Consider the following 55,068-nt stretch of genomic DNA (forward strand, 5'->3'; position numbering starts at 1 on the left):
GGCTCGGAGATGTGTATAAGAGACAGGCGCAGGGGTGAAGCGTATGCCGGGCCGCGAGGCGGACGCGGGTACGTGCGGACGCGGGCGGGCGAGGCGGGCACGCACGGGGAACGGCGGACGGGCACGCGCGGGGGACGGGCGCGCGAGGCGGGCAGGCGCGGGGCACCGGCCGACGGGCACGCGCGGAGACGCCGGAAGGGGCTGTCCGTCCCCCGGACCGGACAGCCCCGCGCCTCTTCGGGAGAGGCGCCGCCTACGGGTGCTGGAAGCCCGCGTCCTGGAGGATCTTCTGCGCCTCGGGGGTGCTCAGCCAGGCCACGAACGCGGCCGCGGCCTCGCTGTTCTTGGACTGCTTCAGCGTGGCGGCCGGGTAGGAGGCCACGGCGTTCTGCGCGTCGGGGATGTCCACGGTGACGACCTTGTCGCCCGACTTGGCGGAGTCCGTCCTGTAGACGAGGCCGGCGTCGGCCTCACCCATTTCGACCTTGCCCAGGACGGCGCGGACGTTGGGCTCCTGGGACACCGGCTTCACCTCGACCTTCTGGGCGTCGAGGATCTGCTTGCTGTAGCGGCCGACCGGTACCTCGGGCGCGGCGAGCACGACCTTCAACTTGGTGTCGGCGAGGTCCTTGAGCTCGTCGATCTTGAACGGGTTGCCCTTGCCGGCCGCGATGACCAGGCGGTTCTTCGCGATGATCTTGGCTTCGCCGGTCTCGGCCCTCAGCCCGTCCATGGTCTTGGTGTCGGCGGTGACCAGCGCGTCGGCCGGAGCGCCCTGCTTGACCTGCGCCGCGAGCTCCTGCGAACCGGCGAAGGAGAAGGTGACCTTCGTGCCGGGGCGGGACTTCTCGTACGCCTCGCCCGCGGCCCTGAAGACGTCGGTGAGGGAGGAGGCGGCCAGGACGGTGAGGTTCGCCTGCGGTGCGGCGGGGGCCGACGGTGCGGCGGACCCGGTGTGGGAGGCGGCGGGCTCGTCCTCGCCGCTGCCGCAGGCGGTGAGCCCGGTGAGCAGGGCGGCGGACAGCACGGCGGCGGCGGTGGTGCGGCGACGGGTCGAGGCCGGGGTCGGGGACATGAGCGCAGGCTCCTCGGTCGGGTCGGCGGCCGGCCGGGTGCCGGGTCCGCGCTGTGGTGACCCGCGCCGGTGACGGGCGGAGCGGGTGGGGGCGGTTCGGTGTGGTGTGGTGTGGTGCGAGCGGTGGTGGGGCCGGGGGTGGGCCGTGCTGCCCGGGGTGGCGCGCCGAGGGGTTCAGGCGCGGTCGATGTGCACGCTCGTGGACTTCACACGGGCGGTGGCCCGCATGCCGACCTCCAGCCCGGGCTCCTCGACGGCCTCGCGGGTCAGCAGGGAGACCAGGCGGTGCGGACCCGCCTGGATGTCGACCTGGGCGGACACGTCGCCGAGCCGGACGGCGGTGACGATGCCGGGAAAGGCGTTGCGCGCCGAGGTGTACGGCTCTCCGTCCTCGGCGTGGGCGCCCTGACCCACCTCCACGGAGAAGGCGGCCAGATCGCGGCCGTGGATCAGCCGTCGCCGACCTCGTCGCGATGGGTCACGACCCGGCCGGCGTCGGCCCAGCGCCGTGCGGTGTCCGGGCTGACGCCCAGCAGCCGCGCGGCCTGTCCGATGGTGTAGGACTGCATGTGCGACAAGGTAGGCGCACGCATGGCGCATTTGCAATCCTCTTTGGGTCATCACCATGGTAGGTGCCAGGGGTATTGGTGCATCTGCCAAAAGTCGCAGAAAAGTCGTTCCGTCCCGGTGGGCCCGGATGGCTAGAGTCGGGGCATGGCTGATGAGGTTTCGGGAACGGAAACGGGCACGGTAAGGGTCGACGCGTGGATCTGGTCCGTGCGACTGACCAAGACCCGCTCGATCGCGGCGACGGCGTGCCGGGCGGGCCATGTGAAGGTGAACGGGGAGCGTGCCAAGCCGGCGCAGCCGATCCGCACGGGCGACGAGGTACGGCTCTTCCACGCCGGGCGCGAGCGGATCGTCGTCGTCAAGCGACCGGTGGCCAAGCGGGTCGGCGCGCCCGTCGCCGCCGAGTGCCTGATCGACAAGAGCCCGCCGCCGCCCACCCCGGTGGAGGCCGCGGTCGTCGGTATCCGCGACCGCGGCACGGGCCGCCCCACGAAGCGCGACCGCCGCGAGATCCGAACCCTGCGCGGCCGCTGACACCGCCCACCGCCCGGGCCGTTCACGCCGTGCCTGTGCAGGCGGGCCGCCCGCGGCGGCGGAAGCCTCTGCCGCCACCGCGGCGCCCGGCAGCCACAGCCGCCGCGGCGGGCGCCGAGCGGCGGGCCGCCGCGTACGCGTCGCGGCGTACTGCGGCTGCGCCGCGTGCGACGGGGCATGCACACCGGGCCCGTGCGAGCGGGGCACGTCGCGGCGGTGGTAGCCCCGCCACCGCAGCGCCGCTGGGCGTGCGCGGTACGCCGACCTGCCCGTGGACGCGAGCTGCCCGGCAGGGCCGGACAAGGTGGTGCGCCCGGGCGTTCACGGGCGGGTCCGTGCCGGCGGGGCACCCGCGGAGACCGCGGATGGTGCCGCCGCCGGGTCAGCCGGCTGGCTGAGCGCCCGCTCCCCGGGCGGGTCCGCCCGGGGTCGCGGGCGCCCGTACGGCTGCGCGCGCGGGTGGAGCCGTTCAGGCCTTGCGGTAGGCGTAGGCCTCGGTGGCGGCTTCGGCCACCTGGGTGATCGGGGCGCCGGCGGACGCCGCGACCAGGGCCGCCACCGCGCCCTCGACGAAGGGTGCGTCCACCAGCCGTGAGTCCGGCGGCAGTTCGTCCTCCAGCAGCAGCGTCTTCACCGTCAGGACCGAGCTGCCGAGGTCCACCAGCAGCGCCACCCCGGCGCCCCGGTCCACCTCCCGCGCGGCCGCCACGATCCGCTCCGCGCTCGTGCCGAGCCCGCCGGCCGACGTGCCGCCCGCCGAGGCCACCGGAGCCACCGCCCCGCCCGCCGCCAGGCCCCGCGCCAGCTCCGCCACCGACTCGGCGACCGCCGCGCTGTGCGAGACCAGCACGACCCCGACCAGGGCTCCGTCCGTCATCGCCCGTCCTCCGTCCGCTCGGCCACGTCCGCGAGCGCGCCCAGCAGCAGCGCCGACGAGGTCGCACCCGGATCCTGGTGGCCGATGCTCCGCTCGCCCAGGTAGCTGGCCCGCCCCTTGCGCGCCAGCATCGGCACGGTGGCGAGGGCTCCGTTCTCCGCCGCCTCCGCCGCCGCCCGGTACGACGTGCCCAGCGCGGCCACGCCCGGCAGCAGCGCGTCCAGCATCGTCTTGTCGCCCGGTGCCGCGCCGCCCAGCTGCGCCACTGCGCCGACCCCCTCGTCCAGGGCCTCGCGCAGCTCCGCGTCCGACACCTCGGGCGCCTCCCCGAGCTCCTTGCCGGTCCGCCGCAGCAGCATCCCGTACAGCGGCCCCGACGCTCCGCCGACCGTCGAGATCAGCGTCCGCCCGGCGAGCTGGAGCACCGCGCCCGGCGCCGCCGGGGGCTCCGCCTCCAGGGCCGTGCGCACCGCCGTGAAGCCCCGCAGCAGATTGCTCCCGTGGTCGGCGTCCCCGATGGGGGAGTCGAGCTCGGTGAGCCGGTCCGCCTCACGCTCCACGGCGGCCGCCGCGGCCGTCATCCAGCTCCGGAAGAACTCTGCGTCACGCACCGGATCTCCTCGCCTCGCATCCGCCCGGCCAGTCCTTCCGCCACCATAGATCAGCGACCCCGCCGCGGCGCCGCCGTCCGGGCGGGCGCGTCAATCCGTGCTGACCCCGACCTCGCCGCCGGTGCGCAGAATCGGTCAATTGGCGCCGCATGCGGTCAACCGGAAGCGCGAGATTCGGCCACGTGGTCGTATGTCAGCTTCTGCGGGATTCGACGAGTGCGAGGCGCAGCGTGGCAGCGACGACTGAAGAGCCGTTCAGGGCTCTGTTGGAAGCGGCACCGGACGCGATGGTGATCGTGGACGACGCCGGTGTGATCCGGCTGGTGAACGCACAGACCGAGGCCCTTTTCGGCCATCCCCGCCGGGAACTCCTGGGCCGTCACATCGAGGTCCTGGTGCCCGAGCGGTTCCGCGGGCAGCACCCGGGCCACCGGCTCGGCTACGCGGCCAGCCGCCAGGTCCGCCCGATGGGCGCGGGCCTGGTGCTCTACGGACTGCGCCGCGACGGCGGCGAATTCCCGGTCGAGATCAGCCTGAGCCCGCTCGAGACCCCCGAGGGGCTCCTGATCTCGGCGGCCGTACGCGACGTGAGCGAGCGCAGGGCCGCCGAAGAACGCTTCCGGGCCCTGCTGGAGGCGGCACCGGACGCCATGGTGATCGTCGACGAGCGGGGCGCGATCCAGCTCGTCAACGCGCAGACCGAGGCCCTCTTCGGCTATGCCCGGGAGGACCTGCTGGGAAGACCGGTCGAGGTGCTCGTCCCGGAACGATTCCGCGGGCACCACTCCGACTTCCGGCACGGCTACTTCGTCAACCGCAAGACCCGCCCAATGGGCGCGGGCCTGGAGCTGTACGGACTGCGCCGCGACGGCGGCGAGTTCCCGGTGGAGATCAGCCTGAGCCCGCTGGAGACCCCTGACGGCACCCTGGTCTCCGCCGCCATCCGCGACGTCACCGAACGCAAGTCGGCCGAGGAGATGCTCGCGAGGCTCTACGAGCAGCAGCGCCACGTCGCGCTCACCCTCCAGCGCAGCCTCATGGGATCCCCGCCCGACGTACCGGGGATGCCCACGGCGAGCCGCTACTTCCCGGCCCGGCAGGGGGCCGGGGTGGGCGGCGACTGGTTCGACCTGATCCCGCTGGGCGGCGGCCGGGTCGGAGTGATGGTCGGCGACGTGATGGGGCGCGGCCTGGACGCCGCCGCCGTCATGGGCCAGCTCAGGTCCGCCTCCCACGCGCTCGCCAAGACCGGGATGCCGCCCTGGCAGCTCATGCGCGCCCTGGACGCGGTCGTCAGTGAACTGCCGGACCAGTTCGTCACCTGCTGCTACCTGGTCGTCGACGCCGATTCCGCCGAGATCACCATGTGTTCGGCGGGACACCTCCCGGTCCTGCTCGTCGCCCCGGACGGCGAGGTGACCCGGCTGCCCGTGGAGGTGAGCGTGCCGCTGGGGGTGGGGGAGGTGCCCCACCACGAGACCCGGCACACCGTCGAGCCCGGTTCGGTGCTCGCGCTGTACACGGACGGCTTGGTCGAGACGCCGGACAGCGACATCGAGGGCCAGGTGGACGGGCTCGCCGCCGCGTTGGAGAAGGCCGTCGCGACGACGGACGGCCTGGAGGCGGCCGCCGACCGGCTGCTGGCCGAACTGCTGCCGGAGGCCGACGACAACCCCGACGACGTGACCCTCCTGCTCGTCCGCATTCCCGACACACCGGTGACCTCGCAGAGCATGCTGCTCGCCGCGGACCCGAGCAGCGTCGGCGCCGGGCGCCGGTTCCTGTGCTCCACCCTCGCCCTGTGGGGCAGGGGCGACGAGCACCTCCGCGACACCGCCTGCCTGCTCACCTCCGAGCTGCTCTCCAATGCCGTCAACCACAGCCGCGGCCCGGTCCGGCTCCGTCTGCGCCAGGCCGGCCGGGAACTCAGCGTCGAGGTGTGCGACGGCAGCCCCGTGCTGCCGCAGGCCCGGTTCGCCGCCCCGGACGCGGAATCCGGCCGGGGCCTGCTCCTCGTCGACTCCCTCGCCTCCTCCTGGGGCACGCTCCCGACGGCCGAGGGCAAGGCCGTCTGGTTCTCGCTGCCCCTGCCGGCCCCGCGTTCCGCTCCGACCTCCGCTCCGTCCTCCGCTCCGTCCGCCGCTCCGCCGTCCGACCCGCCAATGGATCCGTCCCCGCCGTTCGATCCCTCCGCCGGGTGCGTGCCCGGCGGGCCCCCGGCGGACCCCCGTACGGAAACGGACTGAGCCCCGGGGCGGCGGCGTGATCGAATGGGCGTGTGAACGGCCGTGACGGAAAGGGTCCCGCTGTGTCAGATACGCCCCCGCCGAACGTCTGGGCCCCGCCGCCCGCAGGCGCTCCGCAATGGCCGGCCCCGGCACAGGGGTGGCCGCCACCCGGTCACGGCCGCCCGCCCTTCGGTGCCGCACCCCTCCCCCAACCGCCGACCGCCACCGCGCCGGACGGCAGTGCCTACCACGAGCAGGCCCGCAACGGCCGCCAGCACGTCCCGCAGCGCATCGGGGAGTTCCTCCTGGTCGCCGTCGGGAACCTGGCCGCACCACTGGTGGTGGTCGCGTTCGGCGCCCTCGCCTGGTACGTGCTGGGGCTGGACTTCGCACCCGAGGACGGCGACCGGATCCTGGGGGATCCGCTCGCCGACGAGGCACTCTCCCTGCTCTCCATAGCCACCGGCATACCCGTGGTGCTGCTCGCCGTGCGGTGGTGCGGCAGGCGCCCCGCAGGCACCGTCGTCTCCGTCATGGGCCGGCTGCGCTGGGGCTGGCTGGCCCGGTGCGCGGCGGTGGCCTTCCCCCTGATCGTGCTCCAGATGGGCGGGCTGACGCTGTGGGGCTACCTCAGCGACGGCGAGGAGGCCGTCGCGGGCGACTTCCCGGGCTGGTCCGGGTTCCTGCTCGGGCTGGTGGTGCTGTGGGCGCTGATCCCCTGTCAGGCCGCGGCCGAGGAGTTCGTGTTCCGGGGCTGGCTCGCCCAGTTCTTCGGCGGGTTCCTCAAGTCCCCCTGGCCCGGCGTCGTCGTCGCGTCCGCCCTCTTCGCCGTCGCCCACGGCATCGGCGAGTGGTCGGGGTTCGCCCTGCTGTTCTACTCCGCCATGTGGTGGGGGTGGCTGACCGTCCGCACCGGCGGCCTCGAGGCCGTCATCGCGGTGCACGTGGCGAACAACATGACCGCGTACGCCATCACCGTCGCCCTGGGGCAGCTGGCCGAATCGGGGAACGCGGCGGACGCCCCGTGGCAGGCGCTCGTCCTCGAGCTCGTCGCCGCCCCGGCGTACTGCCTGCTGATCGCGCGCCTCGCGGGCAGCCATGGCGTACGCCGCCTCAGCGGGCCGGACCCGGCCACCCCCGCCGACCCGGCCAACCCCGCGGATCCGACGAGCCCCACGGGCCCCGCAGTTCCGGCGGACCCGGCCACCCCCGCGGCCCCCAGGGACTCGGCGGCGTCGGCCTGACCCGCTGCCGCACCCCCACAGGCCGGCAGGCCTGCGGGGGTGCGCACCGTCACCAGCGCGTCAGCGCACGCGGGTGGTGGCTCACCGCGTGGCGGCCGAACCGATGCTCACCACCCGGGCCCAGGACGGTGTCGGGTCCGGCACGTAGTACGGATCGTCCTCGTCCCACCGCGCGGCCTTCGGACGGGAGAACAGGCCCACCACCGTCCGGCACGCCGGCCGGACGGCGGGCCACGCGGTCTGCCCGTCCGTCAGGACCACGATGACGTCGGGCCGGGGCCCCGACCGCAGGGCCTTGGCGAAACCCGCGCGCAGGTCCGTGCCGCCACCACCCAGCAGCGGAATGCCCTCGCCCTCGCACAGCGGGTGCACGATCCGCGCCGCCGCGTCGCACGGCACCACGGTGACCAGGTCGCGGCGGCCGCCCACGGCCTGCGAGATCGCGGCGACCTCCAGGAGCGCACTGCCCAGTTCGGCGTCGCTGACCGAACCGGAGGTGTCGATCACCACGGAGACCCGTGGCGGCCTGCGCCGCAGGCTCGGCAGGACGACACCGGGCAGCCCGGCCGAGCGCCGGGAGGGCCGGCCGTAGCTGTAGTCCTCGCCCGCGCCCGCACCGGAGGCCGCAGACCGGACCGCCGCCCCCAGCAACTCGCGCCACGGCTGCGGCGGGTGGAAGGCCTCCTCCGCCCACCGCTTCCACCCCTTCGGGGCGTCGCCCGGCCGCCCGTTGATCCCCTGCGCCACACGGAACCGGACCGCGTCCTGCTCCTGCTCGCCGAGGCCGTGCGCGCCGTCCGGCCCGAGGTCCCACTCGCGGTCCATCCCGTCGGCGCCGCTGCCGCAGTCCAGCCAGACCAGGCCCTGGGTCCGCGGCCCGAGCCCGAACTGTCGCAGGTAGTCCTCCATCAGCTCGCCACCGGACAGACCCAGTTGCTGCGGGGTGACGGCCCCCGCGGGCAGCACCAGCCCGTCGCCGAACACGTCGTCGTTGATCTCGCAGTCCGCGGCGATGTTCATCCGCAGTCGCGCCCCCGGCCCTTCCAGCCCGTGGAGCCGCGCGGCCCGGTCACCGCGCCCGTGGTGGTCGCGCAGCAGGTGCGACACCTCGTGGACCCACACCCCGGCGAGCTCATCCACCGGCGTCCGGTCCACGAAGCCCGGTGAGACGTAGCACCGCCAGTGCTTGTCGACGGCCATCGTGGGCACCCGGCGGGACTCTACGGTGTGCAGGGCGAACAGCGCCGTCGCGAGGTACGGCCGGACCCGCGCGGCGTGCAGCCGTGCGGCGTAGAGCTTGTCGAGGTCCAGCGCCCCCGGTGCCCCCTGGGCCCGCGCGCTCACCTGTGGGCCCCCGCGGGGACTGCCGTACGGCCCGCGCTCCGCTGCGCGGCCTCGTCCGCGCGCCGGGAGAGGGACACCGCCCCGGCGAGCCGCTCGATCTCGGCGGGCACGTCCCACTCCTCGCGGCGCAGTGCGGCCAGCGAGGTCGCGGGGACGACCACGAGGTCCGGAGCGCCCGTCTCCAGGGCCCGCACCATGATCGTCCACGCTGCGTCCCAGCGGGCCTTCTCCGGGCGCCGGCACACCGCGGACACGATCCCCTCCAGGACGGCCTGGCGCTGGTCACCACGTTCGGGCAGGTCGGCGGCGGCCGGGTCGGCGAGCAGCACCTCGGGGTCGGGGAGCTCCATCCGGTCCAGGGCGGCGAGCAGTTCCAGCGCCGGGCCGTCCCCCACGGTCCCCCTGACGAGCATGGAGAGCACTTCCCGGGAGGAGCTCGCCGCGGTGGCGAAGGCGATCAGACGCAGCGTCATGTCCCAACTGCGGGGCGACGGCCAGGCGCCGCCGCGCCGCGTCTCACCGGAGGGCAGGCGGTGTACGAGCGGGGGCCGGGTGGTGAGGAACCCGCACACCGCGCGGCGGGCGAAGTCCACGGCGGCGGGCAGCGCCTGAGCGTCGAGGCGCGGCAGGGTGGCCCGCGGCCAGGTCCCGCCGAGACCGCGTACGACGACATCGTGGTCGTGGGTCCACTGGAGGTGGACGAACCGGTTCGCCAGCGGCGGGCTCAATTCCCAGCCGTCGGCCGCCGACGACCGCGGGTTGGCGGCAGCCACGATCCTTACCCCGGGGGGAAGCTGCAGGGCGCCGACCCGCCGTTCCAGTACGAGGCGCAGCAGGGCGGCCTGGACGGCCGGCGGCGCGGTGGACAGCTCGTCCAGGAAGAGCAGGCCGCGGCCGGCGCGCACCAGGCGCACCGCCCAGTCCGGCGGGGCCATGGGGACGCCCTGCTGCGCGGGGTCGTCGCCGACGACGGGCAGCCCGGAGAAGTCGGACGGTTCGTGCACGCTGGCGATCACGGTGGTGAGCGGCAGGTCCAGGGAGGCGGCGAGCTGGGTCAGGGCGGCGGTCTTGCCGATCCCCGGCTCGCCCCACAGGAGGACGGGCAGGTCGGCGGCGACGGCCAGGGTGAGGGCTTCGAGCTGGTTGTCGGGGCGCGGCTCGGTGGTGGTCTCGCCGAGCAGGGCCAGCAGCTCGCCGGCGACGTCGAGCTGGGAGGCGGGCATGTTCATGGGCGTGTTCACGGACATGTTCACGGGCACGTTCACGGGCATGGGTGATCACCTGTGGGGTCTCGAAGGTGTGCGGGTACGCAGGGCCGGGCCCCGGCCGGAGCCGGGGTCCCGTCGGACTCAGACGGCCCGGTGGCCGCGGCGGGGATGGCGGGAGCGGTGTGCTGGTGCGGGAAGGCGTCGGGGGCCCGGTCCGGCGAGGCCCGCGCGGAACAGCCCGTAGGTGATCCGCCGTCGGGCGGCCGCCTCCAGTTCGTCCCGCAGTGGGCCGGGGCGCAGCAGTGCGCCGGGCCCCAGGAGGCCCTCGACGACGGCCAGTGCCCCGGTGATGTCGCCGTGGTCCAGGCGTTCGCGGACACCGGCGAGGCAGTCCGGGCGGCGGTGTGCCGTGTCGATGGCCCGGAGGCAGGGCAGGGGAGTCCCGGACAGGGCCACGAGCAGTTCCTCGCGGCGGAGTTCGGCCGCATCGTGGTCCAGCGGGGTCAGCACCCCGTCGACGAGGCCGATGCGGTGCCGGGAACCACGGCACTCGACGTAGCGTGGTCCGCCCGGGTCCGCGGTCCGCGACGGCAGGGCCGGCCCAGCCCCCGGTGCCAGGGCGTCGGCGACGAGCGGGTGCAGCCGCCCGGCCTCGATGGAGCCGGTGCGGAGCAGTTCCAGGTCGGGGAGCACCCGGGCCGCCGCGTCGGGCAGGACCGGCAGCGCGTGGGCGCTGCCGTCCGCTGGTGCGGCGCCGATCCGGAGCGAGGGCGGCCGGAGGCCGTACCCGCCCGGGGCCCCGCCCGGGTCCAGGTCCAGGACCAGGCGTCGGCCGGCCCCGAGCCGTACGGTGACGCTGCCGGTGGTCCGTCCCTCGGCCCGGAGCACGATCGCGGTCTCGTCCGCCCATCGGCCGACGGCGCAGGCGTGTTCGGCCGGCAGCGTGACCGCGAGGTCCGGGTCCGGCCCGGTCGGGCCGTCGCAGGGCGGTCGGTCGGCGCCGGAGCGGGCCCGCAGTTCGTCCGTCCTGCGGGCGTCCCACAGGTGGCGGTGCAGGTCGAGGCGGAACCGCCGGTCGGGTCGTGCCCTTCGGCGCGGGTCACCGGCGGCCACCCCGGCCTCGGAGCGGGAGCCGTCCCACAGCGCGAGGCTGATCCGCTGCCCGCCGTCCGCCCAGGCGGGCGGGGTGCGGGCCACGAGGTGCACCGGGGGCGTGCTCCCGGTCGGCGCGGAGGTCCCGTACCGGGCCAGGGTGAGGGTCAGCCCCGGGCGCAGCAGCCCGTCGGGAGCGACGCGCGGCATGTGCCAGCGGAGCAGGTCGGGAGCGAGGTGGCGCAGATCGGCCCGGATCCGGTCGGCGAGGTCTCGGCCGTGGGAGCGGGCGAGGGAACGCAGGTTGAAATCGACGTCGATGCCTGCGGCGGCGCACGCCCCGGCCCAGTCGCCGGCGTGGCGGCGGGCGGTCGCAGTCTCGATCATGGAAGCCGGCACGGCGTACTCGCGTACGCGGAGCCAGAGGGCGAGGCGGGAGTCCCTGTTCGCGGTCTCGGGGAGCATCAGCACTCACCTTGCGCGGTGGGGACCTCCGATCCGTGAAGGTAAGGAGTGGTCATCGCGGTGATCGTATCGACCCCCGTCGCGACCGGCCAGGGGTTTTCCGGCGGCTGCCGTCCCGCCCCGGCCAGCGCTGGTGGTGCCGGTCGATGACGTAGTGGTGGCCGTGCAGCCAACCGCGCCCGGAAGGACGGGCGTCGGCGAGGTGCGGGTGCCCGGGCGGCAGGTCCGGATGCAGGTGTTCCAGCCGGTACGGGTCATGGACCGGCCAGCTCGCGGCCGCGGCCGCGGTGGCGGCCAGGGCGACCGCCCCCAGGGCCGCGACCGTCGGGGCCGGGCCCGCCCACGGGGCGAGCCACCCGGCCAGCGGGTAGGTGATCAGCCAGCAGCCGTGCGAGAGGGAGAACCGGGCGGCGAAGGCGGCGGGCAGGTCCGCGTCCGCGGTGGAGCGGCGGACCACGCGGCCGCCGGGGGTCAGGACGGCGGAGCAGGCGGCCCCGATCGCCGCCCACGCCCCCAGGAGCGCGGGCCAGGACCAGGCGCCGGGTGCGGCCGCGGTGAGCACGGCCACGGCGGCGAGGACCACCGGGAGCGCGGAGGCGGCCGAGAGCATCACGGTGCGGTCGGTGGCGTGCCGCAGCAGCCGCGGCAGGGCGAGCGCGGCGAGTACGGACCCGGCGCCGTACGCGCCGAGGGCGACCGGGACGGCCCCGGCCGGGCGGCCCAGGCCGCGGACGACGGCGACGGTGTCCACGAGGACGACGGCGCCGGCGGCGGCGACCGCCAGATCGAGGGCGAGCAGCGCCCGCAGCCGTGGAGTGGCGCGGAACAGGCGGGCGCCGAGGGCCGCCTTGGTGCGGATCCCGCCGGTCCGCTCGACGGGAGGGGGCGCGGGCAGCGCCGTCGCGGTCACGAGCGCGGCGGAGGCGAGGAAGCCGACGACGGTGCCGGTGAACAGGCGTTCGTAGGGGACGACGGTGAGCAGTGCCGCGGCCAGGAGCGGGCTGAGCAGGCTCTCCAGGTCGTAGGCGAGCCGGCTCAGCGACAGGGCCCGCGTGTAGTCCTGTTCGTCGGGCAGGACCTGGGGGATCGTCGCCTGGAAGGCCGGGGTGAAGGCCGCCGAGGCCGCCTGGAGCAGGACGATCAGGACGTGGATCTGCCACACCTCGGTGACGAGGGGGAGGGCCAGCGCCGCGCCGGCCCGGGTGAGGTCCGCCGTCGCCATGAGGGTCCGCCGGGGGACCCGGTCGGCGACCGCCGTGATCAGCGGGGCGACCGTCACGTAGGCGATCATCTTGATCGCGAGGGCGGTCCCGAGGACTGCCGGGGCGTCGTCGCCGGCGAGGTCGACGGCGAGCAGGCTGAGCGCGACGGTGGCGAGCCCGGTGCCGGCCAGGGCGACGACCTGGGCGGTGAACAGGCGGCGGTAGGTGCCGTTGCGCAGTACGGACGGTCGGGACGGCAGGGACGGTACGGACGCAGAGGAGGGCAAGGTCGGCCCCGTTCCGGTCGGCGGATCGACGACACGACCAGCGTAGCCAACATGTGCGCACCCGTGCACGTATGGGAGAGCGGTGCGGACCGTCGTGGCCGCACCGGGTCCGGCCGGCGCCGGCCGGACCCGGTGCGGCATGCGCGGCGGCTCAGTCGTGCGGCGGGAGGGACCCGATCTGGTGATCGGCGACGTTCATGGCTTCGTCCACCAGCCTGCGCAGGTGCCCGTGGCGCAGGGCGTAGACGACGCGCCGCCCGTCCTTGCGGGTGGTGACCAGCCCGGCGAGACGGAGCTTGGCCAGGTGCTGGCTGACGGAGGGACGGGCCGCGCCGCACGCCTCGGTGAGCGTCGTGACGTCCGCCTCGCCCCGGCCGAGCCGCTCCATCAGCGCCAGGCGCGTGCGGTCCGCGAGCAGGGCCAGCACGGACGCGGCGACCTCCAGCCGGTCGCTCCGCTCCTGCGCATCCTGTGCACGTACCGTTCGTGTGCCTGTGCTCATGCGGACATCGTAGGGCGGCCGGGGCGTGAAGTGTGCGCCACTGCGCACGCATGCTGGGCACACGGGCCCCGCACCCCTCCGCACACGAGCCCCCTACGCACACGGGCCCCGCATCCCCAGGGGGTGCGGGGCCCGTGCACGGGCATGGCGGGTCGGATCAGCCCAGGGCGGGTGCCTGCTGCCGGGCCGTCGCCGCCGCGCCGTCGGTGCGGGCGTCCAGGAGCCGCTGGGCCAGGACGCCGAAGACGACGGCGAACACCGCCCACAGCACCAGTTGGACGGCCAGCGAGGCCATCCGGAACTCCCACAGCAGGGCCGCCGGGAATCCGGGCTGGACGGCGTCGCTGTTGTCCGGCAGGAACACGAACGCCAGGGCGGTGGCGGCGATGAAACCGCCGGACGCGGCCAGCGTCGCATTCCAGTTGCCCAGGCGGGGTGCCAGCCGGCGCCCGAGGATGATCGCGCCGACGCCGAGCAGCACGCTCAGCAGGATCATCAGGAAGAACAGCGTGGTGCGCTGTCCGATGGTGTCCGGGTTGCCGACCGCGGGAGGGGTGGCCGGGTACTTGAGGAACGGCACCAGGTACACCAGGGCGAACGCACCCGCCCCGGTGAGCGCGGCCGTGGCCCGCGGGCTGAACCCGCCGACACGGCCGAGCGCGAACGAGAACGCGAGGGAGGCGATGCCGCCCAGCGCGACCCCGTAGACCAGCACGCCGGTGGCCAGGCCGACGGTCGACTGGACCGGGCGGCTGACGAGCTCTTCCTCCTCCTCGGCGGCCCCGCCCGACGCGGCGTCACCACCGTGACCCGCGTGGCCGGAAGCCGCGCCGGCGGTGTCCTGCGCGGCTGCGGCCTCCTCGACGGCGATGGAGCCCCGTACCGGCGGCTCACCCACCACGTAGGCGACGGCGAAGGCGAAGAGTCCGGCGATCAGGCCCGCGAGCATGCCGCGGACCAGAAGACCTCTGACAGTGGAGGCGTACATGTGCGCGGCCTCTCAGTGGCAGGGGAAGCCGAGCAGGTGACGGCCGTCGTGCACCCACTCGTGCACGCCCTCGCCGGCGAACACGGCGGTGGCGCCCTGCTCGGCACCGACGAAGTACAGCGCGACGAGCATCAGGAGGCCGACGAAGAGGGCCCAGGGCAGGACCGCCTTCACGGGCAGCGGAGCCGACGGCGAGACGGCGGGGGTGGGGATGGCAGCGGAAGCGACGGCCTCGGCCATGATGGAACCTCCTTGGGGAACAACGCGTCCCATACGGTGGTGCAGGACGACGGTCCTCGGGTCTGACTCGCCGCGACGGCCCCCGGGGGAGGTCACCGCAGCACACAGTGGCGCGACCATGCCGGATTCTCACCGGACTTCCGTCTCGCCGTCGTCGCTATGTCTTTATGTCGCGTTGACGCTACCGCGTGGCGGGCCCGCGGCCAAGACCGTGAGTTCCTGATCACACGCCTACCCTGCGGTAATGCCGTTCCGGGAGGCGGGCCGTAGCGGTGCGGAACCCGCGATCTGCGGCGGCCCGGCCCCGAGTGCTGCTAGAATCCCCGGCGTTGGCCTTCGGCGTGCGTGCCCGTGCATGCGTCCGGAGGCTTTTTTCATGCCTTCACACCTGACCACCAGCCAAGCCGCCGCGCCCGCCGCCGGCTACCGGGACCTGCTCCGCACCAGGGAGTTCAGCGGCCTCTACGTCAGTTTCGCCCTCACCGCGGCCGCCGGTGCGCTGTCCGGCATCGCACTCGGAACCCTCGTCGACCGGCAGACCGGTTCGCCGTTCCTGACCGCCGTCAGCATGTACGGCGCCACCTTCGCGACCGTTCTCGGCGCACTGACGCTCATGTCGGTCGCGGACGGGAAGCGGCCCCGCCGCACCCTGCTCCTGCTGCAACTCGCCTCCCTGGCGGGCGTCTGCGCCCAGGCGGTGCCCGGACTGCCGCTCGCGGCCCGGTTCGCCCTCCTGCTGTTCCTCGGCCTCTTCCAGTCCCTCGGGACCGGCGCGCGGCTCGGCCTGCTCGCCGAGGTCGTGCCGGTCTCCGCCTACGCGCCGGCCCGTTCGCTGATGAACGTCACCGCGGGCGGCACGGCGATCCTCGGCTACGCCGTCGGCGCCGTTTTGCTGCGGCACGCGGGCCCGCAGGGAGTCTTCGTCGTCGCCGCTTCCCTCACCGCCCTCGGGACGGCCGTGGTGGCGGCCACCGTCCGGGAGCACTCGGTCCGGCCCACCCGCCGTCCGGGCCTGCGGCAGACCTGGCGGACGAACGCCGAACTGTTCTCCCACCCGGGCCGGCGGGCCCTGCTGCTGGCCCTGTGGGTCCCGGGCGGTCTGATCGTCGGCTGCGAGGCCCTCTTCATCTCCTACGACCCCGGTCACGCCGGGACCTACCTGGCCGCCGGATCCGCGGGCATGCTCCTCGGCGACCTGGTCGTCGGCAGGCTGCTCACCGCCGGACAGCGCCGCCGCCACGCCTTCGCCCTGCGGCTGCTGCTCGCCGCCCCCTTCCTGCTCTTCGCGGTCCACCCGCCCGCTGCGGTCCTGGGGGTCGCGGTGTTCGTCGCCGGCACCGGGTTCGCGGCCACCCTGCCGCTCCAGGAGCAGCTCCTGGAACTGACGCCCGAGGCGATCCGCGGGCAGGTCCAGGGGGTCGAATCGGCGGGCCGGATGACCTGGCAGGGCCTGGGCGCCGCGATCGCCGGCGGCCTGGCGCAGGCCCTCGGCCCCGGCACGGCGATCGCCGTCGCCGCCGCGGCCTCGCTCGCCGTCACCCTCCTCGCCCGGAGGTCCCGCCGGGCGCGGGGGTGACCGGGGCGGCCGCCCCGCACCAGAGATTCGTGCACCTGTTCGGTTATGGGTCTAAGCTGGGGGCATGCACGCGGTCCAGGGTCTACAGGGTTCCCTCTTCGACCAGGGCGACGAGATCCGCCCCGGCCCCCTCGACGGGTTGCGCCGGACGGAGCTGGGCGCCGGGGCCTGGGTCGACCACCTGCCCGGCTGGCTGAGCGGTGCCGACGCGCTCTTCGAGCGGCTGGCCGCCGACGTGCCCTGGCGCGCCGAGCGGCGGCAGATGTACGAGCGGGAGGTCGAGGTGCCCCGGCTGCTCGCCTTCTACGCCGAGGGCGAGGCCCTGCCGCACCCCGCGCTCGTCGAGGCCCGCGATGCGCTGAGCGGCCACTACGCCGCCGAGCTGGGCGAGCCGTTCACCACTGCCGGACTGTGCCTGTACCGCGACGGGCGGGACAGCGTGGCCTGGCACGGCGACCGCACCGGCCGCTCCTCGACCGAGGACACCATGGTCGCCATCGTCAGCGTCGGAGACCCGCGCGACCTGGCCCTCCGCCCGCGCGACGGCGGGGCCACGCTGCTGCGGCTGCCGCTGGGGCACGGCGACCTGGTGGTGATGGGCGGCTCCTGCCAGCGGACGATGGAACACGCCGTACCGAAGTCCGCCCGGGCCGTGGGGCCCCGCATCAGCGTCCAGTTCCGGACGCGCGGCGTGCGCTGACCCTCCCGACGGGCGCGCCGCCCCCGCGGTTGCGGCCGCGTCACAAGGCGTACACCCTGGTGCGCATGGATCTGGGCGCGTTCTCCGTGAGTCTGTCCGTGCGGGACATCGAGGCCTCCAGGGCGTTCTACGAGAAGCTCGGCTTCACCGCCTCCGGCGGTGACCCCGCGCAGAACTGGTTGATCCTCAAGAACGGCGACCACGTGATCGGGCTGTTCCAGGGCGTGTTCGAGAAAAACATGCTGACCTTCAACCCGGGCTGGGACCAGAACGCGGAGCCCCTCGACGCGTTCACCGACGTCCGTGAACTCCAGCGGGAGCTGAGGGCGCTCGGCGTGGGGTTCCTGATGGAGGCCGACGAGTCGGCCTCGGGGCCGGGCAGCTTCCTCGTCGTCGACCCGGACGGCAATCCGGTCCTGGTCGACCAGCACGTCTGACCGGCCCCGTGGGGCCTGGTCCGAGCGGCCCCGTCTGACCCGGCCCCCGGCTGTCGGCTGTGGTCAGACGCGGGTGCGGACGTCGACGCCGGTTTCCTTCGGCGTGCGAGCCGCCGAGGCCGCCGCGTGCAGGGAGCGGAGCGCCAGCATCAGGATCCCGATGTCGTCGAGGTACACCGGGTCCGGGATGAGGTCCACGGGCGAGACGGTGTAGACCAGCGCGGCCCAGAACAGGGCCTTGTCCTGTAGCGGGATACCCGCGTCGACCAGCAGCCTCCGCGCCCTGAGCACGCGTACGAACATCACCGCCGCCACCACGGCGAGGCCCGCCATGACGACCGCGGTCACGATGAGCCAGACCGTTCCGTCCATGGCGCCCATATACCCCATTCGGGGCGTTGGTACCCGTAGAGCCGTCGGAGCGGTTCAGGCGCCCTGCCCGCGCAGGCGGCGCCCGACCTCGCCCAGGCCGTCGGCGAGCGCGTCGAGCTGCTCCGGGGTGAGCACGTCCACCAGGACCTCCCGGACCGTGGCCACGTGCCCCGGCGCGGCCTCCTCCAGCTTGGCGCTGCCGGCGTCGGTGAGCACGGCGAAGACCCCGCGCACGTCCGAGGGGCAGCTGCGGCGGCGGACCAGTCCGGCCTTCTCCATCTGGGTGACCTGGTACGTCAGCCCGCTCTTGGAGTTGATGAGGCCGTTGGCTAGCTCGGTCATCCGCAGCTCCCGGCCGGGTGCCGCGGCGAGCCGCACGAGGATCTCGTACTGCGGGTGCGACAGCCCGGAGTCGTCCTTGAGCTGCTGGTCGAGGCGCCGGTTCACCAGGGCGGAGGCTGCCAGGAAGCCGCTCCAGGCGCGCATCTCACGCTCGTCCAGCCATCTCGGTTCAGCCATGGCCCCACCCTACACGGGTTGTTCGAATTTGAATCACCGGCTAGGGTCCAAGGCTGCGGTTCGAATTTGAACAACTCTTCACCTGCCTCCCGAGCCGCACGACCGGAAGGACCCCCACGATGACCAGCCCCTCCGTCAGCACGACGAAGCCGCAGGCCACCGCGCCGACCGCACCGCCCCGGCCCGCCGCCCTCCCGGCCGCCGGCCAGGACACCGGCCTGCTGCTCCTGCGCATCGTCCTGGGCCTGACCATGGCCGGACACGGCGCACAGAAGCTCTTCGGCTGGTTCGGCGGCGGGGGCATCAGCGGCACCGGCACGTTCTTCACCGCCAGCGGCTACCCCGCCGGCGACGCCATGGCCGTCCTCGCCGGCCTCACCGAGACCCTCGGCGGCCTCGGTCTCGCCGTCGGCCTGCTCACCCCGCTCGCGGGCGCCGCCGTCGTCGGCACCATGATCAACGCGATCGCCGTCCACGGCGCCGGCGCCTTCTTCGCCCCCGCCGGCATCGAGTACGAACTGCTCCTGACGGCGGGCGCCGCGGCCCTCACCCTCACCGGCCCCGGCGCGTACGCCGCCGACCGCTTCCTCCCCGTCCTGCGCACCCATCGCCTGGCCCACGGGGCCCTGGCCCTCGCCCTCGGGATCGTCCTCGCCGCCCTCACGCTCCTCGTGCGCAACTAGGGCGTCTCCCGCCGGTCATGCCGGGCTCGCGGGGTCCGGCGCCGCGCCTCATCCCCCGGACTCCGTCCAGGGGCCCTCGGTTGTCCTCGGTCGACGACGCTCCGCGTCGTTTCCCGCGTCCGCCGTGCGGTGCGCGGCACCGGACCCGCTCCCTGATCCGGCCCGACCGGCCAGGCGCCCACGGTGCCGCGCCCGGGGGTGTCCGGGGCCGTAGCTGATTGGCCCCGGATATTCAGGGGAAGAGCGCTCAAATGACACAACCCATCGAAGACTACGCACTCATCGGCGACCTCATGACCAGCGGGCTCGTCGGCCGCGACGGGTCCATCGACTGGCTGTGCCTGCCGCGCTTCGACTCGGCCGCCTGCTTCGCCAGGCTCCTCGGCGACGAGGAGAACGGCCACTGGCGCATCGCCCCCCTCGGCGCCGCCGACGGCGAACGCTGCACCCGCCGCGCCTACGTCGACGGCTCGCTGGTCCTGGAGTCGTACTGGGAGACCGAGACCGGCACCGTCAAGGTCATCGACTTCATGCCCCAGCGCGACGTCGCCCCCGACGTCGTCCGCATCGTCGAGGGCATCAGCGGCACCGTCAGGATGCTCAGCACCCTGCGCCTGCGCTTCGACTACGGCCACGTCGTGCCCTGGGTGCGCCGCAGCGACGGCGACCGGGTCGCCGTCGCCGGGCCCGACTCCGCCTGGTTCCGCAGCGACCCCCCCGTCCGTACCTGGGGCGAGGACAACAGCACCCGCTCCCAGTTCCCCGTCACCGCCGGCCGCCGCGTCGCCTTCGTCCTCACCTGGCACCCCTCGCACGAACCGCGCCCCGAACCCACCGACCCCTTCGAGGCCCTGGAGAGCAGCCTCTCCGACTGGCGCGAGTGGGCCGCCTCCTGCCGCTACGAGGGCCCCTACCGGGAAGCTGTCACCCGCTCCCTGATCACCCTCAAGGCCCTCACCTACGCCCCGACCGGCGGCATCGTCGCCGCCGCGACCACCTCGCTGCCCGAGGAACTCGGCGGCGTCCGCAACTGGGACTACCGCTACTGCTGGCTGCGCGACTCCACCCTCACCCTCGGCTCCCTCCTCACCACCGGATTCCTCGACGAGGCCCGCGCCTGGCGGGAGTGGCTCCTGCGCGCCGTCGCCGGCGCCCCCGCCGACCTCCAGATCATGTACGGGATCGCGGGCGAGCGCCGGATCCCCGAGAGCGAACTGCCCTGGCTGCGCGGCTACGCCTCCTCCGCGCCCGTCCGCGTCGGCAACGCGGCCGTCGATCAGCTCCAACTCGACGTGTACGGAGAGGTCATGGACTCCCTGCACCTGGCCAGGTCCGCCGGACTGCCCGCCGAGGCCCATTCCTGGCGGATCCAGCTCGCGCTCCTCGACTTCCTGGAGCAGAACTGGCAGCGGCCCGACGAGGGCCTGTGGGAGGTACGCGGCCCCCGCCGGCACTTCGTGCACTCCAAGGTGATGGCCTGGGTGGCCGCGGACCGGGCCGTGCGGACCCTGGAGGGCGACCCCTCACTGCCCGGCGATCCGGACCGCTGGCGCGCCATGCGGGACGCGGTCCACCGCGACGTCTGCGACAAGGGCTTCGACCCCGGGCGGGGCACCTTCACCCAGTACTACGGCTCCCGCGAACTCGACGCGGCGACCCTGCTCATCCCCAGGGTCGGATTCCTGCCGCCCGACGACCCCCGGGTCATCGGCACCGTCGACGCGGTGCGCGCCGAACTCGGCCGCAGCGGACTCGTCCGCCGCTACAGCACCGCCGACACCGACGACGGACTGCCCGGCGACGAAGGCGCCTTCCTCGCCTGCTCGTTCTGGCTGGCCGACGCCCTGTACCTGATCGGCCGCGAGGACGAGGCCCGCGCCCTCTTCGAACGGCTGCTGAGCGTACGCAACGACGTGGGACTGCTCGCCGAGGAGTACGACCCGGTGTCCGGGCGCCAACTCGGCAACTTCCCGCAGGCGTTCAGCCACGTCGGCCTGGTCAACACGGCGCTCACCCTGGCCGGCATGGAAAAGCGGACGACCGAGGCGGGCTGACTCCGTGGACATGCCCCAGCAGCGTGCCGAGGGCGCGGGCCCCTTCACCACCCGGCTCACCTGGCAGCGCCCCGAAGGGGACACGGTGGTGTGGGAGTCGCGGCCCGCGCGCCGGCGCGGAACGCTCGCGGTCCGCAGCCCCGGCGGGACGGCCGTCAGTACCGCCGACGCCGAGGCCCTGCGCCGGCTGCGTCGCCTCAACGGCATCGCGTCCGCCGCGTTCGTCGTCGGCGGTGCGCTCTTCGCCCTCGGCGCCGCGGTCTCGCAGTTCGGCTGGGGGGACACGGCCGAGAGCGCCGTCATCTACTTCGCGGGAGGCCTGTTCTTCAACACGGGCGGCTACGTCTCCCTCCTCCAGGTGCTGAACGGGCCCCGCCACACGCCGGAAGGCGGCGGCCGGCTGGTCACGGGTGCGTGGAAGTGGTGGGGGTACGAGCCGATGCGCCTGGACTGGCTGAGCACGTTCGTGCTGTTCGTCGGGACGCTCGTGTTCGGCATCAACCTCCTGGACTCCTTCCTCCAGGGGCTCACCGTCCAGCAGGCCAACCGGCTGATCTGGACCCCCGACGTGATCGGATGCCTGCTCTTCCTGCTCTCCGGGCACCTGGCGTTCATCGAGATCTGCCACCGCCCCTGGCCCTGTCTGCGCTCGCGCAGCCTCGGCTGGTGGGTCGTCGCGGTGAACCAGTTCGGATCGGTGCTGTTCATGGGCTCGGCCCTGGCGGCCTTCACCCTGCCCGCCACCGGCAACCTGGTCGACACGGGCGTCGCCAACTGGGGGACGCTGTGCGGAGCCCTCTGCTTCTCCGTCGGCGGCGTGCTCCAGGTCTTCGAACGCCCCTAGAGCGCGGCCCGCTCGGGGACGTTCGTCAGGGACGCCAGGAGCAGGGCGATGTCGTCCGGCCGGTCGGCGGTGCCGCCGATCAGCCGGTCGGCGGTCTCGGTCAGCGGAACCGGCAACGCCGCGGCCAGGGCCAGCCGTAGCCGCTCCACCCCCTCGTCGATGTCCACGCCGGGCCGCTCCACCAGCCCGTCCGTGTACAGGGCGAGGACCGCGCCCGGCTCCAGCCGCAGATCCGTGACCGGGTACGAGGCCTCCGGGTCCACGCCGAGCACCACTCCGCCCGCCAGGTCCAGCACCTCCGTCCGGCCGTCGGGGCGGCGCAGCAGCGGCTGCGGGTGCCCCGCCCGGACGGCCTGGGCGGAGCCCGAGGCCGGGTCGAGCACCACGTAGCAGCAGCTGGCGAACTGCCCCGGATCGAGGTCGATGAGCAGCCGGTTGGTGCCGCGCACCACCTGCTCCGGTGTGCTGCCGGCCAGGGCGAAGGCACGTACCGCGCTCCGGAGCTGACCCATGGTCGCGGCGGCGGCCACCCCGTGGCCCTGGACGTCGCCGATGACCAGGGCCAGCCGGCCCGATCCGGCCTCCACGACGTCGTACCAGTCGCCGCCCACGTCCATGCCCGCGGAGCCGGGCAGGTAGCGCCCGACCGTGTCCACGTGCTCCCGTACCGGCAGCCGGTGCGGCAGCAGCGCCGCCTGGAGCCCGTGGGCCAGCGCCGCCTCGCTGTCGTAGCGCCGCGCCCGGGCCAGGGCCTGCGCGATCAGTCCGGCCAGCGCGGTCAGCACCGTACGCTCCTCCGGGCTGAACCCGCGGGGCGCGTCGAAGCCGAGGATGCACGAGCCGACCGGCCGCCCGGACGCGATCAGCGGCAGGAAGGCACGGGCGCCGACGTCGGCGTCCAGGGGGATCCCCGGATAGGCGGCGGCCAGGCGCTGCATCGACTCGAAGAACAACGGCCGGCCCGTGGTCAGCGTTTCCACGCCCGGCAGCCGGACATCGAGCGCGACCCCGTCGAACCGGTTCAGGAAGCCCTGCGGGAAACCGGTCTCCCAGGCCAGGTGCAGATGCCGCTGGTCGAGCAGGTAGATCGCGAGCTGGCGGCCGCCGAAGGCGGGCAGCAGTTCCTCGGTGACCACCGCCGACACCTGCCGGGCCGTGACCGCCTCCGTCAGCGCGATGGCGAGGGCCACCGGCCGGTACAGCGCGGACGCCTGGTCGGCCGGCGAACCCAGCCCCGTGGCGGGGTCCGCCGGCGACGCCGGCGCGTAGGCGGGCGGGTCGGCCGTGCCGATCGTGACGGTCACGCCGTCGGATGCAGGATAGAGGCCCACCGACAGCCATTCGCCCGGCGGATGCCGCCCCCGCCGGGCGGAGAAGTGCACCGGCTCCGAGGACATGAAGACGGCCCGGAAGTGGTCGTCGTGCGAGGGATGGCCCAGCCACGGCAGAGCCTCCCACAACAGCCGCCCGTGCAGGTGCCCGGAGCCGACGCCCACCAGGCGCTCCGCCGCGGAGTTGACGAAGCCGATCCGGCCCTGCCGGTCCAGGGACAGGACCGCCTGCGCGAGCCGCTCCACGGCGCCCCGGGCTCCCGCGGCCCCGGCCTCGGGCGCCTCAGCCGGCACGCTGACCGGATCCCCCTCCCACTCCACCGGCACCCCGGCCGCGGACAGGGCGGACAGCTCGCGCGCCAGCTCCTCCGCGGCCTCCCGGAGCCGTTTGCGGTCCCCGGCCCCGACCGGGGCACCCGGGGTGGGCGGGCGCAGCACCAGCAGTACGCCGAACCGCTCCGGCCCGTCGGCCACCGGTTCGTACAGCGAGGCGAAGGGGAAGGGCAGGCCGGCGACCAGCTGCGGGAAGCGGCTCATGGCCGACGCGGCGTCGGGGAGGTGCACGGCCTGCCCCGAGCGGTAGGCCTCGGCCACCGGAAAGGGCCGGTTGACCTGCATCCGCCACCAGGGCCGGAACAGCGGCAGCGGCAGTCCCGTGAACAGGGCCAGCAGCAGGAGCTCGCCGGAGCGCGAGCGCAGATAGACCCCGCCCGCGTACCCGCCCACGGCCTCCATGGCGCTCACGGCGGCCCGCGCGAGCGCCTGGACCATGGCGTCGGTGGCGGCGCCGGCGCTGTCCGCTCTCGCCCTCACACAGTCAGGATGCGCCCTCGGCGACGGCATCGGCATCCCGGCACCGAGGCCGCGCGGACCGGGTCCGAGGCCGCGCCCACCGGTAGCCGGAGCCCGGCGCGCTTCCCCCACCGCGCGCCGAGCCGGCGCACAGCCGGCCCCGCGAACGCGCCCGCGCGCTGATGACCGAGGGCGGGAAGGGGCGGGCGGAGGTGCAGCGATAGGCCGACCGCTTCCCTCGTCCGGGGGACGTACGGGTGTGCGGGCGGCCACCCGCACGCGCTGCGGGGCACGATACGCACGCGTCCCAGACCCCCGGCAGGCCCCGGAAGGCAGAACATGCGGTTCCAGTACGACACCATCGGCGAGCGCTACGCGGAGTCCACGAACACGGCGGCCTTCTCCGCGGCCGACACCTACACCCTGCACGGGGCCCTCGACGCGCTGGGCGGCCTGCGCGGCCTCGACGCCCTCGACCTGGCCTGCGGATACGGCTACAACACCCGGCTGCTGGCCCGCGGCGGGGCCCGGCGGACCGTCGGCGTGGACGTCTCGGAGGAGATGATCCGGCAGGCCCGCGAGCACGAGGCGACCAAGCACCGCACCGACGTGGAGTACCTCGTCGCCGACGCCACCGGCCTGCCCGACCTCGGCCCCTTCGACGTCGCCACCGCCGCCTACGTCTTCAGCTACGCACCCGACCGCCGCGCCCTCCACGCGATGTTCCGGTCCGTCCGCGCCAACCTGCGCGCGGGCGGCCGGCTGCTCGCCATCGTGCCCAACGCCGGGGCGTTCCCGCGGGTGGACTGGTCACCGTACGGGGTCCGGATCCTCGACCGGGTCCCCGACGGCGACGCACCACTGCTGAAGGCACACTTCCTGACCGAGCCGCCGGTGCCCTTCGAGTTCCGCGAATGGGCCCACGCGGACCTGGCCGAAGCGGCCGTCGAGGCGGGCTTCGTCACCGTCGGCTGGCAGCCGAACCGGACCCCGCCCGCCGACCCCGTACGCGACGAGGCCTACTGGAAGGCCTACCGCGCCTGGCCGATCAGCTCGCTGATGACCTGCACGGCCTGAGTCGTGCACCGCGGGCGTCCTGCGGCACCGGGCCGACCCGGCCGCGACAGCGGCCGCCGGGCCCGGCCCCGGCCGTCACAGGTCCGCAGCCGACCGGACCAGCTCGATGATCCGGTCGCGCGCCGCCCGCCCCTCGGGCACCGGCAGCAGCGGGTACCCGTGCGGCAGGCCCGCCGCTTCGTGGAACTCCACCTCGACGCCCTGCGCGCGGGCCCGGCGCACCAGCTCCCGGCTGTCCGTCGCGAGCACGTCCCGGGTGCCGCTGAACACCGTCAGCGGCGCCAGCCCCCCGAACGCCCCCCGCAGCGGGCTGACCAGCGCGTCCTCGACGTCCAGCGTCCCCGCGTACAGCCGCCCGGCCTCCTTCAGCCCCGCACGGGACAGCACCGGATCGGCCGCCTCGATCACCGCCTGGTCCGGATGGCTCATCGTCACGTCCAGCCAGGGCGAGAGCAGCACGATCCGCGAGGGCTGCTCGCCGGCGCGGTCGCGCAGCCGCTGCGCGGCCGCCAGTGCGAGCCCCGCCCCGGCCGAGTCGCCGATGAGCACCGTCCCGCCGTCACCGCCGCCCGCGATCAGCCCGCTCAGCAGGTCGGTGGCGACCGGGACGGTCCGGTCCGCGGTCCCGCGCGGAGCCAGCACGTACGCCGGTACGACGACCCGCGCCCGCCCCTGCGTCACCAGCGTCCGCACGAGCTCCCAGTGCCGGCGCTCCAGCTCGCCCACGTAGTCGCCGCCGTGCACGTACAGCACCTGCACCGACGGCTCGACCCCGAGCGGGGACACGTCATACACCGGCCAGGCGCCCACGAACGTCCGGGAGATGTCGGCGACCCGGCCCAGCCGGCGCGGCGGCAGGTGCGACGCGGGCCGGCGGGCGGCCGAGGCCACCCGGTCGCGCACCGCCTCGGCGCCCGCGGACCGTCTTCGCCGCCCCCCCACGGCCATGGCGACCGAAAGCGCCCTGCTGCGCAGACTCGGCACGCCCCTCACCTCCCCTTTTCCCTGCCCCGTCAAGGGAGGAGCATAGGCGTGAAGACACACTCGTGAAGCTGCGCTGTCGGCCTGTTTAAGAAAGTCTCGATGGACTGATCACCACGGTGATCGGCAGATTGGTGCCCGTCACCGACGCCGCCGGGCCCCGCACGCTCGCGGCGCCCCCTTCCGCATGCCTGGAGCCACCCATGAAGGCACTCGTCAAGCACAAAGCCGAACCCGGCCTGTGGCTCATGGACGTCCCGGAGCCCGAGTACGGCCCCGGCGACGTGCTGATCAAGGTGCTGCGCACCGGCATCTGCGGAACCGACCTGCACATCCGCTCCTGGGACGGCTGGGCGCAGGGCGCGGTCAAGACCCCGCTCGTCCTCGGCCACGAGTTCGTCGGCGAGGTCGCGGCGGTCGGCGCGGACGTGCGCGACATCGAGCTCGGCGCGCTGGTCAGCGGCGAGGGCCACCTGGTGTGCGGCAAGTGCCGCAACTGTCTCGCCGGCCGCCGCCACCTGTGCCGCAGCACGGTCGGGCTCGGCGTGGGCCGCGACGGCGCCTTCGCCGAGTACGTGGTCCTGCCCGCGCAGAACGTCTGGGTGCACCGCACCGCCGTGGACCTGGACGTCGCCGCGATCTTCGACCCCTTCGGCAACGCCGTGCACACGGCGCTCTCCTTCCCGCTGGTCGGTGAGGACGTACTGATCACCGGCGCCGGCCCGATCGGCATCATGGCGGCCGCCGTGGCCAAGCACGCCGGCGCGCGCAACGTCGTCATCACCGACGTCAGCCCCGAGCGGCTCGAGATCGCCCGAAAGGCGGGCGCCACCCTCGCCGTGAACGTCGCCGAGTCCTCGATCGCCGAGGCCCAGACGCAGCTCGGCCTGCGCGAGGGCTTCGACATCGGCCTGGAGATGTCCGGGCGCGCCGAGGCGATGCGCGACATGATCGACAACATGACGCACGGCGGCCGGATCGCCATGCTGGGTCTGCCGGCGACGGAGTTCGCCGTCGACTGGGCGAAGGTCGTCACCTCGATGATCACGATCAAGGGCATCTACGGCCGGGAGATGTTCGAGACCTGGTACGCGATGACGGTGCTCCTGGAGGGCGGGCTCGACCTCAGCCCCGTCATCACCGGCCGCTACTCGCACCGCGACTTCGAGGCCGCCTTCGACGAGGCGTCGACCGCCCGCAGCGGCAAGATCATCCTGGACTGGACGGCGTAGCGCCGACCGCCCCCGTCCCACCGAACCATCTCCCTCCGGCCGGGCCCCGCACACCCTCCCCCCTCCGCGGGGCCCGGCCCCCTCCGCCGCACAAGGAGCACGCAGCATGTTCGAGACCGTCCGCGACGACCTCCGCACCACCCTCGACGAGATCCGCTCCGCCGGTCTGCACAAGCCCGAGCGCGTCATCGGCACCCCGCAGAACGCGGCCGTCGCCGTCACCTCGGGCGGCACCGCGGGCGAGGTCCTCAACTTCTGCGCCAACAACTACCTGGGCCTGGCCGACCATCCCGAGGTCGTCGCCGCCGCCAAGGACGCGCTGGACCGCTGGGGCTACGGCATGGCCTCCGTCCGCTTCATCTGCGGCACCCAGGAGGTGCACAAGGAGCTGGAGGCACGCCTCTCGGCCTTCCTCGGCCAGGAGGACACGATCCTCTACTCCTCCTGCTTCGACGCCAACGGCGGCGTCTTCGAGACCCTCCTCGGCGCCGAGGACGCGGTCATCTCCGACGCCCTCAACCACGCCTCCATCATCGACGGCATCCGCCTGTCCAAGGCCCGCCGCTTCCGCTACGCCAACCGCGACATGGCCGAGCTGGAGACGCGCCTGAAGGAGGCCACCGAGGGCGGCGCCCGCCGCAAGCTGATCGTCACCGACGGCGTCTTCTCCATGGACGGCTACGTCGCCCCCCTCCAGGAGATCTGCGACCTCGCCGAGCGCTACGACGCCATGGTCATGGTCGACGACTCCCACGCCGTCGGCTTCGTCGGCCCCGGCGGTCGCGGCACGCCCGAGCTGCACGGCGTCATGGACCGCGTCGACATCATCACCGGCACCCTCGGCAAGGCCCTCGGCGGCGCCTCCGGCGGCTACGTCGCCGCACGCGCCGAGATCGTCGAGCTGCTGCGCCAGCGCTCGCGCCCGTACCTCTTCTCCAACTCCCTCGCCCCGGTCATCGCGGCGGCCTCCCTCAAGGTCCTCGACCTGCTGGAGTCGGCCGGAGACCTGCGCGAGCGCCTCGCCGCCAACACCGCGCTCTTCCGCACCAAGATGACCGAGGCCGGCTTCGAGATCCTGCCCGGCGACCACGCCATCGCCCCCGTGATGATCGGTGACGCGGCAGAGGCCGGCCGGATGGCCGAGCTGCTCCTGGAGCGCGGGGTCTACGTGATCGGCTTCTCCTACCCGGTGGTGCCCATGGGCGCGGCCCGCATCCGGGTCCAGCTCTCGGCGGCCCACTCCACGGCCGACGTCGAGCGCGCGGTGGCCGCGTTCGTCGACGCCCGTGCGGCGCTGGAGACCACCGGGGCCTGAGTGACCTCCGCATCCTGAGACAATGGTGCGGTGATCGACCCCCGCCGGCTGCGCATCCTGCGGGCCGTGGCGGACCACCGTACGGTGACCGCCGCGGCCGCAGCCCTCTACCTCACCCCCTCCGCCGTCTCCCAGCAGCTCGCGGCGCTGGAACAGGAGACCGGGCACGCCCTGCTCACCCGCAGCGGCCGCGGCGTACGGCTGACGGCGGCGGGGGAGATCCTGCTCGGCCATGCCCACGAGGTGCTGGCGCAGCTGGAGCGGGCGGAGGCCGAGCTCGCGGCGTACGCGGGCGGCTCGGCCGGCGAGGTCACCGTGGCCGCCTTCGCCACGGGGATCGCCGAGGTGCTCGCCCCGGCCATCGCCCGGCTCGCGCTGGAGCGGCCGGGCATCAGGCTGCGGGTGCGCGACGCCGAGGGCGACCAGAGCCTGCCGCTGCTGCTGGACGGTGAGGCGGACCTCGCGCTCGCGGTCGAGTACCGGGGCGCGCCGGGCGCCGACGACGGCCGGCTCTCCGTCCTCCCGCTCTACGCGGAACCCTTCGACGCGGTGCTGCCCTCGGGGCACCCGCTGGCCGACCTGCCGACGGTGTCGCTGGCGGACCTGTCCGACTCGGACTGGGTGGGCCAGTACCCCGGCAACCCGTGCCACGACGTGACGCTGCTCGCCTGCGAACTGGCCGGCTTCCAGCCGCGGTTCGCGCACTCCTCCGACGACTTCCGCGCCGTGACGGCGCTGGTCGGGGCCGGGGCCGGGGTGGCGCTCGTGCCGCGCTCCGCGCTGCGGGGCATGGACCTCAAGGAGGTCCAGGTCCGCCCGGTCGCCGGACCGGCCGCCACCCGCCGGGTCTTCGCCGCCACCCGCCGCGGAGCTGAGACCCACCCGCTGATCGCCCCCGTCCTGGCGGCACTGGTCCGGGAATCGGAGCGCCTGCCGGCCCACTGAAGGGCGTGGTGGCCGGTTCTGGACACCGCGTGCCGACCGACCGGCCGATTGACCGACCCATTGTCTGCTGACCGGCCGACGGACTGACCGGCCGACCGTGGTGCCGCTGCCGCTGCCGTTCAGACCGTGACCACGTGGACCCCCGCCGCGGTGAAGGCCCCGGCCACCGCCGGGGCGAGGCCCGTGTCGGTGACCAGGACGTCCACGGCCGAGGTGGCGCAGATGCGGGCGAAGGCGCGGACTCCCAGTTTGCTGGAGTCGGCCGCGACGACCACCCGGCGGGCGCGTTCGCACAGCAGGCGGTTGACCGAGGCCTCGTCCTCGTGCCGGGTCGCCGCACCGTCGCGCGGATCGAAGCCGTCCACGCCGAGGACCGCCGTGTCCACGGCGAGCTGACCGAGGACCTGCTCGGCGAGCGGCCCCGTCAGTTCGTACGACTGGGGGCGCGCGACGCCGCCCGTCAGCACGATCTTGAACTGCGGCCGGATCACCAGCTCGCCCGCGATGTTGAGCGCGTTGGTGACCACGGTCAGCGCGGGCGAGCCCTGGGCCAGGTCCGGTCGTCCGGCCAGCGCACGCGCCACCTCCGTGGTCGTGGTGCCGCCCGTCAGCCCGATCACCTCGCCCGGGGAGACCAGCGCCGCGACGGCCTCGCTGATGCGGCCCTTCTCCGCGGCGCGCCGTGACGTCCGGTAGCGCAGGGGGAGTTCGTAGCTGACCCCGTGGAGCACCGCGCCGCCGCGCGTGCGGACCAGCAGCTGCTGTTCGGCGAGCTGGTCGAGGTCCCGGCGGATCGTCGCGGCGGACACCCCGAGGGCCTCGGCCGCCGGTTCCACCTCCAGCTCGCCCCGTTCCACCAGCAGGTCCAGCAGTTTCTGCCAGCGCTCCTTGCGGGTCATCGGCCGCCCCCTCCCGTGCTCGTCCCGTGGCTCCCGTCGGGCCACCCGGCGACACTAACTCAGCAGATCACCCCGTGGTTGCTTGAAGTTGCGCGAAAGCGCCGGATATCTTGCAGGAAAACGCAGAACAGGACTGCGGAGCTACAGAACTCCGCTGCACGCGCACCGCCACACGCAAAACGCATTCAGACCCGTCTGTCGCACGAGGGAGCCTGTATGAGTCACGTCGCGTACGAGTTGGGCACGCAGCCCGCATGCTGGGAGCGGGCCGCCGAACTGGCCCCGGCCCGGCGGGCGGTGCTCCCGCAGCCGGGGGAACGCACCGCGATCGTCGGGTGCGGCACCTCGTACTACATGGCACAGGCGGCAGCCGTACTCCGGGAGGAGGCGGGGCAGGGGCAGACCGACGCCTTCCCCGCATCGGAGTTCCCGCGCCACCGCCGCTACGACAGGGTCGTGGCGCTCACCCGCTCCGGCACCACCACCGAGGTGCTGGACCTGCTGGCCGCGCTGCGGGACGCGGGCGTGCCCACCACCGCCGTCATCGGCGATCCGGCGACCCCGGTGATGACGCTGGCGGACGAGCTCGTCGTCCTCGACTTCGCCGACGAACGGTCCGTCGTGCAGACCCGCTTCGCGACCACCGCCCTCACCCTGCTGCGCGCCCACGTCGGGCTGCACGGCCCCGAGGCCGTCACCGACGCCCGCACCGCCCTGGAGGAACCGCTCCCCGCGGAACTGGCGGGCCGGGGCCAGTTCACCTTCCTCGGCCGCGGCTGGAGCGTAGGCCTCGCCCACGAGGCGGCCCTGAAGATGCGCGAGGCCTCCCTGTCGTGGGCCGAGTCCTACCCGGCGATGGAGTACCGGCACGGGCCGGTCAGCATCTCCGGACCCGGCACCGTCACCTGGTCGCTCGACGAGGCCCCCGACGGGCTCGCCGATCAGGTCCGCCGGACCGGCGGCCACTGGGTGGCCGGCCGGCTCGACCCGCTCGCCGAACTGGTCCGCGTGCACCGCCTCGCCCTGGCCGTGGCCGCCGAACGCGGGCTGGACCCCGACGCGCCGCGCAACCTGACCCGCTCGGTGATCCTCACCACCGGCGAGGAGGCGGTCCGATGACCCTCGTCTGCGCGGGCGCCCTGGTCAGGGAGGCGGCCGGCGCGGGCCGCGCCGTCGCCGCCTTCAACATCATCACGCTGGAGCACGCCGAAGCCGTCGTGGCCGGCGCCGAGGCGGCCGGACTGCCGGTCATCCTGCAACTGAGCGAGAACGCAGTGAAGTTCCGCGGCGGGCAGCTGCTGCCCATCTCCCGCGCCGCGGCCGCCTGCGCGGAGGCCGCCGGGGTCCCCGTCGGGCTGCACCTCGACCACGTCAAGAGCCCCGAGCTGCTGCGGCGGGCGTGCGACGCGGGCTACAGCTCGGTGATGTACGACGCGGCCCAGCTCCCGTACGCCGAGAACCTGGAGGCCACCCGCTCGGCCGCCGACTGGGCGCACGCCAACGGGCTGTGGATCGAGGCCGAACTCGGCGAGGTCGGCGGCAAGGACGGCGCCGCCCCGCCGGACCCGCACGCGCCCGGCGCCCGCACGGACCCCGACGAGGCGCGGCGGTTCGTCGCCGACTCCGGGGTCGACGCCCTGGCCGTCGCCATCGGCAGCATCCACGCTATGACCAGCCGGACCGCCGCCCTCGACCACGCCCTGCTGGCCAGGCTGGCCAAGACGGTGGAGGTGCCGCTCGTCCTGCACGGCTCGTCCGGGCTGCCGGACTCCGAACTCGCGGCGGCCGTCGCGGGCGGCATCCGCAAGGTCAACATCGGTACCGCGCTGAACCTCGCCATGACGGAGGCCATCCGAACCCACCTCACCCCGGCGGACCCCCGGCCGTACCTGACGGCGGCCCGCTCGGCGATGACGGCGACGGCCACGGCTATGATCGGCGCCCTGAACTGAGTCTGCATCGGGGGCGGTCGTGGACGTACGGCGGGGACAGCCGGGGCAGCGGGAAGAGCGGGTGCGGCGGGAACCGCGGGGTCGTGTCGACCGCAGGCGCTTCCTGCTGATCGCCGGGATCCCGCTGCTGACCGTGGGCGCGGGTACGGCTTACGCCGTCTGGCCCGGACCGGACCGGTCCGGGCCACAGGTCCGCACCGACCTGGAACCCCTGAACGCGCGCTTCGGCCCGTACGTGGGGACGCTCGTCGAGGCGCACTGGCTCGGCTACGACATCGACGAGCCCCCCGGCGGCAGCCGCACCGTCCCGGGCCCCGACTCGAGGATCCGCCTGGTCGGCGTAGCCCGTCTGGCAGCCGGTGGCGCGGCGGCGGTCACGGGCCGGGCGGAGTACGCCTTCACGCCCGCGGCCGCGCCGTCCGAACCGCCCGCCCCGCTGGTGCCGTACCTCCCGGCCGGCGCGGCCTGGCAGCACAGCCCCCGGTTCGACGCGCACGCCAACCGCGAGGGCGCCGAGGGGAACCCCTCGGGCGAGTACCTCTTCGACCCGGCCCGGGACCTCGTCCGCTTCGACCTCCTGTACCTCTACACCTGACGGGCGGATGCCGGGGGTCAGATGCCCACGGCCCCGTCGATCCGCTCGCGGAGCAGGTCCGCGTGGCCGTTGTGCCGGGCGTACTCCTCGACCATGTGGATCAGCACCCAGCGCAGGGACACCCGGCCGCGCCAGGCGTCGTCGGCCTCGACGTCGAGGCCGGGGGCCTCGGCCACGAAGCGTTCGGCGAAGGCCACTTCGTCACGCCAGGCCTCCCACGCCTCCTCGACGGCGGCGGGGTCGTCGGGCTGCGCCCCGTCGAAGTCGCCGTCGGGATCGTCCTGCGAGGAGAAGCGGGGCGGGGCGTCCTGACCGGCCAGGACCTGCCGGAACCAGCGGCGCTCCACGTCCGCCATGTGCCGGACCAGCCCGAGCAGCGAAAGCGTGGACGGTTCCACCGAGCGCCGCGCCAACTCGGACCCCAGCCCGGTGCACTTCAGCTCCAGCGTCGCCCGGTGGTCCGCCAGGAAGGCGGCCAGCATGGGCCGTTCCCCGCCGGTCGCGGGACCGGCGAAGCGGCGGTCGCGCTCGGGCTCGACGAAGAATTCCGCTCTGCTCCGGGGGATCGTCATGGTGGCGAGTATGGCCGACAAGGCGAAACGGGCGGTACGCGGGTCCTTCCGAATTCTTGCAACAGGTTCTAATCTGACCGCCGCCATACGCCATACGCCATACGCCATACGCCATACGCCATACGCCATACGCCATACGCCATACGCCATCACGGCAAACCGGCTGGACCGGCTGGACCGCGAGATTCCCGGAGGGGCCGTGCACCTCGAATACACGCCAGAGCAGCAGCAGTTGCGCACCGAGCTGCGCGCCTACTTCGCCGAGCTGGTCCCCGAGGACGTCCACGCCCGCTACGAGGACCCGGCCGCCCAGAAGCGGTTCTACCGGGAGACCATCCGCAGGCTCGGAGCCGACGGCTGGCTCGGCGTGGGCTGGCCGAAGGAGTACGGCGGCCGCGGGATGACCCCGATGGACCAGTTCATCTTCTTCGACGAGGCCGCGCAGGCGGTCGTACCGCTTCCCCTGATGGCGCTCAACACGGTCGGGCCGACCATCATGCAGTTCGGCACCGACGAGCAGAAGGCCTACTTCCTGCCGAGGATCCTCGCCGGTGAGATCGACTTCGCCATCGGCTACAGCGAACCCGACGCGGGCACCGACCTCGCCGCACTCAAGTGCAAGGCCGTGCGCGAGGGCGACGAGGAGACCGGCACCTACGTCGTCAACGGGCAGAAGATCTGGACCACCAACGGTGACACCGCAGACTGGGTCTGGCTCGCCGTGCGCACCGACCCGGACGCCCCCGCCCACAAGGGCATCACCATGCTCCTCGTCCCGACCTCGGACCCCGGCTACTCCTGCACCCTCATCAACACCCTGGCCTCCCACGACACCACGGCCAGCTACTACGAGGACATCCGCGTCCCCGCCGCCCGCCGCGTCGGCCAGGAGAACAAGGGCTGGCGGCTGATCACCAACCAGCTCAACCACGAGCGCGTCACCCTCGCCGCGCACGGCACGATGGCGATCAGGGCGCTCCACGACGTGCAGCGCTGGGCCGCGTCGACGAAGCTCGCGGACGGCCGCCGGGTCATCGACCTGTCCTGGGTCCGCGGCCGCCTCGCCCGCACCCACGTCCGCCTCGACGCGATGAAGCTGCTCAACTGGCAGATGGTGAACGCGGTCGAGTCCGGCACCCTCACCCCGCAGGACGCCTCCGCGGTCAAGGTGTACGGCTCCGAGGCACGCCGCGACGCGTACGCCTGGCTGATGGAGATCGTCGGCGCGGCCGGCCCCCTCAAGGACGGCTCCGCCGGCGCGGTCCTGCACGGCGAACTCGAACGCGGCTACCGCAGCGCGGTCATCTTCACCTTCGGCGGCGGCAACAACGAGATCCAGCGCGAGATCATTTCCTGGATAGGCCTGGGCATGCCCCGAGTCCGCCGCTGACCTCCTGTGACGCACAACGTCGGCTGGCACGCACCAACGGTCGGAACGGCTCCGCGGTCGGATTTCAGGCCTCGGCGGGTGCATCAAGTCGGCAGTGGACGTCGACTACGCCCTCGACGGAGCGGGTGAGGCGTTCGGCCAGGGGGATCAGGTTGCCGTCGCGGACCTGCCCGGTCAGCGTGGCGATCCCCTGGGCCACGGTGACCTTGACCGCTTCGTGGGAGAGGGGGAAGAGGCGGTCGATGACGGTGCGGCGGACCTCGGCGGAGAGTTCTTCGTCGGTGCGGAGGAAGACCTTGAGGAGGTCGGCGCGGCTGACGATGCCCTTGAGGGTGCCGTCGCCGTCGACGACCGGGAGGCGCTTGATGTGCCGCTCGGCCATGAGGCGCGCGGCCTGAGGCAGGGTGGCGTCGGGGCGGATCGTGACGGCCGGCGTGGTCATCATGGTCTCGGCCGTGGTGGAGCCGGCCTTGGCGGTGTCGCCCAGGCGGCGCATCTGCTCGATCAAGCCGGGGCGGTGCTCGTGGAACTCCTCCTTGGGCAGGAGATCGGCCTCGGAGACCACGCCGACGACACGGCCCTCGCCCTCGATGACGGGTAGGGCGGTCACCTTCCACCTCTCCATCGCGGTGGCGATGTCCTTGAAGCCGGTTGAGGGGGTGACGGCGACGACCTTGGTGGTCATGACGTCGGCGACGGTGTACGGGGTGGAAGTCATGGCGGGGTCCTCAGCGTGCGTAGGCGAGCGGGGTGCCGCTGCCGTGAGGGGCGAACAGGTCGAGGAGGCGGGTCCGGGCGGAGTCGAGCCGGTCGGCGATGACGGCGGCCACCGCGGTGGAGACGGACCGGCCGACGGCCGAGTCCTCGTTGCACAGCTCCCGTACGGCCGCGGCGTCGAACTCCAGGGCACGCACCTCGTGGGAGGCGGTGGCGCCGAGGTGCCAGCTGTAGGGCGGGAACATCCAGGACCAGCCGAGGAGCTCGCCGTAGCCGAGGGTGTCGACGACCACGTTCTTGTGGCCGGGGACGTGGGTGTCGAGGTCCACGGTGCCGCACTGGATGATCCAGAACTTCTCGGCCCGCCGGCGTTCGTCGAAGATGCGGGTGCCGGCCGGGAAGGTCACCGGGTGGGAGTGGGCGAGCAGGGCCGCGCGGGCTTCCGGTGCCATCGCTTCGAGGATGGTGTGCATGGTGCTCATGGAGTGCCTCCAACCCTTCGCATCCACCCTGCTCGGGGGGCCACCGTGTCCGGGAGGGCCGCGCGGTGCACACCGCCGGGGCCGTCCGGCCCGGGTCAGCGGACCAGGACGGCCTCCCCGGACTTGGGTACGACGGCCGTCCATCCCAGCTCGTCGTCGATCCGGTCCCGGAGGGTCTCGGCGGCGGTCTCCTCGCCGTGGACCAGGTAGGTGGTGTGCGGTGGCGGAGCGGAGCGCAGCCAGTCGATGATCTGGTCGGCGTCGGCGTGCGTGGAGAAGTGCGGGACGTCGGCGACCTCGGCGCGGACCGGGACGTATTCGCCTGGCTGGCACGAAGCTGATGCTCGGCGAGACGGGCCGTGGTGGCGCTGGTCAGGATCGGGCCGCGGAATCCGTGCCGGACCAGTCGCGGCAGGTACCCGCAGTGGTCAAGGTGGGCGTGGGTCACGACGACGGCGTGGATGTCAGAGGCGTCGCAGGGCAGCTTGTCCCAGTTGCGGCGTCGTAGGTCCGCGACACCCTGGAAGAGTCCGCAGTCGACGAGGATCCGGGCGTGGTCGCTCTCGACCAGGAACTTGCTGCCGGTGACCGTCCGCACCCCGCCGAGGAACCTCAGCAGGGCCGGGCGGGCGGAAGCCGGGGGCAGGGCTGACTGGGACATGGCAGCAGCCCTCCTTTCGGAACGGATGCCGGTCTCCACCGTCGCACCGGAACGCCCTCCCCGCTGGGGACCTACCGGTCCCGGGTAGGGGCCGACCGGCCCAAGCGGGACAGAGGGACACAGGCACAGCCTGACGGTGACCCCGTTCGGCACAGCACACAGAGAGAAGGCCGCGCCATGAAGGCACTCGTCTTCCACGGGCCCGGACAGACCTCCTGGCAGGACGTCCCGGACCCCTCCATCAAGGACGCCGCCGACGCGATCGTCCGGGTCGACGCCGTCACCATCTGCGGCACCGACCTGCACATCATCAAGGGCGACGTCCCCGAGGTGACACCCGGACGGATCCTGGGCCACGAGGCCGTGGGGACCGTCGTCGAGACCGGCGGCGATGTCCGCAGCGTCCGCCCCGGTGACCGCGTCCTGATCTCCTGCATCTCCGCGTGCGGCCGCTGCCGCTTCTGCCGTGAAGGGCACTACGGCCAGTGCCGCGGAGGAGGCGGCTGGGTCCTGGGCCACACCATCGACGGCACCCAGGCCGAGTATGTCCGCGTTCCCTTCGCCGACCTCTCCGTCCATCCCCTTCCCAGCGCTCTGGCGAGCCACGAAGCGGTCCTGCTCGCGGACATCTTCCCGACCTCGTACGAGGTGGGTGTCCTCAACGGCAACGTGCGCCCGGGCGACACGGTCGTCGTGGTCGGCGCCGGACCCATCGGCCTGGCCGCCATCGCCACGGCACAGCTGTACAGCCCGTCCCGGATCATCGCCGTCGACCTCGCGGCTTCCCGTCTGGCAGCTGCGCGGGACCTCGGGGCCGATGCGACCGTCAACGCGCAGGAGGAGCCGGAGCAGCTGGTGGGGGACCTCACGGACGGGCTCGGCGCGGATGTCGTCATCGAGGCCGTCGGCGTACCCGAAGCCTTCGAGATGTGCACCCGCATGGTCCGCCCGGGCGGCCGGGTCGCCAACATCGGCGTGCACGGCAAGCCCGCCGTCCTGCACCTCGAAGACCTGTGGATCAAGGATGTCACCATCACCACCGGCCTCGTCGACACCCACTCGACTCCCATGCTGCTGCGCATGATGGCCGCCGGCCGCCTGCCCGGCGCCGCGATGGTCACGCACCGGTTCGAACTGGACCAGATGGAAGAGGCGTACGACGTCTTCTCCCGCGCCGGCGAGACCGGCGCCCTCAAGGTCGTGCTCGGCGGACCGCAGCACGACACCGTCGCCGTACCGCCCCAGGAGCAGTGATCGCCGTGAAGAGCATCCCGCGATCCCCGGAGCAGTCGTCCGGCGAGATGACCGGACGCACCGACCTGGGCCGTCGCCTGGCGGCCCGCCGTGAAGCCCTCGGCCTTAGCCGAGAGGAACTGGGCCAGCGGTGCGGAGCGGACGGCAACTACATCGCGTACCTGGAGGAGCACGCCGCCGCTCCCGCCATTGGCACCCTCGCTCGCGTCGCTGATGCCCTCGGCCTCACCGTCGACGACCTGACCGGTGCCAGCGCCCATCGAGTCGCCGGCCGATCCACCGCCCGGCGCGACAGTACCCTCGTACCGCTGGACGAGCCCGAATGCCGGCGCCTGCTGAACACGCACGGCGTGGGCCGCATCGCCGTCTTCACCCCCGACGGCCCCGCCGTCTTCCCCGTCAACTACCTGATCGCAGGACCCGACATCGCTTTCCGCACCTCCGCGGAAGCCGTCACGGCCAGGGCCGCCGGAACCGAGGCCGCCTTCGAGATCGACAACATCGACGACGTGACCGCCACGGGTTGGAGCGTGCTGGCGGTGGGCGAACTGGCAGCCGTCACGGACCAGCACGAAATTCAACACCTCAACACCACGGCCCGCTCCCAGCCCTGGGCCGGCGGCCCGCGCACCCACTGGATGAAGCTCACCCCCGCCCGCATCACCGGCCGTCGCGTGGTGCACGACTCATGAACGACCTACGCGCGGTCGTCTTCGACACCGACGGAGTGCTCCTCGCTACGGCGGACCGCCACGCGGCTGCCTGGAAGGAGACCTTCGACGGCTGCCTCCCCGAGTGGCAGCCATCGCACGCCGGTGCACGACCGCGCCCGTTCGACGCAGTCCGCGAGTACCGGGACCTGGTCGACGGCCGCTCCCGCCTCGATGGCGTACGCGCATTCCTGACTGCCCGGCACATCGCCCTTCCGCCCGGAAGCTCGGAGGATCCGCCCGGGTGCGCCACCGTCCACGCGGTCGCCGCCCGCAAGGAGGAAGCCTTCTCCACGATGCTGCGGACCGAAGGCGTCCGTGTCTTCGACGACGTGCGGCCCGCGCTGCGGGAACTGCGGGAGAAGGCGATCCTGTGCGCAGCCGTCTCGGCCTCCCGGCACGCCCGCTCGCTCCTGGAATCCGCAGATCTCCTCAATTGCTTCGACGCCTTGGTGGACGGCCAGGACGCGGCCGCACTCGCCCTGCCAGGCAAACCCGCCCCTGCCCTCTTCCTCGAAGCTGCCGGCCGCCTCGGCGTGACTCCCGCACACACCGCCGTGGTGGAGGATGCACTCGCCGGCGTCGAAGCCGGACACCGAGGCCGTTTCCGCCTCGTGGTGGGACTCAACCGCGAAGACGACCTGCACATGAGGGACGCCCTGCGCGCACATGGTGCTCACCTCGTCCTCCCGGACCTCGGCGGGCTGCCCGCCGCACTCGAAGGCGAACGCGCGTGACCACCGTCTGGCGCTGGGAGTACCCCCGCTACGACCCCAAAACCGAGCGGCTGGTCGAGTCCCTGTGCACCCTGGGCAACGGCCGCTTCGCCACCCGCGGTTCAGCCCCCGAAAGCGTCGCCGACGACGTCCACTACCCGGGTACCTACCTCGCCGGCTGCTACAACCGGCTCGTCTCCACCATCGGCGGACGAACGGTCCCCAACGAGGACATGGTCCGGCTGCCGGACTGGACCGCCCTGAGATACCGCTGCCTGCCCGAGGGCGCACCGGCCGGCGACTGGCTCACACCCGACCATCCGACCCTGCGCCACAGCCACGTGTCGCTGGACCTGCACGCCGGCACGCTCACGCGCCGCATGCTCTTCCACGACGCCGAAGGCCGCCGCCTGGGCGTCACCCACACCCGCCTCGTCCACATGGGCGACCCGCACCTGGCCGCGCAGAACACGGTGCTCAGAGCGTACGGCTGGAGCGGCGGAATCGAGATCGAGGCCGTGCTCGACGGAGACGTCGTCAACGCGGGAGTCGAGCGCTACCGCGCCCTGGCCGGGCGGCATCTCGTCGAGCACCGGGCCGGAGTGGAGGCGGAGGGCACCGCCTGGCTGTCCTGCACCACAACCACCTCCCGAGTACGGATCGGGCTCGCAGTCCGGACATCAGCACGTCCCGCGGCACCGGTGGGCCGGGCATGCACAGCCACCACCGCCACGCAGACATTCGTCTTGCCGATCAAGCGGGCCGCCCCGGTCGTCGTCGTAAAGACCGCCGCCCTGTGCACGTCGCTCGACCGCCCTTCGGCCGATCCGCTGCTGCGGAGCATCGACCGTGCCACGCACGCCCCGGACTTCCCCTCCCTGCTGGCGTCCCACCGGGCCTCCTGGCAACGCCTCTGGAGCGAAGGAGAGTTGAAGGTACCCGGAGAGACGGGCAAGGTTCTGTGGCTGCACGCCTTCCACGTCCTGCAGACCCTCTCGCCGCACACCGCGGAGCTCGACGCCGGAGTCCCCGCCCGCGGCCTCCACGGCGAGGCGTACCGGGGCCACGTCTTCTGGGACGAGCTGTTCGTCCTGCCCTACCTCGCCCTCCACCTCCCCGAGACCGCTCGCGCCCTGTTGATGTACCGGCACCGCCGGCTGCCCACGGCTCGGGAGACCGCCCGCCGGGCTGGAGCGAAAGGGGCGATGTTTCCCTGGCAGAGCGGCAGTTCCGGCGCAGAGGAGACGCAGCGGCTGCACCTCAATCCGCGCTCCGGCCGCTGGCTGCCGGACCACTCGCACCTCCAGCACCATGTGGGGTCGGCCATCGCCTGGAACGTGTGGCAGTACGGGCAGGCCACCGGCGACGCCGGATTCATGCACGGCCCGGGCGCCGAACTGCTCCTGCACGCAGCCCACTTCTGGGCCGACGCGGTGACCTGGGACACAGGCCTCGGCCGCTACCGGATCCGCGGCGTCGTCGGCCCGGACGAGTACCACGATGCCTACCCGGACGCCGCCGCACCCGGCATCGACGACAACGCCTACACCAACGTCACCGCCGCGTGGGTACTGGCCCGCGCCCTCGACCTGTACGGGGAACTCCCGGCGGCCCGGCGGGCAGAGCTCCTCACGCATCTCGGCATCGGCCCCGACGACCTCACCGCCTGGGAGGACGTCTCCCGCCGCCTGTACGTGCCGTTCCATCGCGACGTGATCAGCCAGTTCCACGGCTACGGGGACCTCGCCGAGCTCGACTGGGACGGCTACCGCGCCCGCTACCACGACATCCGCCGCCTGGACCGCATCCTGGAAGCCGAAGGCGACACGCCCAACCGCTACCAGGCGTCCAAGCAGGCCGACACCCTCATGCTCGGCTACCTCTTCCGCCCCGCAGAACTCGAACAGCTGTTGATTCGGCTCGGATACCGCCTTGACGACGACCTCTGGCGCAGGACAGTGGCCTACTACCTGCGGCGCACCTGCCACGGCTCCACGCTCAGCAGCCTCGTCCACGGCTGGGTCCTCGCCCGGGAGCAGGGCTCGGACGCGTGGCGCTACTGCCAGGAAGCCCTGCTCAGTGACATCACCGACGTCCAGGGCGGCACCACTGGTGAGGGGATCCACCTCGGTGCCATGGGTGGCACCCTCGACCTCGTCGAGCGCGGCATCGTCGGACTCGAGCCCCACGACGACGGCCTGCACATCGACCCGGTGCCCTTCTCCGAAGTGCCTGGGTCCTCGTTCTCGATCTCCTACCTGGGGCACCGGGACATCCGTATCCGGTTCCGGCCCGGCCGGCTCGGCATCAGCGTCCCCTCGTCCCTCCTGGGCCCGGTGCCCCTGGTTCTGCCCGGAGACCGGAAGGAATGTGTTGCCGCAGGCCAGGAGCGGTGGTTCCGGTTGCCGAAGAGCTGACAAAGCAGCCACCGCATGCTCGCGTGGCGGTGCGTTCCCGATGCGCACACTGTGGATGTATCAGCCGTCGGAAGGGTGAACGGGATGGACAGGCAGCATGAGGCTCCGCGGATCGTGGTGGGCGTCGACGGATCGCCCTCGTCCCAGGCCGCGCTGCGCTGGGCAGTCCGATATGCAGGGCTGGTGGGCGGGCGAGTAGAGGCGGTCGCGGCGTGGGACCTGCCCGGTGCCGCGTCGTGGTCCGCCCCGGCGGTCGACGCCACGTTCGACGAGGAGGAGGCCGAACGGCGTCTGGTCGAGGAGGTTCGCACGGTTCTCGGTGAGGACGGCGCCGCCTCCGTGCACCAGCGCCTGGTGCGGGGCAATACGGTCGACGTCCTGGTGGATGCGGCAGAGGGTGCGGACATGCTGGTCGTGGGCAGCCGCGGCCGCGGCGGCTTCAGCCGAGCGCTGCTCGGTTCGGTGAGCCAGCAGGTGGCGCTCCACGCGCCCTGCCCGATCACCATCGTCCGGGCGGACACCCCCGCCGAGTGATCCCGCCTGGGTACGCCTGGCGTGCGGGTAGTGGGCCACGGCCTTCTGAGCCGCGGCGCGCATATCGCTGGCTGTGACCACGGTGGCGGCCTGCTGCGCCTGTGCATGCGGGGTTCGGGCGAGACGGATCTTCCGTTGTGCCTCGGACGAGCGCCGGTACGAGGAACCGTTCTCGCGGGAGACAGGCCACAACCACAAGGGCCATGGGAGGCTGCGCAAACCGCAACCTCCTGCCAGGAGACTCGCATGAGCCACCAGCCCCGCATCGGCCGCACCACCCGGACCCCGTCGGGCACACGCAGGCCCCTGCGCCGCCCTGCCTCACCGCTCGTCGCAGCGGGCACGACCCTCACGATCACCGGCGCCGCCCTCTACACGACACTCGGCGAGCGGCCCGGACTCGTCGCCGCCGGCGCACTCATCCTGGGCGCTATCGCCGCCTGGCGGTGCGCCTCCCGCCAGGGCTGATGACAACCCTGCACCGATTGATCATGGGGAGTAGGCGGGGCAGACCGACCGTGCAGTGTGTACGGTGTAAGGAACGCGTCAAGAGCGGCGCGCGGTGTGCCGGGAAGTCTGGTCGGCGTCCCTGGGGCGTATGCCCTTTTTGCCGACACCGAAGGCCACCGCCATGCCAGCCGATCAGCGCGATCCCCCTTCTTCCCGATCACCGCTCTTCGGGGTCCTGCCCTGGCCCGAGCGCACAGCCATCGCAGGGGCTCTGCGGACCGAGACCGTCGGCGGCATGGTCCTCCTGGCCGCCGCCCTCCTGGCCCTGATCTGGGCCAACACACCGCTGTCCGGCGTTTACGAGTCGCTGCGGGACTTCCACTTCGGGATACCAGCCCTCGGCCTGGACCTGTCCGTTCAGCACTGGACGGCCGACGGCCTCCTCGCCCTGTTCTTCCTGGTCGCCGGGATCGAGCTGAAGCGCGAGCTCGTCGTCGGCGAGCTCCGTACCCCGGCCACCGCCGTACTCCCGGTCGTCGCCGCGGTCTGCGGCATGGCCGTCCCCGCCGCGCTCTACCTCGCCACCGTCTGGGCGGGCGGCGGCAGCCCGGGTGGGTGGGCGGTGCCGATGGCCACCGACATCGCCTTCGCCCTCGCCGTCCTTGCCGTCATCTCCACCCACCTCCCCGCGGCTCTGCGGGCCTTCCTCCTCACCCTGGCCGTCGTCGACGACCTGGGCGCGATCCTGGTGATCGCCGTGTTTTTCACCGCCGACCTCAACCTCTGGGCGCTGGCCGCCGCGTTCGCCGGCCTCGGCGTCTTCTACCTGCTCCAGCGCTACCGGGTCCGCGGCTGGTGGTGGTACGTCCCCCTAGGCGTCGCCGTTTGGGCGCTGATGTACAACAGTGGCGTTCACGCCACCGTCGCCGGCGTCGCCATGGGCCTCATCCTGCGTACCCGACGCGACGCGGCACGAGGTCGCCGCCCGGCCGAGACCGCCTCCCCCGGAGAGCGGGTCGCGCACCTGCTGCGGCCGGTCTCCGCCGGGATCGCGGTCCCGCTGTTCGCGCTCTTCGCCGCCGGCGTGAGCCTGTCCGGGCCCGCGCTCGGCGCGGTGTTCACCCAGCCCGAACCCCTCGGGGTCGTCCTCGGCCTGGTCATCGGCAAGACCGTCGGGGTGTTCGCCGGCACCTACCTCACGGCGCGGTTCACCCGGGCCCGCCTCAACCCCGACCTGGCCTGGGCCGACATCCTCGCCCTCGCCGCCCTCGCCGGAATCGGCTTCACCGTCGCCCTCCTGATCGGCGAACTCGCCTTCACCGACCCGGCCGCCACCGCACACATCAAGGCCGCGGTCCTGGTCGGGTCCCTCGTCGCCGCCGCCCTCGCCACCCTGCTGGTGAGGCGCCGCAACACCCTCTACCGGCGCCTGTACGAGGCGGAGAACCTCGACGCCGACGCCGACGGCATCCCCGACATCTACCAGCACAACCAGCCCGGCACCCCCGCCGGCGGCCCGGCCGGCCGCGGCCGCACCTACGGCTGAAGCGCCCGCCGCGCCCGGAAGCCCACCGGCAGCCCGCCCCTACGGAAAGCAGCCCGCCCGTGTCGGAAAGGCGCATCGGCCTCGCCCTGACCGCCGCCGGAGCCCCGACCACCCTGATCGGAATCACGCTGTACTTGCTGCCCGGCCCCGGCTTCATCGTCCTGACCATCGGCCTGTCCCTGCTGGTCACCGGACTCGTCATGACGGCCGCAGGAAACCCCCGCCCCTGAACCGGCCCGGTCACGCCCAGGCCGGCACCGCTTCCCGCGGCGGCGGTCGCCGGCAACGACTCGATATCCGTCGCCCCCGACAGCTTCGCCGCCGTCAAGCAGCACGCCGCCGTCGCCGAGGAGCGGCGCTATGGGGAGGACCGAATGGTCCCCGCAGGGATCCGTCCGGCCCAAGCGGAGCAGCCGTCGACCGCGTGACAGTGGCATCACCAACGCACCATGGAACCAAGGAGCACCCGCCATGAGCACCAAGCGAGTCCTGGTCGCCTACGGCACCAAGCACGGTGCCACCGCAGGCATCGCCGAGCAGATCGGAAAGACCCTCCGCGAGGACGGTCTCGACGCCGTCGTCCTGCCCGCCGACGACGTCCACGACGTCCGCGCCTACGACGCCGTCGTCCTCGGCGGATCCCTCTACGCCGGCCACTGGAGCAGCAAGGCCAAACACTGCGCAGAACGCAACGCCGACTCCCTGCGGCACCGCCCGGTGTGGATGTTCAGCAGCGGCCCGCTCGACCGCTCCGCCGAGGAACACGACATCCCCCCGGTCTCCGCGGTCGCCCGGGAGATGCAGCTGGTCGGAGCGCGCGAGCACATGACCTTCGGTGGCAGTATCACGGCCCACACCCCAGGCTTCCTCGCCAAGGCACTGACCCGCCAGGGCAAGGGCGGAGACTTCCGCAACCCCGAACGGATCCAGAAGTGGGCCCACCACATCAGCGCCGAGCTCGCCGCCTGAAGGGACGGCCCCGGCTCGGCACGCACCAGCACGGAGGCGTGCCATGCACCAGCGGAGGCAAGGGACGGGGGGCAACCCGCTCAGGCGGGATGCCGACCGCACCCGGACCCGAATGCACGCCGCCTTCGCGCTGACCTGGCTTCTTGCCGTCATCGCCGGTGTCGCCCTCGGACGGGTCGCTTGGACGGACGGCAACCGCGCCGCCGAGGACATCGCGCGCCACCGGCACACTGTGACGGCCACCACGGTCAGCGAGACCGCCTACCGAGCCGGAGACCAGCCGAGCAGCCGGCCTGTCACCGTGGCGACCGCCACGTGGCGCTATCCCTCTCAGCGCCCGCACACGGCAACCATTCCCGTTCCGGCAGGAACCCGGAACGGTGACACGGTCCGGGTGTGGGTCGACGCGAACGGCAGTGCGGCCACCGCGCCCCCCGGCCAGGCCGACATCGCTCTGAAGGCGGTCGCAGTCGGCGCTGGAGCGCTGGCCGGGATCGTGCTCGCCGGCAGCGCCCTCGTTGCGGTACGCCTGCGAATCGTAGACGCCCGCAGCACACGGGCCTGGGAAACCGAGTGGGCGAGCATCGAGCCCCTATGGTCCGGCCGCCTTCGCCCCGGTCAGGGAGCCGGCGATGACTGACACCGCCGTCGGCCCGGCTCTCCCGCCGGATCCCCTGGAACCCCTTCCCCTGCTCCGTCGCGAGCTGCACACCGGCCCTCTGGGCCTGTCGAGCCGGGAGGCGGCACGCCGGCTGGCCGTCTACGGTCCGAACGAGGTCCGCCGCACCACCCGGACGAGCGTCCTGCGGGAACTGCTGCGGCAACTGGTCCACCCGCTGGCTCTGCTGCTGTGGGCCGCGGCGGCCCTCGCCTTCACCGCCTCCATACCGGTGCTCGCCTGGGCGATCGTTGCGGTCATCCTCGTCAACGCCGGGTTCGCCCTCGTCCAGGAACAGCAGGCCGAGAAGGCCGTCGAAACCCTGGCCCGATTCCTTCCCGCACAGGCCCGGGTGATCCGCGACGGACAGGCACAGCACGTCCCGGCGCGGGAGCTGGTACCCGGAGACCTCATCGCCCTCGACGAGGGCGACCGGGTACCCGCCGACGCCCGCCTGACCGAGGGAGGAATCGAGGCCGACCTTTCCATGCTGACGGGCGAGTCCACCCCGGTCGAGCGTCTTGCCGGACCGGGGCTGGAAGGCCTTTCCCTGCTCCAGGAGCCCAACCTCGTCTTCAGCGGCACCACCGCCACCGAGGGGCAGGCGCAGGCGATCGTCTTCGCTACCGGAGACCACACCGAACTCGGCCGGATCGCCGCCCTCAGCCAGCGCACCCGCCGCGAACCGAGCCCACTGGAGACGCAGGTCAAGAAGGTCGCCTGGCTGATCGCCGCGGTCGCGGTCGGCATGGGCGCCGTCTTCCTCGTGACGGGAGTGGCGGTCGGCCTGCCGCTGACCGACTCGCTCATGTTCGCCATCGGCCTGCTCGTCGCCAACGTGCCCGAAGGCCTGCTGCCCACCATCACCCTTGCCCTCGCCGTGGGCGTCCGCGTCCTCGCCCGGCAGGGCGCGGTGGTCAAGCGACTGAGCGCCGTGGAGACCCTCGGATCCACCAACGTCATCTGCACCGACAAGACCGGCACCCTCACCCGGAACCGGATGAGCCTGCACGCCACCTGGACTCCGCCCCACCCGGAGGCGAGCGGTTCGGAGGGCGCCGAACTGGTCCGTGCTGCCGCCCAGTGCACGACCGTCACTCGCGAGACAGACGGCCGGCTGCACGGTGACCCGACCGAGATCGCGCTGGTGGAAGGAGCCGCGCAACATGCTGCGCCGCTCGACCCGGCCGACCGGGACGCCCGCCGCCGAGCCTGCTTCCGCTTCGATCCGCGCCTGCGTCGCATGTCGGTGGTCCAAGGGGAACCCGGCAGCCTCCGCGTGATCGTCAAGGGTGCCCCCGAGGCCGTCCTGGCGCTCCTGGCCGAAGGAGAGCCGACCGAGGAGGCCCAGGACGCCGCCGACACCCTGGCCGCGGACGGTATGCGCGTGCTGGCCGTCGCGGTACGTGAACTGCCGTCCGACACGGCGGCTGCGATTTCGCAGCGGCAGGCCGCGGAGCGGGACCTTCACCTGCTCGGGCTGATCGGCCTGTACGACCCGCCGCGCCCCGAGGTCGCCGCCGCGGTCCGGCGCTGCCACGAGGCGGGTCTCACCGTCCACATCGTCACCGGCGACAACGGTGCGACAGCCGCCGCCGTGGCCCGCGCCGTCGGTATCGGTACGACGAACCTGCACGTGGTCGCCCAGTCCGAGACGATCGACGACCACGAGCTCGACCACCTCCTGCGCCTGCACGGCACGGAGATCGTCTTCGCCCGCTCCTCGCCCGAGACCAAACTGAAGGTGGCCGACGCCCTGCGGGCACACGGACAGATCGTGGCCATGACCGGCGACGGGGTCAATGACGCTCCGGCCCTGCACCGTGCCCACATCGGCGTCGCCATGGGGCTCTCGGGCACCGACGTCGCCCGCGAGGCGTCGACCATGGTCCTGACCGACGACAACTTCGCCACCATCGTCACGGCCATCGAGTCCGGCCGCCGCGTTTACGACAACGTCCGCAAGTTCATCGTCTACATCTTCGCCCACCTCACCCCCGAGGTCGTGCCCTTCCTCGTGTTCGCCCTCTCTGCCGGGGCCGTACCGCTGCCGCTGACCGTCCTGCAAATCCTCGCCATCGACCTGGGCACCGAGACCCTTCCGGCCCTTGCCCTCGGCCGTGAGCGAGCCGAGCCGGGAATCATGTCCCGACCGCCCCGGCCCAGTTCCCAGAGCGTGATCGACAAGGACATGCTCGTGCGCAGCTGGGGCTGGCTCGGCACCATCTCCGCCGCCCTCGTCATGACCGCCTTCTTCTACGTCCTGTGGCGCGCGGGCTGGCACCCCGGGGACCCCACCGGACCCGGGACCCCCCTGCACCACGCCTATCTCACCGCGACCACCGCCACGTTCGCGGGCATCGTCACCTGCCAGGTCGGCACGGCCATCGCCGCCCGCACCGACCACGCCGCCCTGCGCGACATCGGCTTCTTCAGCAACCCGCTGCTGCTGGCCGGTATCGCCTTCGAACTCGTCTTCACCGCAGCGCTCGTGTACGCGCCGCCGCTCCAGAACCTCTTCGGTACCGCCGCCCTCCCGCTGGACGTCATCCTCCTCATCTCGGTCTTCCCACCGCTCGTATGGGGAACCGACGAGGTCCGGCGCTGGGTCCGACGCCACCACCACGCCTGAACCGATCGGAGGCACACCATGTCGCACACGAGCGAATGGAAGACCCGCGTCTACCTCTTCGAGGAAGAGCACACGACCAAGGTCCGCGTCGAACTCGACACCGGCACCACCCACCTCACCGGCCACGGCACCGCGCGCTGCAACCCCACGGACAAGGACGTGCCCGAGATCGGCGACGAACTCGCGACCGCCCGAGCGCTGGAGAACCTGGCGGCACAGCTCAAGCGCACCGCCTACGGCGACATGGCCGCAGCGGGGGCCGCACCGCAGCACGCCCCCCTCACGGCCTACGACCTTGGGTGAGCGGGCGGGCCGCCAGCAGCAGGCTCAGACTGGACCCATGGGTGACGGGCCGGCGATCGAGCTGACCGGACTGACCAAGAGGTACGGGCCGGTGACGGGAATCGACCGCCTGAACCTCACTGTGAGACCAGGTGAGGTGTTCGGCTTCCTCGGCCCTAACGGCGCGGGGAAGACAACCACACTGCGGTGCCTGACCGGGCTGCTCCGGCCGAGCGAGGGGCGTGTGCGGGTGCTCGGACTGGACCCGATCGCCGATCACCGCCGGGTTGCCCCGCACCTGGGGTACCTGCCGGGTGAACTTCGCCTCTACCCGGAACTTTCCGGAGCGGAAACCCTCGATCTGCTGTCCGCGCTCCAAGGAGCACCCGTACCCCGCCGCGGCGAGCTGTGCGATCGGCTGGGGCTGACGTCCGCGATCCTCGCCCGCCTCGTCGGGGGTTACTCGCGGGGCATGAAGCAGAAGCTCGGGCTGGTGCAGGCGATGCAGCACGACCCACATCTGGTGGTGCTCGACGAACCGACCGAAGGACTCGACCCTCTGGTCCAGGAGACGTTCTTCGAATTGCTGGGCGAGGCGGCCGACGCCGGACGCACCGTCCTGCTCTCCAGCCACATCCTGCCGGAGGTGCAGCGCACCTGCGGGCGGGTGGCGATCATCCGGGACGGACGGCTGGTCACGGTCCAGAGCGTGGCCCGCCTGCGCGAGGCCCGTGCCAGGCGGATCAGGCTGTCCTTCGCGGACGGAGAGGGGCCACGGCCCTTGGGCGGCGCAGAACGTTGGGCCCCGCGCTGGCAGGGGGCCCGGGTGGAGCTGCTCGTACCGCCGAGCGAAGTGGTGGGCGCTCTGCGCACACTGCTCGGCCTGCCGGTAGCCGACGTCACGGTGGAAGAAGCCGGGCTGGACGAGGCCTTCATGGACCTGTACCGCGACGACGCCGTGGGGGAGGAGCCGTGAGACGGCAGTGGCCGCTCTTGTGGCTCGCCCTGTACCGGCGGCGCCGGATGCTGGTCGCCCTGATCGTCGGGATGGCCGTCTTCGAGGCGCTCATCGTGGTGGTCGCCAACGCGATTCCTCCGGGTCAGCTCTTCTCCGCGGGTGGGAAGGGGCCGCCCTCCGCCTACCGGGCCTTCAGCGGATCCAGCGGCGACGTGTCGATCGCCAGCTATCCCGGGCTGTTGGGCGCCGGCCTCACCCACCCCTTCTGGATCGCCATGCAGCTCACCGCGATCGGTTCACTCGCCGCGGCCGCAGTGGCAGCGGACGTGGAATCCGGCACGGTGGAACTCGTCATGGTGCGTCCCGTCAGCCGTATCCGACTGCTGACGGAGCGGACCGCCGCACTGGTGCTCGCGGCGCTGGCCCTGAACCTGGCAGCAACCCTCACGGTCGCGGCGGCGGTGTCGCTGTCACCGGACATCCACCGTGCGGTACCGCTCGGCGGGGTGTTCGCCGCCGGGGTCATGGGCCTCGGTTTCGCCCTGTGCCTGATCGGGCCGGCGATGGCCGTGTCGGCTGCGGGACGACGGCGGGCCCAGGTGGTCGGCGCGACCATCGCGATCGGAGCCGTGGGATTCGCCGTCAACTTCATCGCGCTGGCCTGGTCGCCGGCAGCATCGCTGAGGTTCCTCAGCCCGTTCCATTACTACGCCCCCGGCGACGCCCTGGCAGAAGGCGACGTGCTCTGGCCCCAGCTCGGGATCCTTGTCGGAACGGGAGTGCTGGGGATCCTGCTGGCGCATGTGCTGCTCCAACGCCGAGACCTGGCGCCCTGAGCGGGTTCACCATTCGAGCGTCTACGCGTCTTCCACCGCTTTCTACTCCCGGACTTCCAGGACCTCGGTCAACGGGCGACGTGGCGTGTCGGGGCCTGCGGGGCCGTAGCCGAGGCGGAAGACCATCTGCACGTGTCCCATGGCCGCGACCGGGGCTCGCACCGTCCACCGCAGCTCCGGCCATTCCAGGGGAGGGGAGGTCATTCCTCCTCGCGGTGTTCGGCGTCCCGGACCAACCCGAGCACGGTGTCGATGTGCCTCGTACCAGGGACGGTCAGCCGGCAGCCCTCCAAGGGGGCCGCAGCCCACGGACCATCCAGCAGTGCCGTCGGCACCGGCTCCTCGCTGAAGGGGTACCGGCTGGTGTGCCGACGCAGGATCGCGTCGTGCAGGGAGGCCAGCTCGCGGTCCACGCCCGTCGTTTCGTCGATGGTCACCGTGGCGAGCAGTCATGGTTCGGCGTCGTCGGGCAAGAGCTGCACGCGAACCGGCAGACCGATCCAGGCCGCGGACACGCGCAGGTTGAACAGTGCTGCGGCGCAACCCAGGTGGAGGCCACGGTGGTTCGGGTCGGTTCGGGTCATGGCGCGTTCCGGGTCGCCGTAAAGAGCGAGGGCGCCGCTGCCGACATGGAACACGAACTTCCACGGCTGGGCGTTGCGCATGGATGGGGCAGTGACGGCGTCGCCGACGAGCTGGATGACGGTGTCGGGGCCGAGGTGTGTTGCGGTCATGGGACTGGTCCTGTCCATGTGGCCTCAGTCGTGCGCCACGACGGCGACCGGTGGGGTCCGACAGTCGGCTGCTTTCAGGCTCTGCCTCCTGCGAGGTCCTTGGAAAGGACCGAGCGGCCCCACCGGCGACCGACCGGCCCTCCTTGCCCGGTCAGCTGCGTTCGGCCTCCGTGCAGGTGAGTCTGTTGTCGACGTCGACGACCCCGTCGACGCTCTGGCAGAGGCGGATCACCACGGGCAGCAGTCCGGGCCGCGGCACGGTGCCGCTGAGGGTCACCAGGCCGTCGTCGACTTCGACGGTGATGGCCGAGGGAGGGAGGTGGAGTGTCCGGGTGAGGACGTCTTCGAGGATCTCTTCCTGTATCGCGTGGTCGCGGCGGAGGAAGAGCTGGATCAGATCGCTGCGGAGGAAGAGCTGGATCAGATCGCTGCGGCTGAGTATGCCGACCACCCGGCCTTCCGCGTCGACGACCGGAAGCCGTTTGACCCGGTGCCGCTGCATGACGCGGGCCGCGCGGACCACGCTCCACTCGGGTCGGGCCGTGACGGCCGGGCTGGTCATCAGCTCCTCGGCTGTTGCGGCGCCACCGGCGGGCCGCCGACGGAGAAGGTCGGCTTCGGATACGACGCCGACCGGGTGCCCGGATTCGTCGATCACGGGCATGGCGGTGATGTCGAACTCCTTCAGGAGCCGGGCGATCTCTTTGAACGCGGTCGTACGCCGGACGGTGACGGCGGTGTGCGTCATCAGGTCCGAGACGCTGCGGTGTCGCATGACGGTCGTGCCCTCATGCGGATACGGGGACGGTGAAATCCGCCTTGACGTCGACGACGCCCGGTACGGTGCCGGCGGCACGTACGACGACGTCTTCCATCGCGGGGTCCGGCAGCGACCCGTTGAGGTAGGCGATGCCGTTGGCGACGTGGACGTGAACCTCGGCGGAACCGTGCGGGATCAGCTGGTAGGTGATCATCTCGCGGATCTCGGCGCCGATGTCCTCGTCGGGGCGCAGGAAGACCTTGAGCAGGTCGCCGCGGCTGACGACGCCGACGAGGCGGCCCTCGCCGTCGACGACGGGAAGGCGCTTGAGGTGCCCGCGGGCCATCAAACGCGCCGCGGTGGGGATGGTGGCGTCCTGCATGACGGTCACGGCCGGCGCGTCATCAGCTGCTCGGCGGTGGTGTCGTGGGGCGTGTCGGCGCCTTGCGGCTTGAGCAGCAGATCGGCTTCGGAGACGACGCCGACCACCCGTCCGTCCTGGGTCAGAACTGGGAGCGCGCTCACGTTCCACATCCGCAGCGCTTCCACGATGTCCTTGAACGCGGTTCCTCGGTCGACGGAGATCACGGCGTGTGTCATGACGTCATCGACGGTGCGCAGGTGCTCCATGGTCTTCCTCCTCGACGGGACGGCTGGTACTCGCGATGGTGTGCAGGTCGACCCGTCCGTGGGTGGGGCCGTCCGGGGCCTTGAGGCGGCCCGCCCGGCCTTGGTGGGCTCCGCCTGGGGGTGGTTCCATGAAAGTGCGGAAAGGGTCCTTGCGAGGATGCGGAGAAGCGGCCGAGTGCCGCGCACCGCACAATCGGGATCCGCGAGAAGCGGGCGGACTCTTTCCGCCCTTTTGCGCGCGGCATACGTCCGATTCACCGGTAGCGCTCCTTCAGTCGTGGGCGATGACGGCCACGGGGGCTGCTGCGTGGTGAAGGATGGCGTGGGCGACCGAGCCCAGGTGCGCGCCGAGGGCGGAGCGGCGCACATGGCGTCCTAAGACGACGAGTTGCGCGCCCTGCGCGGCCCGGACGAGATGGTCACCCGCGGATCCCATGAACACGCTGTGGCTGACGTTCACGTCGGGGAACTTGTGCCGCCAAGGCAGCAGCATGTCGTCCACCATGTGTGTGACGCTCCTGCCGATGTCCCGTTCGTTGTCCGGGTCGAAGAAGGGGACGTAGCTGTAGGCGGGCGGCATCTTCCAGCCGTGTACGGCCCGCAGTGGGCAGTCGCGCCGGGCCGCCTCTTCGAAGGCGAAGGTCAGTACCCGGTCGCACGCTTCGTGGATGTCGACGCCGACGACGACCTCGCCGCTGGAGCCGGTGCCCGGGCCGGCCGGGTCGTCGGCGACGCGAACGAGGACAACCGGGGTGTCGGTCGCGACCACGGTGGACATCGCCACCGAGCCGACGATGAAACCGACCAGACCGCCCAGGCCGCGCGATCCCAGGACCAGTAGCCCGGCGTCGGCGGCCTCGGCAGCGAGGGCGGCGGCCGGCCGTGCTGTCAGGCAGCGGGTCGTGATCTCCAAGTTCGGGTGGCGCCCGTGCAGCTCTTGCGCGGCTTCGGTCAGGGCCTGGTCGGCCCAGCGGTCCACGTCCTGGCGGCCCAGTCCGGGGAACACCGGGTCCAGGGGCCAGTCGACGGCGTGCACGAGGCGCAGCGGCACCTGCCGCAGGACGGCCTCCTGTGCGGCCCAGCGTGCTGCTGCCCGGCTTTCCGGGGAGCCGTCGACTCCGACGGTCACGTGGTTCTGCATGGCTGCGATTCCCTTCGTGCGGTCCGGCGCTCATCACCACGGCATGGCGTGCCGGGCGTGGTCCGCCTGGGTTGCCGTGTCGTCGGTGCGGGCGGTGACGCGTGATGCCACGGCGACGACCCCGTCGAGCTGTTCGACGAGGCTGAGAAGTGCGGGGAGCTGACTGCGGCGCTCGACATGGCCGTACAGGGTGACGATGCCGTCCACCACGTGGACGTCGATGTCACCGGGTGGCACACCGAGTACCTCGGTGAGGACCTCGTCGCTGACGCGTCGGCGTATCTCGGAGTCCGGGCGCAGGAACGTGCGGAGCAGGTCCCGGCGGGTGACGATGCCGACGAGCCGGTCCTCGACGTCCACGACGGGGAGGCGTTCGATACCTCGTCTGGTCATCAGCCGGGCGGCGTCAGCCACTGTCTCTTCGGCATGGACGGCGACCGCGGGCACGGACATGACGCCGCCCGCGGACGGCGGCCCAGCCACTGTGCTGCTCTGCTCGGCGGGATGGGAGCCGGACACCGTGTGGGCCAGCAGGTCGGTCTGCGAGACGACGCCCACCACGCGGTCCTCGTCGTCCAAGACGGGGACTCCGGAGATGTCGTACTGGGCGAGGAGCTTCGCGACGTCCTTGAAGGCGGTGCCCGGGACAACGGAGACGACCTCGTCAGTCATGAGGTCCGCCACCTTGAGGTGCTTCATGAGGCCCTCCTGTTCCGCCGTGTCACGTGAGGCTGTTGTTCGGTGTGGGTGTGCCTCCAACCATCCGCCGGTGACCGCTGGTGAGCGAGGGCCGAACGGTCCCGTCCAGGGGCCGTAGGGCTCCGGGGTGCCGGGGCGCGACGGTGGGGACCTTTGGTCCCGCCTGGGGTCCCGGGCGGCCCTCTTCCCAGGGCGTCGACGGTGCCAGCGTGAGTGGTGTCCCTCATCGGCTTGTCGGTTGGGAGGAATCGTGGAAAGCATCTTCCGCACCCCGGACACCAGCTCGGTCACGGTCGGCGTGGACGGCTCGGAGTCGGCACGCGTCGCCGCCCTGTGGGCGGCCAAGGAGGCCGTGCGCCGTGACCGTCCCCTGCACATCGTTTACGGCGCCGACACCGACGGCAGAGCCTTGTACCTGTCGGCGGAGATCATCGAACGGGTCCGCGTCAACGGCCGGGCGCTCCTGGACGACACGGCGAAGGCGGTGTCGGCCGAGTACCCCGGGCTGACCGTGACCACTGAATTCAGCCGCGCCGGCGCCGTCGACAC

General features: G+C 72.8%; 55 protein-coding genes and 4 pseudogenes (1 of these 59 only partly in view). 32 read left to right on the forward strand and 27 right to left on the reverse strand.

All coding sequences use genetic code 11. The annotated features are described in order from the left end of the window. Positions 1-253 precede the first annotated feature (253 nt). Entirely contained in the window at positions 254-1,075 is an 822-nt protein-coding gene (modA, locus tag IH80_RS0123395) for a molybdate ABC transporter substrate-binding protein (RefSeq protein WP_030963051.1), read from the reverse strand. Positions 1,076-1,249: 174 nt separating this feature from the next. Then, a pseudogene (locus IH80_RS39620) lies at positions 1,250-1,644 on the reverse strand (TOBE domain-containing protein). Positions 1,645-1,789: 145 nt separating this feature from the next. Here IH80_RS39620 and IH80_RS0123405 point away from each other — a divergent pair. Continuing rightward, a complete protein-coding gene (locus tag IH80_RS0123405) occupies positions 1,790-2,179 on the forward strand; it encodes an RNA-binding S4 domain-containing protein (protein WP_030963053.1) in 390 nt (129 codons plus the stop codon). 469 nt (positions 2,180-2,648) lie between these two features. On the opposite strand, the gene IH80_RS0123410 is transcribed toward IH80_RS0123405, so the two are convergent. Together IH80_RS0123410 and dhaL are read right to left on the reverse strand one after the other, a co-directional pair. Further along, entirely contained in the window at positions 2,649-3,056 is a 408-nt protein-coding gene (locus IH80_RS0123410) for a PTS-dependent dihydroxyacetone kinase phosphotransferase subunit DhaM (protein ID WP_030963055.1), read from the reverse strand. After that, positions 3,053-3,667, reverse strand: coding sequence for a dihydroxyacetone kinase subunit DhaL (dhaL, locus tag IH80_RS0123415; RefSeq protein WP_030963056.1), 615 nt, complete (start codon positions 3,665-3,667; stop codon positions 3,053-3,055). The genes IH80_RS0123410 and dhaL overlap by 4 nt, the downstream gene beginning before the upstream one ends. A 149-nt stretch (positions 3,668-3,816) precedes the next feature. Between dhaL and IH80_RS41525 the strand changes: the two genes are divergently transcribed. Further along, complete coding sequence (locus IH80_RS41525; protein ID WP_078906713.1) at positions 3,817-5,913, forward strand: PAS domain S-box protein; 2,097 nt, start codon at positions 3,817-3,819, stop codon at positions 5,911-5,913. Between the two features lie 62 nt (positions 5,914-5,975). Continuing rightward, positions 5,976-7,139 carry a CPBP family intramembrane glutamic endopeptidase gene (locus IH80_RS0123425; RefSeq protein WP_063757330.1) on the forward strand — a complete coding sequence of 388 codons (1,164 nt, stop codon included), beginning with the start codon at positions 5,976-5,978 and terminating at the stop codon, positions 7,137-7,139. Positions 7,140-7,220: 81 nt separating this feature from the next. Here the strand turns inward: IH80_RS0123425 and IH80_RS0123430 are convergent, their stop codons facing one another. The 7 genes from IH80_RS0123430 to IH80_RS0123460 form a co-directional block, all read right to left on the reverse strand. Continuing rightward, positions 7,221-8,483: a DUF2201 family putative metallopeptidase gene (locus IH80_RS0123430; protein ID WP_030963061.1), complete on the reverse strand. Its 1,263-nt coding sequence runs from the start codon at positions 8,481-8,483 to the stop codon at positions 7,221-7,223. Next, entirely contained in the window at positions 8,480-9,754 is a 1,275-nt protein-coding gene (locus IH80_RS0123435; RefSeq protein WP_199819299.1) for an AAA family ATPase, read from the reverse strand. The genes IH80_RS0123430 and IH80_RS0123435 overlap by 4 nt, the downstream gene beginning before the upstream one ends. A 78-nt stretch (positions 9,755-9,832) precedes the next feature. Further along, on the reverse strand, positions 9,833-11,248 hold the full coding sequence (locus IH80_RS0123440; protein WP_051809829.1) for a hypothetical protein: 1,416 nt from the start codon (positions 11,246-11,248) through the stop codon (positions 9,833-9,835). A 52-nt stretch (positions 11,249-11,300) separates the two neighbouring features. Next, positions 11,301-12,737 (reverse strand): MFS transporter, encoded by a 1,437-nt coding sequence (locus IH80_RS0123445; RefSeq protein ID WP_063757331.1) that lies wholly within the window; start codon positions 12,735-12,737, stop codon positions 11,301-11,303. Between the two features lie 151 nt (positions 12,738-12,888). After that, positions 12,889-13,239, reverse strand: coding sequence for an ArsR/SmtB family transcription factor (locus IH80_RS0123450; RefSeq protein WP_030963067.1), 351 nt, complete (start codon positions 13,237-13,239; stop codon positions 12,889-12,891). A 157-nt stretch (positions 13,240-13,396) separates the two neighbouring features. Beyond that, entirely contained in the window at positions 13,397-14,227 is an 831-nt protein-coding gene (locus tag IH80_RS0123455) for a CbtA family protein (protein ID WP_030963068.1), read from the reverse strand. 12 nt (positions 14,228-14,239) lie between these two features. Beyond that, positions 14,240-14,467 (reverse strand): CbtB domain-containing protein, encoded by a 228-nt coding sequence (locus IH80_RS0123460; RefSeq protein ID WP_030963071.1) that lies wholly within the window; start codon positions 14,465-14,467, stop codon positions 14,240-14,242. Positions 14,468-14,843: 376 nt separating this feature from the next. Here IH80_RS0123460 and IH80_RS0123465 point away from each other — a divergent pair, with 376 nt between their 5' ends. The 3 genes from IH80_RS0123465 (at position 14,844) to IH80_RS43950 (ending at position 17,180) form a co-directional block, all read left to right on the forward strand. Then, positions 14,844-16,043: an MFS transporter gene (locus IH80_RS0123465; RefSeq protein ID WP_030963074.1), complete on the forward strand. Its 1,200-nt coding sequence runs from the start codon at positions 14,844-14,846 to the stop codon at positions 16,041-16,043. Between the two features lie 64 nt (positions 16,044-16,107). Beyond that, complete coding sequence (locus IH80_RS0123470) at positions 16,108-16,743, forward strand: alpha-ketoglutarate-dependent dioxygenase AlkB (protein WP_030963076.1); 636 nt, start codon at positions 16,108-16,110, stop codon at positions 16,741-16,743. Between the two features lie 65 nt (positions 16,744-16,808). Next, a complete protein-coding gene (locus tag IH80_RS43950; RefSeq protein ID WP_030963078.1) occupies positions 16,809-17,180 on the forward strand; it encodes a VOC family protein in 372 nt (123 codons plus the stop codon). A gap of 63 nt (positions 17,181-17,243) precedes the next feature. Here the strand turns inward: IH80_RS43950 and IH80_RS43955 are convergent, their stop codons facing one another. Next, positions 17,244-17,552 carry a YkvA family protein gene (locus IH80_RS43955; protein WP_030963079.1) on the reverse strand — a complete coding sequence of 103 codons (309 nt, stop codon included), beginning with the start codon at positions 17,550-17,552 and terminating at the stop codon, positions 17,244-17,246. 54 nt (positions 17,553-17,606) lie between these two features. Further along, a complete protein-coding gene (locus tag IH80_RS0123485) occupies positions 17,607-18,071 on the reverse strand; it encodes a MarR family winged helix-turn-helix transcriptional regulator (protein WP_030963080.1) in 465 nt (154 codons plus the stop codon). A gap of 119 nt (positions 18,072-18,190) precedes the next feature. Here IH80_RS0123485 and IH80_RS0123490 point away from each other — a divergent pair, with 119 nt between their 5' ends. The 3 genes from IH80_RS0123490 to IH80_RS0123500 all read left to right on the forward strand — a co-directional run bounded on the left by IH80_RS0123490 (position 18,191) and on the right by IH80_RS0123500 (position 21,652). Then, positions 18,191-18,754: a DoxX family protein gene (locus IH80_RS0123490; RefSeq protein ID WP_030963083.1), complete on the forward strand. Its 564-nt coding sequence runs from the start codon at positions 18,191-18,193 to the stop codon at positions 18,752-18,754. A gap of 251 nt (positions 18,755-19,005) precedes the next feature. Continuing rightward, positions 19,006-20,808: a glycoside hydrolase family 15 protein gene (locus IH80_RS0123495; protein WP_030963085.1), complete on the forward strand. Its 1,803-nt coding sequence runs from the start codon at positions 19,006-19,008 to the stop codon at positions 20,806-20,808. A 4-nt stretch (positions 20,809-20,812) separates the two neighbouring features. Next, positions 20,813-21,652: a hypothetical protein gene (locus tag IH80_RS0123500; RefSeq protein WP_107056881.1), complete on the forward strand. Its 840-nt coding sequence runs from the start codon at positions 20,813-20,815 to the stop codon at positions 21,650-21,652. On the opposite strand, the gene IH80_RS0123505 is transcribed toward IH80_RS0123500, so the two are convergent. After that, a complete protein-coding gene (locus IH80_RS0123505) occupies positions 21,649-23,754 on the reverse strand; it encodes a SpoIIE family protein phosphatase (RefSeq protein WP_078906717.1) in 2,106 nt (701 codons plus the stop codon). The genes IH80_RS0123500 and IH80_RS0123505 overlap by 4 nt on opposite strands. A gap of 360 nt (positions 23,755-24,114) precedes the next feature. On the opposite strand from IH80_RS0123505, the gene IH80_RS0123510 reads away from it, so the two are divergent. Next, positions 24,115-24,852 (forward strand): class I SAM-dependent methyltransferase, encoded by a 738-nt coding sequence (locus tag IH80_RS0123510; RefSeq protein ID WP_030963089.1) that lies wholly within the window; start codon positions 24,115-24,117, stop codon positions 24,850-24,852. Between the two features lie 75 nt (positions 24,853-24,927). Here the strand turns inward: IH80_RS0123510 and IH80_RS0123515 are convergent, their stop codons facing one another. Next, the gene (locus IH80_RS0123515; protein WP_037880894.1) at positions 24,928-25,836 is read right to left on the reverse strand and encodes an alpha/beta hydrolase fold domain-containing protein; all 909 of its coding nucleotides are present in this window, start codon (positions 25,834-25,836) and stop codon (positions 24,928-24,930) included. 200 nt (positions 25,837-26,036) lie between these two features. Between IH80_RS0123515 and tdh the strand changes: the two genes are divergently transcribed. From tdh to IH80_RS0123530, 3 genes are all read left to right on the forward strand, one after another. Then, positions 26,037-27,065: an L-threonine 3-dehydrogenase gene (gene tdh, locus IH80_RS0123520; RefSeq protein WP_030963091.1), complete on the forward strand. Its 1,029-nt coding sequence runs from the start codon at positions 26,037-26,039 to the stop codon at positions 27,063-27,065. 106 nt (positions 27,066-27,171) lie between these two features. Further along, positions 27,172-28,380, forward strand: coding sequence for a glycine C-acetyltransferase (locus IH80_RS0123525; protein ID WP_030963094.1), 1,209 nt, complete (start codon positions 27,172-27,174; stop codon positions 28,378-28,380). 30 nt (positions 28,381-28,410) lie between these two features. Further along, the gene (locus IH80_RS0123530) at positions 28,411-29,325 is read left to right on the forward strand and encodes a LysR family transcriptional regulator (protein ID WP_030963095.1); all 915 of its coding nucleotides are present in this window, start codon (positions 28,411-28,413) and stop codon (positions 29,323-29,325) included. Positions 29,326-29,444: 119 nt separating this feature from the next. Here the strand turns inward: IH80_RS0123530 and IH80_RS0123535 are convergent, their stop codons facing one another. Further along, positions 29,445-30,224 carry a DeoR/GlpR family DNA-binding transcription regulator gene (locus IH80_RS0123535; RefSeq protein WP_030963096.1) on the reverse strand — a complete coding sequence of 260 codons (780 nt, stop codon included), beginning with the start codon at positions 30,222-30,224 and terminating at the stop codon, positions 29,445-29,447. A gap of 216 nt (positions 30,225-30,440) precedes the next feature. Here IH80_RS0123535 and IH80_RS0123540 point away from each other — a divergent pair, with 216 nt between their 5' ends. From IH80_RS0123540 to IH80_RS0123550, 3 genes are all read left to right on the forward strand, one after another. Continuing rightward, on the forward strand, positions 30,441-31,343 hold the full coding sequence (locus tag IH80_RS0123540) for an SIS domain-containing protein (protein WP_030963098.1): 903 nt from the start codon (positions 30,441-30,443) through the stop codon (positions 31,341-31,343). Further along, a complete protein-coding gene (locus IH80_RS0123545; RefSeq protein WP_030963099.1) occupies positions 31,340-32,176 on the forward strand; it encodes a class II fructose-bisphosphate aldolase in 837 nt (278 codons plus the stop codon). The genes IH80_RS0123540 and IH80_RS0123545 overlap by 4 nt, the downstream gene beginning before the upstream one ends. A 61-nt stretch (positions 32,177-32,237) precedes the next feature. After that, positions 32,238-32,771: a hypothetical protein gene (locus IH80_RS0123550; protein WP_030963101.1), complete on the forward strand. Its 534-nt coding sequence runs from the start codon at positions 32,238-32,240 to the stop codon at positions 32,769-32,771. Positions 32,772-32,788: 17 nt separating this feature from the next. Here the strand turns inward: IH80_RS0123550 and IH80_RS0123555 are convergent, their stop codons facing one another. After that, positions 32,789-33,343 carry a DinB family protein gene (locus IH80_RS0123555; protein ID WP_030963102.1) on the reverse strand — a complete coding sequence of 185 codons (555 nt, stop codon included), beginning with the start codon at positions 33,341-33,343 and terminating at the stop codon, positions 32,789-32,791. Positions 33,344-33,542: 199 nt separating this feature from the next. On the opposite strand from IH80_RS0123555, the gene IH80_RS0123560 reads away from it, so the two are divergent. Beyond that, a complete protein-coding gene (locus tag IH80_RS0123560; protein ID WP_030963103.1) occupies positions 33,543-34,733 on the forward strand; it encodes an acyl-CoA dehydrogenase family protein in 1,191 nt (396 codons plus the stop codon). A gap of 64 nt (positions 34,734-34,797) precedes the next feature. Here IH80_RS0123560 and IH80_RS0123565 read toward each other — a convergent pair whose 3' ends face one another. The 4 genes and pseudogenes from IH80_RS0123565 to IH80_RS42620 all read right to left on the reverse strand — a co-directional run. Beyond that, complete coding sequence (locus IH80_RS0123565) at positions 34,798-35,451, reverse strand: CBS domain-containing protein (RefSeq protein ID WP_037880896.1); 654 nt, start codon at positions 35,449-35,451, stop codon at positions 34,798-34,800. A gap of 10 nt (positions 35,452-35,461) precedes the next feature. Beyond that, a complete protein-coding gene (locus IH80_RS0123570; RefSeq protein WP_030963106.1) occupies positions 35,462-35,932 on the reverse strand; it encodes a cyclic nucleotide-binding domain-containing protein in 471 nt (156 codons plus the stop codon). 95 nt (positions 35,933-36,027) lie between these two features. Beyond that, positions 36,028-36,189 (reverse strand): annotated as a pseudogene (locus IH80_RS46170) (MBL fold metallo-hydrolase RNA specificity domain-containing protein); the annotation flags it as partial. An 11-nt stretch (positions 36,190-36,200) separates the two neighbouring features. Beyond that, a pseudogene (locus tag IH80_RS42620) lies at positions 36,201-36,593 on the reverse strand (MBL fold metallo-hydrolase); the annotation flags it as partial. A gap of 177 nt (positions 36,594-36,770) precedes the next feature. On the opposite strand from IH80_RS42620, the gene IH80_RS0123580 reads away from it, so the two are divergent. From IH80_RS0123580 to IH80_RS0123645, 14 genes are all read left to right on the forward strand, one after another. Next, the gene (locus tag IH80_RS0123580; RefSeq protein WP_030963108.1) at positions 36,771-37,847 is read left to right on the forward strand and encodes a zinc-dependent alcohol dehydrogenase family protein; all 1,077 of its coding nucleotides are present in this window, start codon (positions 36,771-36,773) and stop codon (positions 37,845-37,847) included. A 5-nt stretch (positions 37,848-37,852) separates the two neighbouring features. Continuing rightward, positions 37,853-38,539, forward strand: coding sequence for a helix-turn-helix domain-containing protein (locus tag IH80_RS0123585; protein ID WP_234432361.1), 687 nt, complete (start codon positions 37,853-37,855; stop codon positions 38,537-38,539). Then, positions 38,536-39,294: an HAD family hydrolase gene (locus tag IH80_RS0123590; protein ID WP_030963110.1), complete on the forward strand. Its 759-nt coding sequence runs from the start codon at positions 38,536-38,538 to the stop codon at positions 39,292-39,294. The genes IH80_RS0123585 and IH80_RS0123590 overlap by 4 nt, the downstream gene beginning before the upstream one ends. Beyond that, a complete protein-coding gene (locus IH80_RS0123595; protein ID WP_030963115.1) occupies positions 39,291-41,690 on the forward strand; it encodes a glycoside hydrolase family 65 protein in 2,400 nt (799 codons plus the stop codon). Before IH80_RS0123590 ends, IH80_RS0123595 begins: the two co-directional genes overlap by 4 nt. Before the next feature lie 84 nt (positions 41,691-41,774). Then, entirely contained in the window at positions 41,775-42,224 is a 450-nt protein-coding gene (locus IH80_RS0123600) for a universal stress protein (protein WP_030963116.1), read from the forward strand. Positions 42,225-42,470: 246 nt separating this feature from the next. Further along, the gene (locus IH80_RS0123605) at positions 42,471-42,692 is read left to right on the forward strand and encodes a hypothetical protein (RefSeq protein ID WP_030963118.1); all 222 of its coding nucleotides are present in this window, start codon (positions 42,471-42,473) and stop codon (positions 42,690-42,692) included. Positions 42,693-42,855: 163 nt separating this feature from the next. Beyond that, the gene (gene nhaA / locus IH80_RS0123610; protein WP_030963119.1) at positions 42,856-44,220 is read left to right on the forward strand and encodes a Na+/H+ antiporter NhaA; all 1,365 of its coding nucleotides are present in this window, start codon (positions 42,856-42,858) and stop codon (positions 44,218-44,220) included. A gap of 59 nt (positions 44,221-44,279) precedes the next feature. Next, positions 44,280-44,450, forward strand: coding sequence for a hypothetical protein (locus IH80_RS44890; protein ID WP_158943591.1), 171 nt, complete (start codon positions 44,280-44,282; stop codon positions 44,448-44,450). Between the two features lie 241 nt (positions 44,451-44,691). After that, positions 44,692-45,189, forward strand: coding sequence for a flavodoxin domain-containing protein (locus IH80_RS0123620; RefSeq protein ID WP_030963120.1), 498 nt, complete (start codon positions 44,692-44,694; stop codon positions 45,187-45,189). 112 nt (positions 45,190-45,301) lie between these two features. Beyond that, positions 45,302-45,829: a hypothetical protein gene (locus IH80_RS40990; RefSeq protein WP_158943593.1), complete on the forward strand. Its 528-nt coding sequence runs from the start codon at positions 45,302-45,304 to the stop codon at positions 45,827-45,829. Further along, on the forward strand, positions 45,822-48,479 hold the full coding sequence (locus tag IH80_RS0123630) for a cation-translocating P-type ATPase (RefSeq protein WP_030963123.1): 2,658 nt from the start codon (positions 45,822-45,824) through the stop codon (positions 48,477-48,479). The genes IH80_RS40990 and IH80_RS0123630 overlap by 8 nt, the downstream gene beginning before the upstream one ends. 18 nt (positions 48,480-48,497) lie before the next feature. Then, positions 48,498-48,782, forward strand: coding sequence for a dsRBD fold-containing protein (locus IH80_RS0123635; protein WP_030963124.1), 285 nt, complete (start codon positions 48,498-48,500; stop codon positions 48,780-48,782). 37 nt (positions 48,783-48,819) lie between these two features. After that, entirely contained in the window at positions 48,820-49,737 is a 918-nt protein-coding gene (locus IH80_RS0123640) for an ABC transporter ATP-binding protein (protein ID WP_030963125.1), read from the forward strand. Next, the gene (locus IH80_RS0123645; protein ID WP_158943595.1) at positions 49,734-50,555 is read left to right on the forward strand and encodes an ABC transporter permease subunit; all 822 of its coding nucleotides are present in this window, start codon (positions 49,734-49,736) and stop codon (positions 50,553-50,555) included. The genes IH80_RS0123640 and IH80_RS0123645 overlap by 4 nt, the downstream gene beginning before the upstream one ends. Before the next feature lie 42 nt (positions 50,556-50,597). Here the strand turns inward: IH80_RS0123645 and IH80_RS42625 are convergent. The 6 genes and pseudogenes from IH80_RS42625 to IH80_RS0123680 all read right to left on the reverse strand — a co-directional run bounded on the left by IH80_RS42625 (position 50,598) and on the right by IH80_RS0123680 (position 54,519). After that, positions 50,598-51,289, reverse strand: a pseudogene (locus IH80_RS42625) (hypothetical protein). A 151-nt stretch (positions 51,290-51,440) separates the two neighbouring features. Continuing rightward, positions 51,441-52,064, reverse strand: a complete 624-nt coding sequence (locus tag IH80_RS0123665; RefSeq protein WP_030963129.1) for a CBS domain-containing protein — start codon at positions 52,062-52,064, stop codon at positions 51,441-51,443. Positions 52,065-52,077: 13 nt separating this feature from the next. Beyond that, positions 52,078-52,431, reverse strand: coding sequence for a CBS domain-containing protein (locus IH80_RS47190; RefSeq protein WP_324609422.1), 354 nt, complete (start codon positions 52,429-52,431; stop codon positions 52,078-52,080). Positions 52,432-52,436: 5 nt separating this feature from the next. Continuing rightward, on the reverse strand, positions 52,437-52,679 hold the full coding sequence (locus tag IH80_RS47195) for a CBS domain-containing protein (RefSeq protein WP_324609421.1): 243 nt from the start codon (positions 52,677-52,679) through the stop codon (positions 52,437-52,439). A gap of 271 nt (positions 52,680-52,950) precedes the next feature. Next, positions 52,951-53,820, reverse strand: coding sequence for a universal stress protein (locus IH80_RS0123675; RefSeq protein WP_030963130.1), 870 nt, complete (start codon positions 53,818-53,820; stop codon positions 52,951-52,953). A 33-nt stretch (positions 53,821-53,853) separates the two neighbouring features. Then, positions 53,854-54,519 carry a CBS domain-containing protein gene (locus IH80_RS0123680; protein WP_030963131.1) on the reverse strand — a complete coding sequence of 222 codons (666 nt, stop codon included), beginning with the start codon at positions 54,517-54,519 and terminating at the stop codon, positions 53,854-53,856. Between the two features lie 250 nt (positions 54,520-54,769). Between IH80_RS0123680 and IH80_RS0123685 the strand changes: the two genes are divergently transcribed. Continuing rightward, on the forward strand, positions 54,770-55,068 hold the 5' portion of the coding sequence (locus IH80_RS0123685; protein WP_030963132.1) for a universal stress protein. The gene runs 610 nt beyond the window's last position; the window shows 299 of its 909 coding nt (coding positions 1-299); it begins with the start codon at positions 54,770-54,772; its stop codon lies off the right edge, out of view.

This window comes from Streptomyces sp. NRRL S-378, assembly GCF_000720645.1.
Taxonomy (GTDB): Bacteria; Actinomycetota; Actinomycetes; order Streptomycetales; family Streptomycetaceae; genus Streptomyces.

What these genes read in the sequence shown, in the direction of transcription:
- modA (WP_030963051.1), bottom strand. Translation starts at nt 1,075, where the DNA reads ATGTCCCCGACCCCGGCCTCGACCCGTCGCCGCACCACCGCCGCCGCC.
- IH80_RS0123405 (WP_030963053.1), top strand. Translation starts at nt 1,790, where the DNA reads ATGGCTGATGAGGTTTCGGGAACGGAAACGGGCACGGTAAGGGTCGAC.
- IH80_RS0123410 (WP_030963055.1), bottom strand. Translation starts at nt 3,056, where the DNA reads ATGACGGACGGAGCCCTGGTCGGGGTCGTGCTGGTCTCGCACAGCGCG.
- IH80_RS41525 (WP_078906713.1), top strand. Translation starts at nt 3,817, where the DNA reads ATGCGGTCAACCGGAAGCGCGAGATTCGGCCACGTGGTCGTATGTCAG.
- IH80_RS0123435 (WP_199819299.1), bottom strand. Translation starts at nt 9,754, where the DNA reads ATGCCCGTGAACGTGCCCGTGAACATGTCCGTGAACACGCCCATGAAC.
- IH80_RS0123440 (WP_051809829.1), bottom strand. Translation starts at nt 11,248, where the DNA reads ATGCTCCCCGAGACCGCGAACAGGGACTCCCGCCTCGCCCTCTGGCTC.
- IH80_RS0123450 (WP_030963067.1), bottom strand. Translation starts at nt 13,239, where the DNA reads ATGAGCACAGGCACACGAACGGTACGTGCACAGGATGCGCAGGAGCGG.
- IH80_RS0123455 (WP_030963068.1), bottom strand. Translation starts at nt 14,227, where the DNA reads ATGTACGCCTCCACTGTCAGAGGTCTTCTGGTCCGCGGCATGCTCGCG.
- IH80_RS0123460 (WP_030963071.1), bottom strand. Translation starts at nt 14,467, where the DNA reads ATGGCCGAGGCCGTCGCTTCCGCTGCCATCCCCACCCCCGCCGTCTCG.
- IH80_RS0123465 (WP_030963074.1), top strand. Translation starts at nt 14,844, where the DNA reads ATGCCTTCACACCTGACCACCAGCCAAGCCGCCGCGCCCGCCGCCGGC.
- IH80_RS0123470 (WP_030963076.1), top strand. Translation starts at nt 16,108, where the DNA reads ATGCACGCGGTCCAGGGTCTACAGGGTTCCCTCTTCGACCAGGGCGAC.
- IH80_RS43950 (WP_030963078.1), top strand. Translation starts at nt 16,809, where the DNA reads ATGGATCTGGGCGCGTTCTCCGTGAGTCTGTCCGTGCGGGACATCGAG.
- IH80_RS43955 (WP_030963079.1), bottom strand. Translation starts at nt 17,552, where the DNA reads ATGGACGGAACGGTCTGGCTCATCGTGACCGCGGTCGTCATGGCGGGC.
- IH80_RS0123485 (WP_030963080.1), bottom strand. Translation starts at nt 18,071, where the DNA reads ATGGCTGAACCGAGATGGCTGGACGAGCGTGAGATGCGCGCCTGGAGC.
- IH80_RS0123490 (WP_030963083.1), top strand. Translation starts at nt 18,191, where the DNA reads ATGACCAGCCCCTCCGTCAGCACGACGAAGCCGCAGGCCACCGCGCCG.
- IH80_RS0123495 (WP_030963085.1), top strand. Translation starts at nt 19,006, where the DNA reads ATGACACAACCCATCGAAGACTACGCACTCATCGGCGACCTCATGACC.
- IH80_RS0123505 (WP_078906717.1), bottom strand. Translation starts at nt 23,754, where the DNA reads ATGGTCCAGGCGCTCGCGCGGGCCGCCGTGAGCGCCATGGAGGCCGTG.
- IH80_RS0123510 (WP_030963089.1), top strand. Translation starts at nt 24,115, where the DNA reads ATGCGGTTCCAGTACGACACCATCGGCGAGCGCTACGCGGAGTCCACG.
- tdh (WP_030963091.1), top strand. Translation starts at nt 26,037, where the DNA reads ATGAAGGCACTCGTCAAGCACAAAGCCGAACCCGGCCTGTGGCTCATG.
- IH80_RS0123525 (WP_030963094.1), top strand. Translation starts at nt 27,172, where the DNA reads ATGTTCGAGACCGTCCGCGACGACCTCCGCACCACCCTCGACGAGATC.
- IH80_RS0123535 (WP_030963096.1), bottom strand. Translation starts at nt 30,224, where the DNA reads ATGACCCGCAAGGAGCGCTGGCAGAAACTGCTGGACCTGCTGGTGGAA.
- IH80_RS0123540 (WP_030963098.1), top strand. Translation starts at nt 30,441, where the DNA reads ATGAGTCACGTCGCGTACGAGTTGGGCACGCAGCCCGCATGCTGGGAG.
- IH80_RS0123545 (WP_030963099.1), top strand. Translation starts at nt 31,340, where the DNA reads ATGACCCTCGTCTGCGCGGGCGCCCTGGTCAGGGAGGCGGCCGGCGCG.
- IH80_RS0123555 (WP_030963102.1), bottom strand. Translation starts at nt 33,343, where the DNA reads ATGACGATCCCCCGGAGCAGAGCGGAATTCTTCGTCGAGCCCGAGCGC.
- IH80_RS0123565 (WP_037880896.1), bottom strand. Translation starts at nt 35,451, where the DNA reads ATGACTTCCACCCCGTACACCGTCGCCGACGTCATGACCACCAAGGTC.
- IH80_RS0123570 (WP_030963106.1), bottom strand. Translation starts at nt 35,932, where the DNA reads ATGAGCACCATGCACACCATCCTCGAAGCGATGGCACCGGAAGCCCGC.
- IH80_RS0123580 (WP_030963108.1), top strand. Translation starts at nt 36,771, where the DNA reads ATGAAGGCACTCGTCTTCCACGGGCCCGGACAGACCTCCTGGCAGGAC.
- IH80_RS0123590 (WP_030963110.1), top strand. Translation starts at nt 38,536, where the DNA reads ATGAACGACCTACGCGCGGTCGTCTTCGACACCGACGGAGTGCTCCTC.
- IH80_RS0123600 (WP_030963116.1), top strand. Translation starts at nt 41,775, where the DNA reads ATGGACAGGCAGCATGAGGCTCCGCGGATCGTGGTGGGCGTCGACGGA.
- IH80_RS0123605 (WP_030963118.1), top strand. Translation starts at nt 42,471, where the DNA reads ATGAGCCACCAGCCCCGCATCGGCCGCACCACCCGGACCCCGTCGGGC.
- nhaA (WP_030963119.1), top strand. Translation starts at nt 42,856, where the DNA reads ATGCCAGCCGATCAGCGCGATCCCCCTTCTTCCCGATCACCGCTCTTC.
- IH80_RS0123620 (WP_030963120.1), top strand. Translation starts at nt 44,692, where the DNA reads ATGAGCACCAAGCGAGTCCTGGTCGCCTACGGCACCAAGCACGGTGCC.
- IH80_RS40990 (WP_158943593.1), top strand. Translation starts at nt 45,302, where the DNA reads ATGCACGCCGCCTTCGCGCTGACCTGGCTTCTTGCCGTCATCGCCGGT.
- IH80_RS0123630 (WP_030963123.1), top strand. Translation starts at nt 45,822, where the DNA reads ATGACTGACACCGCCGTCGGCCCGGCTCTCCCGCCGGATCCCCTGGAA.
- IH80_RS0123635 (WP_030963124.1), top strand. Translation starts at nt 48,498, where the DNA reads ATGTCGCACACGAGCGAATGGAAGACCCGCGTCTACCTCTTCGAGGAA.
- IH80_RS0123640 (WP_030963125.1), top strand. Translation starts at nt 48,820, where the DNA reads ATGGGTGACGGGCCGGCGATCGAGCTGACCGGACTGACCAAGAGGTAC.
- IH80_RS0123665 (WP_030963129.1), bottom strand. Translation starts at nt 52,064, where the DNA reads ATGCGACACCGCAGCGTCTCGGACCTGATGACGCACACCGCCGTCACC.
- IH80_RS47190 (WP_324609422.1), bottom strand. Translation starts at nt 52,431, where the DNA reads ATGCAGGACGCCACCATCCCCACCGCGGCGCGTTTGATGGCCCGCGGG.
- IH80_RS47195 (WP_324609421.1), bottom strand. Translation starts at nt 52,679, where the DNA reads ATGGAGCACCTGCGCACCGTCGATGACGTCATGACACACGCCGTGATC.
- IH80_RS0123675 (WP_030963130.1), bottom strand. Translation starts at nt 53,820, where the DNA reads ATGCAGAACCACGTGACCGTCGGAGTCGACGGCTCCCCGGAAAGCCGG.
- IH80_RS0123680 (WP_030963131.1), bottom strand. Translation starts at nt 54,519, where the DNA reads ATGAAGCACCTCAAGGTGGCGGACCTCATGACTGACGAGGTCGTCTCC.